Origin of the sequence: Aestuariimicrobium soli (assembly GCF_051192575.1) — a bacterium.
Lineage (GTDB): Bacteria > Actinomycetota > Actinomycetes > Propionibacteriales > Propionibacteriaceae > Aestuariimicrobium > Aestuariimicrobium soli.
This window is the reverse complement of sequence record NZ_JBPJSQ010000011.1, coordinates 227,206-283,774: the sequence shown is the minus strand read 5'-3', so window position 1 is coordinate 283,774 and position 56,569 is coordinate 227,206. Positions and strand designations below refer to the sequence as shown.

Below are 56,569 nucleotides of genomic sequence, written 5' to 3'. Positions count from 1 at the left end.
CGATCACCCGGGAGCGCACCTGGCGCCGGGTGGCGGAGCGGTGGTGGTACTCGATCGTCTGCCCGATCTGCTTCGAGACCTTCTCGACCGGGTCGAGCGCGGTCATCGGGTCCTGGAAGACCATCGAGATGCGCTCACCCCGCAGCTCACGCATGCGCCGCTCGGGCAGCTTCAGCACGTCGATGCCGTCGAACAGCACGCTGCCCGAGGTCACGCGCGCATTGCCGGCCAGCAGTCTCATCAGGGTGAGCACCGACACGGTCTTGCCGGAGCCGGACTCCCCCACGATGCCGAGCGTCTTGCCCGCCTCGAGTGTGTAGGAGAGATCGCGCACCGCGTGCACCGGTCCGTCGACGGTGTCGAACTCGACCGACAGGTTGCTGACTTCCACCAGACTCATCGGGTCACCACCATCATCGGGTCTCCTTCGGGTCGAGGGCGTCGCGCAGTCCGTCGCCGATGAAGATGATCGACACGCACGTCAGGATGATCGCGACACCGGGCGAGAGCCACAGCCACGGCATGGACGACAGCACGGTGTACGACTGCGCCTGCTGCAGCAGGTTGCCCCACGAGGCCTGCGGAGGGACGACGCCCAGGCCGAGGTAGCTCAGGCCGGCCTCCGACAGGATTGCCCCCGAGACCAGCATGGCGCCAGCCACCGTGACCTGTGGGATCACCGACGGCAGCAGATGCCGCACCATGATCACCGAGGAACGGGTGCCGGCCGCCTCGGCGGCACGCACGTAGTCGAGTTCGCGCACGCTGAGCACGACGCTGCGAGCGATGCGCGCGGCACCGGGCCACGAGAACGCAGCCAGCAACACGATCAGCAGCGGCAGCGAGGGGCCGAGCACGCCGCCCATCACGATCACCACCAGCATGCTGGGGATGGCCATGAAGATGTCGGTGATGCGCATCAGCACCGCATCGACCCAGCCGCCCACCCGGCCGGCGACCACACCAATGGTGGTGCCGAGCACCAGGGCCGAGACGGCCGTCGAGAACCCGACCGCCAGCGACACCCGACCGCCGGCCAGCACCCGGGCGAGCATGTCTCGTCCGAGCAGGTCGGTACCGAGCAGGTGACCGCCACCGGGAGCGGCGCGGGAGTGCAGCAGGTCCTGCGAGTTCGGGTCGGGCAGGAAGAACGGGCCGACCAGGCAGACCACGACCACGATCGACAACACCACCACCGACACCTTGGCGCCCAGGTTGCCCCAGAAGCGGCGCATCGCCAGGCGGAGTGGGCTGCGGTCGGTGACCGCGACGGAGGTGTGCTCGGCCGCGGGCTCGGCGGTCGTACCGCCGGGGGGCATCTCGACGGTGGTCATCGCAGCACCACCCGGGGATCGAGCAGCGACAGGAAGATGTCGGCGAGCAGGTTGGAGACGACCACGACGATGGCGACCACCATGCCGAAGCCCAGGATCACCGGATAGTCACGGTTCTGGATGGCGCGGATCGTCAGCGTGCCCATGCCGGGCCAGGCGAACACGGCCTCGAGCACCACGGCACCCGACAGCAGCGCGGGCGCCGACATCATCATGATGGTCACCAGCGGACCGAGGGCGTTGCGGAAGGCCTTCCAGCGCGCCTGCGCCTGGGAGGCACCCTTCGCGATGGCGGTGCGCACGTAGTCGCGCTGCAGTTCCTCGAGCATGCCGGCGCGTACGTAGCGGGCCATCGACGCGCACCCGAGCATCGCCAGGGTGACCACCGGCAGCACCAGGTGCCGCAGCAGGTCGGGCACCGAGCCGTCGCCGGCATTGCTCATCTGCGAGCTGGGGAGCCACTGCAGTTTCGCCGAGAAGAAGTAGATCAGCAGCATGCCGATGAAGAAGGCGGGGGTCGACAGCACCAGCAGCGTGGCGGCGCCGAAGCCGTAGTCGACCAGGGTGCCCTTGCGGGCGGCCTGCCCCATGCCGAGCAGGATCGCCAGCAGATTGCCGAGCACGAAGCCCAGAAGCATGAGTTCCATGGTGGGTGGAATGCGCTCCAGCAGCAGTGTGCCCACCGGGCGGTCGAACTGGAAGGACTGACCCATGTCACCGGTGAGCATGCGCCCGATCCAGTTCAGGTACTGCACCACCAGCGGCTTGTCGAGGCCGTACTCCTTGGTCTTGGCCTCGATCAGGGCCTGGGAGTCGCCCAGTTGGTCGGGCGGGATGAGCATCGCCAGCGGCCCGCCGGGGGCGGCGTGGCTGAGTCCGAACAGTGCGATCGAGATGACGAAGAGCACGAGCAGCATGGTCAGCACGCGACTGAGCAGGTACCGCAGCATGGCGTCCTTCCGGGGTGAGTGAGCGGGTGGACGACGCTCGGCTGGGGCCACTCGGACGAGCGAGCGACCCCAGCCGACACGTCAGGGACGGTGATCAGCCATTCACGGTCCAGTTCTCCATCCACCGCAGGGCGTCGGGCAGACCCTCGCCCGGGGTGACGTTGCCGAGCTTGCTCGAGAAGGCGTAGACGCGCTTGGGCCGCGCGATCCACACGTACGAGACGTCGTTGTTCTCGAGCTTCGCCGCCTGGTTGAAGAACTCGGCGCGCTTGGCCTCGTCCGCGGTCTTGGAGGCCTCGGTCATGGCCTTGTCGAGCTCGGGGTTGCAGTACCCGGGCAGGTTCGCACCGGCCGGGAAGGCCGTGGCGCACGACAGGATCGGGCCGTCCTGGGAGGCGTCGATCAGGTAGTTGCCGCCGCCGAACAGCATCATGTCGTAGTCCTTCTTGGTCAGCACGTCGGTGCCCTGGGCCTGGTCGTAGGGAACGATCTTGGCCTTGACACCCACCTCCTTGAAGTTCTGCAGCACCACGGCGTTGACGGCCTCACGCTGGGCGTTGCCGCTGGCCTGGTAGATCTTCAGCTCGCGGTTGAAGTCCCAGCCACCCTCGGTGAGCAACTGCTTGGCCTTGGCCGGGTCGTGCTCGTAGGTGTTGAACCCGTCGGTGGTGATGTAGCTGGCGAGGAACGCCGAGTTCTGCGGCTCGGCCGCGCCACCGTAGATCGAGGCGATGATGCCCGCCCGGTCGATGGCGGTCAGCAGCCCCTGACGCACCTTGGGGTTCTTCAGGTAGTCCTTGGTCTGCGGCATCGAGTAGCGATCGAAACCGGTGGAGAGCACCTCGACGGTCTTGACGCCCTTCATGCCCTCGACGGTCTTGATGTCGGTGGGCAGCACCGAGGTCAGATCGATCTCACCCGAGGCCAGCTGCTGGGTGGCGACGTCCTGGGTGACCATCGACTGCACCAGCTTCTTGAACTTCACCGGCTTGCGGTAGTTGTCGTTGCGTTCGAACTCCACGCGCTGATCCTGCTGGTAGCCGGTCAGCACGACGGGGCCCAGACCGGGCACCTTGCCCGGGGTCGTCCAGATGGACGAGGTTGCCACCTTGGTCATGTCCTCGTTCTCGAGGGTGTGCTTCGGCAGCACGTAGAACTGTGCGCCGAAGAACTGGTAGGTGAAGTTGGAGTTGGGCTCCTTGAGGCTGATGGTGACGGTGCGGTCGTCGACCTTCTTCACCCCCGAGATGCTGTCGGCCTTGCCGGCCGCGTAGTCGTCGTAGCCGACGATCGGCGACATGATCGTGCCGACGGGCGCCTTGACATCGGGGTTGCCGTAGAGGTTGAGGCTGAAGACCACGTCGTCGGCGGTCATCTCCTGCCCGTCCGACCACTTCTGGGTGGCCAGCTTGATGGTCAGCGTCTTGGCGTCGTCGGCCATCTGCCAGCTCTCGGCCACGCGGGGCACCAGCTTGCCGTCGTTGTCGGGGGCGGCCAGAACGTCCTGGGTGATCTCGTAGACGCTGGCGTTGCCGTAGCTGGCCGGCGTCAACGGGCTCATGCTGTCGGGCTTCTGCGACATCCAGACGTTGATGGTGGCATTGCTGCCGTCCGCGCCGGTGCTCGTCGATCCGGACGAGCCGGTGGTCGGGCTGGGCGAGCCACTGGAGTCGGGCGGTGGGGTACAGGCCGCCACTCCCATGACCACCGCGATCGCGACGACCGCTGCCGCCCTGGTACGCAATGTTCGAAACACGGTCTCTCCTCACAGAGGGGCGCGACGCTGCGCCTGCTGGGTGTCCGAACCTGGCTGATCCGGATGGCCAGAATCTAGGCGAGCACGGGCAACATGGCAAGACGTTTCATGTTGTTTGTGCCAAAACTGTTGTCATCGCTCACCGGTCATCGATCCACGTGCACGCTGGCCACCAGGCCGGTCAGCACGGCGGCATTGTCGGCCAGTTCCTGGGCGGCCTGCTTGAGCAGGCGAACGAAGATCGGGCGCGACTGCTCGGTGAACTCCCCCGAGGCGCCCGAGACGCTCACGGCGGCCCAGACGCGCCCGTCCGTGGCCAGGGGCACGGCCAGGCAGCGTAGGCCCTCGGCGTATTCGTTGTCGTCGAAGGCGTGCCCGCGACCGCGGGTGCGCTCGAGGTCGTCCATCAGTTCGGCGCGGGTCAGGTCACGCACGCCCTGATGACCTGCCTGCCACGGCTCGGGTGGCAGGTGCAGCGCCACCTGCTCGGTGGGCAGGGTGGCGAGAATGGCCTTGCCGAGCCCGGTTCGGAAGACAGGAGCGCGGTCGCCGACGCGAGTGTCGTAGCGCAACGGACGATCCGGCGCCTCGACCGCGACGTGCACCACGTCGACCCCGTCGAGGGTGCCGAGGTTGGCCGTCTGGTTGGTGGCCGCCGCCAACCGCAGCAGCACCGGTCGGGCCAGGTCGGCCACGTTGACGGTCGAGGTGTAGCGGCCCACCAGCCCGGCGACCTTCGACCCCAGGCTGTAGGAGGGCCGATCGTCGACCTTCACGAGGTAGCCCGAGTCGGTCAGCGTCGCGAACAGTCGCACGATGGTCGACTTCGGCATGCCGGACAGTTCGTGCACCTCCCCCAACGTCGTGGGGGTCGTCGAGGCGGCCACGATCTCGAGCACCCGCAGTCCACGTGTGAGCGCGTGCGTGTGGTAGTTGGGTTTCAGGTCGGACGTCGTTGCCCCATCGGTCATGGGCGAACTCTAGAACACACCCACCGAAAAGCGTGGCTGGCGGGGCGTAGATGCTTGCGCCACCCCGCGTCACGTGGAACGCTGTTCCACATGACCACACCCCGTGTCGGCATCATCGGCACCGGCATGATCGCTGCCGCCCACGCCTCGGCCCTCGGTCGATCCCCCGCCCTCACCCTCGGTGGAGTGCACGACGTCAACCCCGCGGCCGGCGAGGCCTTCGCCCGCACCCATGGTGCAACGGTCGAACCCGACCTCGACCACCTGTTGGCCGGCAACGACGCCGTCATCATCTGCACCCCCAACCAGACCCACGTGCCGTTGGCCGACCAGGTGCTCGCCGCGGGCAAGCCGTTGCTGCTCGAGAAGCCCATGGCCCTGAGCGGGGACGACGCCGAGCGACTGCGCCGCGGCTTCGCCGAGGCCGGCCTGCCGCTGCTCGTTGGACACACCCACCGGCACTCCGACTACGGCCGCACCGTGCACCAGGTGATCTCGTCCGGCGCCCTCGGCCGGGTCAAGCAGGTGCGGATCGCCATCACCGGCGGCTGGATCTGGGGCGGCTGGCAGGCCTGGGTGCTCGACGAGCAGAAGTCGGGCGGGCACGCGTTCCACAACGGCGTGCACCTCTACGACCTCGCCCACTGGTGGCTCGACTCCCCCGTGGTCGAGGCCATCGGCGTCGGCCAGCGGCTCACCTCGGCCGCGCTCGAGTTCGACGACTACCTGGTCGCCACGCTCACCACCGAGTCGGGGGCGACGGCCGTGTGCGAGATCAGCCGCGGCGAGAAGCCCGTCAGCACCTCGCTGTTCGAGATCGTCGTGCACGGCGACCAGGGGACGCTTCGTCGGCAGTGGAACTCCGAGGGCTGGGTCTCGTTCACCGAGGCCGCGGCCGGCCCTCGTCCGATCCCCACCAGCGACCCGTTCGCCCGACAACTCGACGTCTTCGCCCGGGCGATCGCCAGCGAGCCGTACAGTCCCGACCCGGCGGACGCCGTTCACGCCACCCGGATTGCCGAGGCGGTCGCCCGCAGCGCCGCCGCCGGCCTGGTCGAGCCCGTGGAGGTGGCCCGATGACCAACCTTGTCACTCCCCCCGTCGCGGCCCTCGCGGTGGCCGTGGCCCAGGGCCAGTACGGCCTTCCCCATGCCCTGCACGGGCACCTCTTCACGCCCACCGCGTCGGCCCGTCAGCTGGCCACCCGCGCCTTCACCTGCGTCGAGACGGTGCTCGGCCCGTGCACCGGCCCGGTCGCGTGCACCGGCGACGACGACACCTGGACCGTGACCGCCCTGTGGCGCCCCGGCGTGTTGGTGACGCTGCTGATCGGCCGGTCGCTCGAGGGCGCGGACGAGCAGCATGACTACCGCCTGCTCGCCAGTGGGGGTCAGGCCCTGGTCGACGCCCTCGGGCCCCGGTTCACCCTGATCGGCGCCACCACCTCGACCCTGTCGTTCGTTCCGGCCGCCCCCGATGCGCCCGCCGACACCGATCCGAAATCGGCCGACGAGCACCCCCTCGTCGCGACCTGCCTGAGGAGCCTCGCATGAAGATCATGACGGTCTACGCCCACCCGGCCGACACCATCACCAACTGTGGCGGCACCCTGGCGCTGCACCACGACAACGGCGACGAGATCGTCGCGGTGATCCTGACCCACGGCGGTCGCATCCACCCCAACGTCTACGCCGAGGAATGGCGCAAGGCGAACCCCGACGACGCGCGCACCCACGCCACGCTCAGCGAGATCGCCGCCAACAAGGAACGCGAACTGCGGGCCGCGGCCGCCATCATCGGCATCGACCAGGTGATCACGCTCAACCACGACGACACCATGGCCACCGTGCACGAGGACGTCGTCGAAGAGGTGGCGCGACTGATCGCCGAGCACCGCCCCGACGTGCTGATCGCCGACTACCCCATGAATCCGGTGGTGACGGCCGCCTCGCACACGATCGCGACGATGACGGCGATCGCGGCCATCGAACGGGCCGGCTCGTTCCTGAAGAACCTCGACGGCACCGAAGAGGTCAACGTCAAGCAGGTCTTCTTGGGCGGCATGCCGACCTTCGCCCCCGATGCGCTCAGCCTGCACGGCACCCGCAACGACCTGCACATCGACATCACCGACGTGGTCGACCGCAAGCTCGCCGCCATGGACCAGTTCGTGTCGCAGGGCTACGACGGGCTGTTCGCCCGCAAGTTGCTCGAGTCACACAACGGCGAGTTCGGACGATGCGCCGGCGTCAACTTCGCCGAGGCCTTCGTGCGCTACCGCAACGAGACCCATCGGCTGCTGCCGGTGACCGAGCATGCCCAGCGGGTCGACCCGCTGACCCGACACATCTCCTACTCCGAGATCAACGTGCGCGAGCGGTTCCCGGTGCAGGTGCCCAGCGCTGACAGCAAACCCAGCGCCGACCCTCAGCGATAGATCTCCTCGACCACGCCCGACATCGCGTCGATCAGCTTCTGCCGCTTCAACTTCATGGTCGGCGTGACGAAGCCGGCCTCCTCGCTGACATCGGCCGAGACCACCCGCCAGTGACGCACGCGCTCGGCATTGCTCACCTGGGCGTTGGCCTGGTCGATCAGGTGCTCGACGGCCTTGGTCAGGTCGGGATCGGTCACGACCTCGCCCGGCACCGGGGCCGGGGTCGCGTAGCGCGTGGCCAGATCGGGACGGTTGTTGAGCGCCGCCCAGTCCTTCACCCCGACCGGGTCGAGCACGACCAGGGCGGCGAGGTGCGGACGCTTGTCACCGATCACCACGGCATTGGCGACCAGCGCATCGCGCTCGAGAGCGCCCTGCCACTTCTGGGGCGAGATGTTCTTGCCCGAGTCGGTGATGATCATGTCTTTGGCGCGGCCGGTGATGAACAGCCGGCCCCGCTCGTCGAGACGCCCGAGGTCGCCGGTGTCGAAGTATCCGTCGGCGTCGAACTCGTCCCCGTTGCCGTGGTGGTAGCCGCCGAAGACACCCAGACCCTTGACCAGGATCTCCCCCTCGGGGCCGATCTTCACCTGGGAGCCGGGCACAGGCGTGCCCACCCCGCCGATGACGGCCGCCCCGGGGCGGTTCACCGTGATCGGGGCGGTGGTCTCGGTCAGGCCGTAGCCCTCGAGCACCTCGACGCCGATCCCGCGGAAGAAGTAGGCCAGCCGGTGGTCGAGCGGCGCGGCGCCCGAGACCAGCGTGCCGAGGTTGCCACCGAGTGTCGCCCGGATCTTGGAGTAGAACAGCTTGTCGAACAGGGCGTGCCGGGCCCGCAGCCCGAGCGGGGTGCGACCCGTGCGCCCCTCCTGAACGGCCTCGACGTGCTGGCCCCACGCCACTGCCGTGGACTCGGCCGCGTCGAAGACCCGGCCGAGCTTCTTCTCGGTGGCGCTCTTGCGCACCCCGGCCAGCACCTTGGCCATCACGCGGGGCACGACGACCATCATCGTCGGCTGGGCCGCGGCCAGGATCGGGATGACCCGCGAGGCGTCGCGGACGTGGGTGATCTTGGTGCCGGCGATGTAGGCGGCCAACTGCACGAACCGGGCCAGGATGTGGGCCAGCGGCAGCAGGAGCACCGTCGAGGCGCCCGGGAACAACACGTCCTGCAGGATCTCGGTGACGTTCACGGCCAAGTGCGCGAGGTTGCGGTGGGTGATCGCCGCACCGCGGGGCTCCGAGACCGTGCCCGAGGTGTAGACGAGGCTCGCGACGGTCTCCGGGGTGGCCAACGCCGCCCGGGCGCGCAGGTCCTCGTCCGACACGCCGGCGCCGGCGGCGCGCAACTCGTCGAGGTCGGACGCCCCGTGCATGCGCCACAGCCCGGTCAGGGTGATCCCGGCCTCACCGGCCGCGTCGCGCACCACCTTGACGTGGCGACCGCTCTCGGCGAACGCCGCGACAGCACCCGAATCGGAGAGCACGAAGGCGGTCTGACCGACCGTGTTGGTCTCGTACACGGGCACGACCACACCGCCGGCGAACAGCACGGCGAAGTCGCACACGGTCCACTCGTAGCGGGTGGCCGACATCACGGCCACGTGGTCGCCGGGCTGCAGGCCGTGGGCGATCAAACCCTTGGCGAGCGACTCGATGTCGGCGAGGAACTCACGCGCGGTGACATCGACCGTCTGGTCGGAGCGGTGCACCGCGAAGGCCACGCTGTCGGGGTGGTCCAGGGCACGCTGCCGCACGATCTGGGGCACATTGGCGATGGAATCAGTGGGAACGGTCTGGTCGACGTCGCTGCGGTCGGTGCTCACGGTGGTGTCCTCGTGGGAGTCTCGGGCGGCAGTGCGCGGGATGTTCGTGACAGCCTATCGGGGCCGCCCGCCAGCCGGTAGTGTCGTCCGAGTGCGTGCTGTCGGGGAGTTGGTGCTGGGCGGGTTCCGCCGCTGGGCCCGCTACCGCGTGGCCACCCTCACCGCACTGGTCGCCAACACCGTCTTCGGACTGATCCGCGCCTCGCTGGTGACCGGCACCGTGCGCGCGGCCGGCGGCGAGGTCAACGGGTACACGGCCGCAGCCGCGACCACCTACGTCTGGGTCACCCAGGCCATGCTGGGCCCCATCGAGCTGTGGGGACAGTTCCCCCGCGAGGTCGGTCAACGCATCAAGTCGGGCGACCTGGCCGTCGACCTGCTGCGCCCGGCCCATCCGTTGCTGCAGTGGTGGGCGACCGATCTCGGACGAGCCGCCTCGCAGCTGCTGCCCCGGTTCGTGCCGATGCTCGTGATCGGCGCGCTCACCACCGGTCTGGTGCTCCCCCGCAATCCCCTGGTGTGGCTGGCCTTCCTGGTGTCGATGGTGCTCGCGAACACCCTGTGCCTGCTGTGCTGGCTGACGATCAACCTGCTCGGCCTGTGGCTGGTCGACATTCGCGGCTTCCTCGTCTTCTTCATGGTCGTGTTCAACACCCTGTCGGGATTCCTCGTGCCGGTGCAGTGGTTCCCCAGCTGGCTGCGCACGTTCGTCGACCACACCTTCCTGCCGAGCATGTGGCAGACCCCCGCCGACCTGGCCACCGGGCTGGCCGCCGGCAACGAGCTGCAGGTGCTCGCCGTGCAGGCCGGCTGGGTCGTGGCCCTGACGGTGCTGGTCGCGCTGGTGCTGCGGGCCGGCACCCGCCACCTGGAGGTGCAGGGTGGCTGAACAGCTGAACCGCGCGGGGACGACCCAGCGCGTGACCTGGCTCGCGATGGTGCGCGTGCTGATCGGTTCGCGGCTGCGCTCGCAACTGGTCTACCGCAGTTCGCTGGCGTTCGACATCTTCAGCCAGGCCTTCCTGGTCGCCAGCGAGTTCATCGAGATCTGGGTGTTGCTCTCGCACGCCACCGTGCTCGGGGGCATGACCCTGCAGCAGGCGGCACTCGTCTACGTCTGCAGCCAGTTCGGGTTCGGCATCGCCGACCTGCTCTGCGGCGAACTGGAGAACACCGGCGAGTTCGTCAAGCAGGGCCGACTGGAGACGCTGCTGGTTCGTCCGACCTCACTGTTGCTGCAGTTGGTCACCGCCGACTTCCAACTCAGGAGGTTGGGGCGGGTGCTGGTCGGCCTGGTGTCGTACCCCGTGATGCTCGCCGTCACGGTCGACCACTGGACACCGGCGCGGGTGGGTCTGGCCGTGGTGGCCCCGCTGGGTGGCACCGCGATCTTCACGGGCCTGCAGGTGTGGGCGGGGGCGTTCACGATGGTGGTCATCGACGGCAAGCAGGCCTCGAACGCGGTCATGTACGGCGGCAAGTTCGCCGCGGGCCTGCCCGGCGGAGCATTGTTCACCCCGATTCGCATCTTCTTCACGTTCGTGGCACCCACGCTGCTGACCGCCTGGCTGCCGATGGCGGTGTTGGCCGGCGCCCACCTGCCGGCCGGTTGGCCCGCCTGGCTGGGGTGGCTGTCGCCGCTGGCCGGGGTGCTGGTCTGGCTGACGGGGTTGGTGGCGTGGCGGCAGGCGATCAGGCATTACACGGGAGCGGGAGGCTGACATGACGACGATCATCGAGACCCGAGGGCTGGGCCGCGACTACGTGCTGCACGAGTCAAAAGGCGGGGGGTCACAGGGAGGCCGGTTGTCGCTGTGGCGGCGTCGCCGGGTGGTCAAGCCCGCCCTCACCGGCCTCGACCTGACGGTCAGTGCCGGCGACGCCGTCGGCTATCTCGGCGCCAACGGGGCCGGGAAGTCGACCACCATCAAGATGCTCACCGGCATTCTCACCCCCACCCGCGGCACGGTGCGCACCTGCGGTCTCGACCCGGTGCCGCAGCGGCGCGAGCTGGCCAGGCGCATCGGGGTCGTCTTCGGGCAGCGCTCGCAGTTGTGGTGGGACCTGCCGTTGGGCGAGTCCTACCCCATCCTGGCCGCCATGCACCGGCTCACCCCCGCCGCATGGCGCCCCCGGTTCGACACGCTGGTCGACGAACTCGACCTCGCCGGATTCCTCACCACGCCGGTGCGCCAGCTGTCCCTGGGGCAGCGCATGCGCGGCGAGGTGGCCGCGGCGTTGGTGCACTCCCCCGAACTGCTGATCCTCGACGAGCCCACCATCGGCCTCGACATGCTGTCGAAGGAGCGCTTGCGTCACTTCCTGGTGCGCGAGCGCAGCGAACGCGGCACCACCTTGTTCCTCACCACCCATGACCTCGCCGACGTGCAACGCCTGTGCGAGCGCATGGTGATCATCGATCACGGACGGATGGCCTTCGACGGCAACGAGGCCCAACTGGCCGAGACCACCGGCGCCAAGCGGCGACTGCAGGTCGACGTCACCGAACCGGTGACCACCCTCCCGCTGCCCGGCGGGGCGGAACTCACCGTCAACCCCGACGAACCCACCCGCCTGCAGATAGAGTTCGCGGCACCGCTGACGGCCGCCCAGGTGCTCACCGCCGTGCAGCAGCACGTCGAGGTGGTCGACCTCGCGCTGAGTGAACCCACCATCGAGGAACTGGTCGGCACCATCTACTGGCGCGGCAACTCCGCCTCGATCTCGAGTCGCACGTAGTCGATCACCGGTTCCGGCATCGCCTCGCGCACGGCGCGCAGGAAGCCGGGGTGCTGGTCGTCCGGCAGCTCGGCCAGGTACTGGCCCAGGCACACCGCCCCGAGGTAGCGCTCGAGCAGGTCGGGGTCGTCGAGTCGCAGCGGGTCGGGCTGCAGTTCCACCCGGGCGGGTTCCCACCCACCGGCCCGCAGGGCGGCAACGGTCTCGTCGACCCCGGCGAACCGGATGCCCCTCTTCGGTTGGCCCGTGACGCGGACGAGGGCCTCGTCCACCATCGCCAACTGACCCTGACCGCCGCAGTCCGAGACCAGTCGGCCACCGGGGACGACCGACCGGGCCAGGTTGGCGAACAACCCGGCATGGTCGGTGATCCAGTGGAAGGCGGCGACGCTCATGACGGCGTCGACGGGCTCGATGGCCAGCGGTTCGGTCAGGTCGGCGACCACCAGTTCGGCGGCCTCACCCAGGCGTTCGCGGGCCGAGGCGATCATCGCCGACGACCCGTCGACCCCCACCACGCGGGCCTCGGGCCAGCGCTCGAGCAGGGCGGCGGCGTCGCGACCGGTGCCGCATCCGGCGTCGAGCACCCGTTCATCACCGCGCAGGGCGAGCCGGTCGAGCACCCTCTGCCCCCAGGCGACGTGCGGCAGGGGAAGGCTGTCGTAGGTGGTGGCGTCCCACTCGCGGGTGGCCACGGCTCAGGCCGAGAGTTCGCCGCGGGGGGCCAGCTTGGCCCGGGGCAGCAGTTCGGGGGCGTCCTCACCGCGGACGACGGCCCCGGTGATCCGCACCCCGGCGACGTCGTCGCGGCCGGGCACCTCGTACATCACCTCGAGCAGGGTCTCCTCAAGAATGGCGCGCAGTCCGCGAGCACCGGTGCCGCGCTCCAGTGCCTTGTCGGCGATGGCCTCGACCGCGTCGTCGGTGATCTCCAACTGCACACCGTCGAGTTCGAACAGCTTGCGGAACTGCTTCACCAGGGCATTGCGGGGCTCGACCAGGATGCGCACCAGGGCGGGGCGGTCGAGCGGCGAGACGGTCGAGATCATGGGCAGTCGTCCGATGAACTCGGGGATCAGCCCGAACTTGTGCAGGTCGTCGGGCGAGACCTTGCTGAACAGGTCGTCGGTCACCTTGGTCGAGGCGACGTCATTGTTGAAGCCCAGGGGCCGCTTGCCGATCCGCTGGCCGATGATGTCTTCCAGTCCCGCGAACGCACCACCGACGATGAACAGCACATTGGTGGTGTCGATCTGCAGGAACTCCTGGTGGGGGTGCTTGCGGCCGCCCTGCGGCGGCACCGAGGCCTGGGTTCCCTCGAGGATCTTCAGCAGCGCCTGCTGCACGCCCTCGCCGGAGACGTCACGGGTGATCGAGGGGTTCTCGGACTTGCGGGCCACCTTGTCGATCTCGTCGATGTAGATGATGCCCGTCTCGGCCTTCTTGAGGTCGAAGTCGGCGGCCTGGATCAGCTTCAGCAGGATGTTCTCGACGTCCTCACCGACATAGCCGGCCTCGGTCAGCGCGGTGGCGTCGGCCATGGCGAAGGGCACGTTGAGCATCTTCGCCAGCGTCTGCGCCAGGTAGGTCTTACCGCAGCCGGTGGGCCCGATCAGCAGGATGTTCGACTTGCCCAGCTCGACACCGTCGTCCTCGGCGCGGCGGGCGGGGGTGGTGGTGGCCGATTGGGCCTGCACTCGCTTGTAGTGGTTGTAGACGGCCACGGCGAGGGTCTTCTTCGCCGAGTCCTGGCCGATCACGTACTCGTCGAGGAACGAGCGGATCTCGACCGGCTTGGGCAGTTCGTCGAGCAGCCCCACGCTGGGGGTCTCGGCGAACTCCTCCTCGATGATCTCGTTGCACAGGTCGATGCACTCGTCACAGATGTAGACGTGTGGACCGGCGATCAGCTTCTTGACCTGCTTCTGGCTCTTTCCACAGAAGGAGCACTTGAACAGGTCGCTCGACTCCCCGATGCGTGCCATGTCGTCCTCCTCTGCTCACGGCCTTGCTTGTTGCGTCACGATAGCTCGGGCTCGCGTGCGATGTCGCGAGCATTGCCGGGCCGGTCGGTGGTCGACGGTTTTGTGTCCGTTTCGTGACCAACCGACCGGCCGCGGGCTCAGGCGTCCTTCAGCGACGGGAGGATCTCGTCGATGATGCCGTACTCGACGGCCTCCTCGGCCGTCAGGTACTTGTCGCGCTCGATGTCGCGGCTGACCTTCTCGAGTTCCTGGCCGGTCGCGTCGGCGAGCATGCGCTCCATCAGCGAACGGATGCGCAGGATCTCGTTGGCCTGGATCTCCAGGTCGGAGCTCTGGCCGTAGCCGCCCTCGGTGGCCGGCTGGTGGATCAGGATGCGCGAGTTCGGCAGCGCCAGTCGCTTGCCGGCGGTGCCAGCCGCCAGCAGCACGGCGGCGGCCGAGGCCGCCTGACCCAGGCAGATCGTCTGCACGTCGGGCTTGATGTAGCGCATGGTGTCGTAGATGGCCGTCAGCGCGGTGAACGAGCCGCCGGGCGAGTTGATGTACATGCTGATCGGACGATCCGCGTCCATCGACTGCAGGCACAGCAGCTGCGCCATCACGGCATTGGCGATGTCGTCCGAGATCGGGGTGCCGAGGAAGATGATGCGATCCTCGAACAGCTTGGTGTAGGGGTCGACTCGGCGCACACCGTAGCTGGTGCGCTCCTCCCACTGGGGGATGTAGTAGTCCATCGAGGGGCCGGCCGGAGCCATGCCTCCCGGCATCTGCGGGGTGTTCATCAGGGGATACCTCGGGCTCACTGGTTGGGGGCGTCGGTGGAGATCTGGCTGGCGCGCTCGTAGACGTGGTCGATGAACCCGTACTCGAGGGCCTGCGCGGCCGTGAACCAACGATCGCGGTCGGAGTCGGCGTTGATCTGCTCGACGGTCTGGCCCGTCTGCTGCGCGATCAGCTCAGCCATCTCCTTCTTGATGTGCAGGGACTGCTCGGCCTGGATGCGGATGTCGGAGGCCGTGCCACCGATACCGCCCGACGGCTGGTGCATCATGATGCGGCTGTGCGGCAGGGCGAACCGCTTGCCCTGGGTGCCCGCCGACAGCAGGAACTGACCCATCGAGGCGGCCAACCCCATCGCCACGGTGGCGACGTCGTTGGAGATCCACTGCATGGTGTCGTAGATGGCCATGCCCGCGGTCACCGAGCCGCCGGGCGAGTTGATGTAGAGGTAGATGTCCTTCTCGGGGTCCTCGGCATTGAGCAGCAGCAGCTGTGCGCAGATCGCGTTGGCGTTCTCGTCCTTGACCTCGGAACCGAGGAAGACGATGCGGTTGGCCAGCAGCGACTGGTACACGTTGTCGCTGAGCCCGAACGGCGAAGCTCCGCCCGCGGCAGCGGCGCGAGGGGTCTGGGGCAGGTCTGGTGTGTTCACAACAGCGAACCTACCGTGCCGGTGGGACAAATCGGAGTGCGGCCCCGCGCGTTCGCTGATGGCGTGCGACTCACGTGGTGGCCGGCTCGGGCTCGTCCGTGGCGACGGGTAGGTCGGCGTCCTCGATGCGCGAGGAGATCAGCGCATTCGCCCACCGGGCCTTCGGGTCGGCGTCGATCAGCAGGGCCTTCACCAGCAGCGAGCTGGGCAGGGCCAGCAGGGCGCCCAGCGGGCCGAGCACCGAGGTCCACAGCAACAGCGAGATGAACGACAGCGTCGGCCCCAGACCCACGGCGTTGCCGGCGATCTTGGGCTGGATGATCGACTGCACGACGAAGTTCAGCACCGAGTAGGCCACCACCACGGCGATCGCCGTCTTGGGGCCCTTGTCGAACAGGGCGAGCAGGGCCGGCGGGATCACGCCGATCACGAAACCGACGTTGGGGATGTAGTTGGTGAGGAAGCTGAACAGCGCCCACACCAGGGCCAGCGGAACGCCGAGACCGAGCAGCACGGCCAGGTCGAGCACGGCGACGATCAGACCGAACACGGTGGTCACGATCCAGTACTTGCGAATGCCCTCGCAGAAGTGCTCGAGGGCACCGATGAAGCGACCGTGGCTCTGCCGGGCCACCGCCATGCGGGCCCCCATGTCGGGGGTGTCCATCACCATGAAGATCATCGCGGTGACGATCACCACGAGCATCGACAGCACGCCGCTGGTGGAGTTGACCACCGACCCCAACACATTGACCACGCTCTGCGGATTGATGGCCTTGGCCTGCTCGACCAGCCAGTCCTCGGAGTAGCCGAAGCGGGCCAGCAGGGCGATGCCGTCTTCGTAGAGCTTCATGAACTGAGCGTTGTAGTCGGGCAGCTTGGTGACCATCGCGGCCACCGACCAGCTCAGCCCCGCGAAGAAGCCGATCAGCACCAGGAAGACGACGAACCCCGCGATGGTGGCGCTCAGCCCCTTGGGCACCTTCCACGACACCAGCTTCTTGTGCAGCGGGTAGGCGGTGATCATCAGGTTCAGGCCGAAGAAGATCGGCGTGATGATGTCACGCAGATCGCGGACGAAGGCCAGGGACAGCCCGATGGCCGCCACCGTGACGGCCACCATCATGAACCGCGGCAGACCCCGGTGGTCGCTGGCGCGCTCGTCCAACAACTCGGGACGAACCGTCGCAGACGTCTCGGCGCGCGTGTGGGCGATCACCTCGGTGCTGTCGGAGGCGACCACTTCCTCGGGTTCGGCCACACGCCGGGGGCGGGTGTCGACCGCCTCCCCCTGCTCGGTCAGTTCGAGCGGCTGCTTCGTCACGACGCCGCCGCGGGCAGAGCGGACCAGTCGGGTCAGGAAGTTCACGTGTCGTCCTCAGAAGTGGCGAAAGGCGCCAGTCCCGGTGGACTGGCGCCTCTCAGTATGCCGTGTGGACGGCCGTGGCGATCATGCCTCGGCGTCGACCTCGGGTTCCGCGTCGGCCTTCTTGGCCGGAGCCTTGTCGGCGGCCGGCTTCTTCGCGGCGGCCTTCTTGGCGGCGGGCTTCTTGGCGGCGGGCTTCTTGGCGGGCTCGGCGTCGGCGGCCGCCTCCTCACCCTTCTCCTGCACGTCCTCGTTCACCGAGCCGTCGGGGTTGAGCGCCGACAGCACGACGGTGGTGCCCTCGGTGTCGGTGACGGTGGCGGCGTCGACCAGCGTGGCCAGGGCCTTGCTGCGACGGATCTCCGCCATCCACTCGGGCAGGTGGTTGTGCTCCATCATGTGCTGCATTTCCTGCTCCGGGCTGGTGCCGGACTGCTGGGCCTTGCGCATGATCAGGTCGGTGAGCTCGTGCTGCTCCACGCCGACCTCGTCAGTCTCGGCGACCTGGTCGAGCACGAGCTGGGCCTTGAGGGCGTCGAGCGAACGCTTCTCGATGTCGGCCCAGAAGGCCTCCTCGTCCTCGGCGGTCTCGTCCTCGGCCTCGGCCAGGTACTGCTCCAGGGTCAGACCGGCCTGGGCCAGCTGCTGGTTGATCTGGTTGCGGCGGGCCTCGAGCTCGGTGTCGGCCAGACCCTGCGGCAGCGGGATCTCGACCTTGGCCAGCACGGCCTCCAGCACCTTGTCGCGGGCCGACGCGGCCTGCTCGAGGCGGGCCATGCGCACCAGCGAGTCGCGCAGGTCGGCGCGCATCTCGTCGACGGTGTCGAACTGGCTGACCATCTGGGCGAACTCGTCGTCGAGGGCGGGCAGCTCCTGCTCCTGCACCTTCTGCACGGTCACCTTGATGTCGGCCTCCTGACCCTTCAGCGGGCCGCCGACCAGGGTCGAGGTGAACTCCTTCGACTCACCTGCGGAGAGTCCGATGACGGCCTCGTCGAGGCCGTCGAGCATGCCGCCGGCACCCAGCTTGTAGGTCACACCCTCGGCGGTGGCGTCCTCGAGCGTCTCGCCGTCACGGCTGCCCAGCAGGTCGACCACGACCACGTCGCCCTCGGCGGCGGCACGATCGACGTCGTTGGTGGTGGCGAAGCGCTGGCGCAGCAGGTCGACGCGCTCGTCGACGGCGGCGTCGTCCACGTTGATCGGGTCGACCTCGACCGAGATGTCATCGGTGGCGGGCACCTCGAACTCGGGGCGCACGTCGACCTCGGCGGTGAACTCGACCAGATCGTTGTCCTCGAGCTTGGTGACCTCGATGTCGGGCTGACCCAGGGGCACGATCTTGGCCTCGTTGACCGCATTGCCGTAGGCCTCGGGCAGGTGGTCGTTGATGGCCTCCTGCAGCACCATCCCGCGACCGAAGCGCTGGTTGATGACGGTGGCGGGCACCTTCCCCTTGCGGAAACCGGGAATGTTCACCTGCTCGGCGATGCTCTTGTAGGCCTTGTCGAGGCTGGGCTGCAGCTCGGCGAACGGGACCTCGACGGTCAGCTTCACCCGGGTCGGGGACAGCTTCTCAACGGTGCTCGGCACTGATTTCTCCTGAGTGGTTTCTGGGCAGCGCACACCACCCGGGCGTGCGCATTCGCGCCAATCCTAGCGAGGGCCTCCCCCGCCCACCAATCCCACGGTGCCGCCTCAACGGGTCTGCAGATCACGTCGCCGGAAGCCGATGGCCCCCAGCACCACGAGCAGCACCGCGACGGCGGACTCGACCACCACCGGCGTCCACGCCATCGGATCGGCGGGCAGCTTGGGCAGGTGTCCCCACGGTTGGGCCCTCACCAGCCAGGCCGGGAGGTTGAACACCGGGGCCAGCCAACTGCAGAACATCGACCACCCCACCACCGCCCACGTCAATCCGAACCAGCGTGGACGCCACCCGAGCAGTGCCACGCCCACACCGATCACCAGGGCGAGTCCCGGCAGCAGCACCAGCGACGCCCGACCGTAGTCGCCGAGCATGCCCCAGGCCGACGTCTTGGCGGCCTCCCCGAGCGACACCAACAACCCGGAGGCGACCACCAGCACGGCGGGCACCACCGCTGCGATGAGCAGGTGGCTGGCCAGAATGCTCGAACGCGGAGTGGCGGTCGCGGCCATCACCTCCACGTGGCCCGCGCCCTCCTCGGCATGGAGTCGTCCGAGGAACTGCACGGCAGCGACCGCGATCACGGTGGTCATGATGCCCAGCATGGCGATGTAGAAGGCCGACGAGAGCTGGTCGGTGCCACCCAGCTTGGCCATCATCTCGGCCACCTGGGGATTGTCCTTCAGCATCTGGTCGATCTGGGTGCCGATCGAGCCCATGCCGTAGGCCGCGACCAACACCCCGACCGTCCAGCCGATCACCCCGGTGCGTTGCAGGCGACGGGCCAGGCCGAAGGCATCCTTCAGGGCCGGGGAGGCGTCCGCTCGCCCCAGCGCCGTGGCCCTCAGCCCGGCGCCGAAGTCACGGCGCGACTCGAGCACGAGCGCCACCCCGATCAGCACCACCGTCAACGCCACCGGCAGCAGCAACACCCACCAGCGCTCCCCCGCGTAGGGGCGAAGCAGTTGGGGCCACTCCAGCGGGATCACCCACCGCAGCTTCTGCACCGAGGCCGAGGCCGAGCCGTCGACCATGGCACGGACGAGGTACAGCCCGCCGAGCACGATGCCGGCCGCCCAGGCCCGTGCCGACCGGGCCGATTCGAAGACCTGCGCGCACACCGCGGCCACCCCGGCGAACACCCAGCTGATGGCGGTGATGCCGGCACCGGTCGCGAAAGACCCGGCCACCGGCGTGCCCTCGGCGACCATGGCCAGGGCGTTGAGCAGACCCAGCACGGCGGTGGCCGCCATCGCGACGACCAGTGCACCCCCGAGAATGTCGTGGCGTCCGACCGCACCGGAACGGACGAGTTCGGTGCGGCCCTCCTCCTCGTCGGCCCGAGTCGAGCGGATCACGGCGAAGATCGTCACGAAGGCTGCGGTCCACCCGGTGAAGGCGCCGACGCGCCACATCGTGAAACCGCCGGGGGTCGACAGGTCGTGGGGCACACCGAGGATGGCGCGCATCGTCGGGTTGGACCCGAGCGTGGCCATCAGTTCCTCGGGGCTGGAACCGGGAGGGACGAGGTCGTGGTACTTGATCACCGTCATCGGCATCAGGGTGAGCAGCGCCAACACCCACAGGATCCAGAAGAGGCGGCTGCGGCGCCAGGCGATGCGCGTGGTGCTGGCCAACCCGGTCATGCCGACACCTCCTGCTTCACCGGCTGGTTCGTGTCGTAGTGGGCCAGGAAGAGCTCCTCCAGGGAGGGCGGGTTCGAGGTGAGGCCCGTGACACCGAGCTCGGCCAGTCGGGCGAGCAGTGCGGGCAGGGCGGAGTCGTCGACCTGCGCCGAGAAGCGCCGGCCCTCGAGCGAGGCCTCGTGCAGGCCCGGAAGTCGGACGAGACCGTCGGTGACGTCGTCGGTGGCGGCTGCCTCCGGCAGGTGGGCGACGACCTCGGTGCGGTGCAGGTGGCGCAGTTCGGCCAGGGTGCCCGACTCGACGATGCGGCCGGACTTGATGATCGACACCCGGTCGCAGAGTGCCTCGACCTCGGAGAGGATGTGCGAGCTGAGCAGTACGGTGCGGCCCTTGGCGGCCTCGCGGCGCAGCAGGTCGGTGAAGACCCGCTCCATCAGGGGGTCGAGGCCGGAGGTGGGTTCGTCCAGCAGCAGCAGGTCCACGTCACTGGCGAGCGCCGCGACCAGGGCGACCTTCTGCCGGTTGCCCTTGGAATAGGTGCGGCCCTTCTTGCGGGGGTCCAGGTCGAAGGCCTCGACGAGCTCCCGCTTGCGGGCCGGGTCGAGACCGCCTCGGGCTCGTCCGATCAGGTCGATGGCCTCGCCGCCGGTGAGGTTGGGCCACAGGTTGACGTCGCCGGGCACGTAGGCGAGGCGACGGTGCAGGGTGGGGGCCTCGCGCCAGGGGTCGCCGCCGAGCAGGCACGCGCTGCCCGAGTCGGCCCGCAGCAGCCCCAGCAGCACGCGGATGGTGGTCGACTTGCCGGCCCCATTCGGGCCGAGGAACCCGTGGATGTCGCCGGTCGCGACGCTCATGGTGAGTCCGTCGAGTGCGGTCACAGCCCCGAACCGCTTGGTGAGGTCGGTGATCTCGATGGCGGCGTTCATGGTCGGTTCTCCCTGGCTTGGTCGAGCAGGTGGCTGTCGGTGAACAGCCCATGGGTGAAGAGTTCGAGTGAGGCCAGGGCGTAGCGGTCGTAGACGCCCGCATCGAGCAGGGTCTCACCGCCCAGCCGCCCGGCCACCAGCGACCCGAGCAGCGAGGCCCCCGCCGAGTAGGCCACCAGCGTGGCCACGGTCGCCTCCCGATCGGAGGGTGCCCGCATGGTGCCCGCGGCGACGCCCTCGTCGATCAGGGTGGCGGTGGTCTGGCAGAGCCGGTCGAACACCGACTCGGCGAGCGCTCCCCCGTGGCGCAATGACGCCACCAGGTAGGCCATGATCGGCCTCATCTCGGGGTGGTCGGCGAGGAAGGCCTGGATCTGGGGCAACGATCCCCCCGCGCTGACGACGGACTTCTCGTCGAGGATGACGCGCATCACCCACTCGTCGCAGGCCTCGCGCACCCCCTCCTTGCTGCCGAAGTGGTGGATCACCAGCCCGGCCGAGACGCCGGCGCGGTGGGCGATCTGGCGCACGGTGGTGCGGTCGTAGCCGTGCTCGCCGAACAGGGCCAACGCGGCGTTGCGGATGCGCGCCTGGGGGGTCAGGTCCGCCGACGTTGAACTCATGTTCACCATCTTGAACGCTTGTTCAATCGAATGCAAGGGGGTGGCCAACGGGCATGCAAAAACCCCCGCTCGGAGGAGCGGGGGTTGTCGAGCGGATGACGGGAATCGAACCCGCGTAGCTAGTTTGGAAGACTAGGGCTCTACCATTGAGCTACATCCGCGTGGCCCAGCGGGCCGCCCCACAGCATAGCGGGTGCATGGACCGGGATCGACTCGGTGAGGCATGCTGGAGCATGGCCAAGCGCGAGTTGTCGGCGATGACACTGCAGTTCCTGGGGGCCTCGGGCACCGTCACCGGGTCGAAGTACCTGTTGAGCCTCGACCGGCGGCGCATCGTCGTCGACGCGGGACTGTTCCAGGGCGAGAAGAACTGGCGCGAGCTCAACTGGGAGCCGTTCCCGCTCGACCCCCGCGAGATCGGCGACGTGCTGCTGACGCACGCCCACGCCGACCACAGCACCTACCTTCCCCGGCTGGTGCGCGACGGTTTCCACGGCACGGTGTGGCTCACCGAGGGCACCGCCAAGCTGGCCGCCATCGTGCTGCGCGACGCCGCGAAACTGCAGGAAGGTCAGGCCGAGGAGGCCAATGCCGGTGGCTGGTCGAAGCACCGCCCCGCCGAACCGCTGTACACCCGCGCCGACGCCGAGGCGGCCATCGCACTGTTCCGCACCGTGCCGTTCGACGAGATCGTCGATCTGGGCGACGGCATCGCCGCCCAGTGGACCCGCGCCGGTCACATCCTGGGCTCGGCCAGCATCAACGTCTGGGCGGGCGAGTCGGAGGTGCTGTTCTCGGGCGACCTCGGACGACACGACCACCCCCTGCTCAAGCCGCGTGGGGTGCCCGACGGCGCCCGGTTCGTCCTCTGCGAGTCGACCTACGGTGACCGGGAGCACCCCGAGCCCGACGGGCCCGGGCACGAGGACTTCGCCGAGGCCATCCGCCGCACCACCGAGCGCGGCGGCCAGGTGGTGGTGCCGGCGTTCGCCATCGACCGCACCGAGACGGTGCTGCGGGCGCTCACCGAGATGATGTCGGCCGGGCGCATTCCCGAGCTGCCGGTCTTCGTCGACTCCCCGATGGGGCTGGCGGCGCTCGACGTGTACTCCAACGTCGAGCTCGACGAGTTGCGCGACGACATCCGGGTCGCCGACTTCCGAGGCATGCCCAAGTTGAAGGTGCTGCGCACCGCCAGCGAGTCGATGCAGTTGGCCCGGTTCCGCCAGCCGTGCATCATCGTCTCGTCCTCGGGCATGGCCGAGGGTGGGCGCGTGCTGCACCACCTCGCCCGGCTGCTGCCCGATGCGCGCACGACCGTGGTGCTGACCGGCTACCAGGCCGTGGGCACCCGCGGACGACAGCTCGAGGACGGTGCCACGCAGGTCAAGATCCACGGCCGCTACGTGCCCGTGCGCGCCGAGGTGGTGCGCGACAAGGAGTTCTCGGTGCACGGCGACGCCAGCGACCTGATCGACTGGCTGGCCGCGCTCTCCCCCGCCCCGCAGCAGGTCTTCCTGGTGCACGGCGAGCCCGAAGTGGCGCGCAGGTTCGCCCGCCGCATCCGCAAGGAGCTCAAGCTCGACGCGGTGGTAGCCCGCCACGGCGAGGTGGTCTCGCTGGGTCCCCGCCACGAGCCCGACGAGCCGGAGCTCAGCTTCGACGACGTGCGGGCCTGCGCCGAGGAGTAGCGTGCGCGCATGCGCATCGGGGTGCCCAGCGAGGTCAAGAACAACGAGTTCCGGGTGGCGATCACCCCGGTGGGGGTGCACGAGCTGGTGCGTCGCGGCCACCAGGTGGTGATCCAGTCGGGGGCGGGCGTGGGATCGTCCATCTCCGACGAGGAGTACGTGGCCCAGGGCGCCCGGCTCGTGGACGACCCCGACGAGGTCTGGGGCTCGTCCGATCTGGTCATCAAGGTCAAGGAACCGATCGCCGAGGAGTACCACCGGCTGCGTGCCGATCTGGTGCTGTTCACCTATCTACATCTGGCCGCCGACCGCCCCGGCACAGACGCCCTGCTGGCCGCCGGCACGACGGCGATCGCCTACGAGACGGTGCAACTGCCGTCGGGGCTGCTGCCGCTGCTCTACCCGATGAGCGAGGTGGCCGGGTGCCTGGCACCCCAGGTCGGGGCGATGGCGATGACCCGCAGCCACGGCGGACGGGGTCTGCTGATGGGCGGGGTCGGCGGCGTGGCGAACGCGAACGTAGTGATTCTGGGGGGCGGCACGGCCGGCCAGAACGCCGCCAACATCGCCATGGGCATGGGTGCCGACGTGACCATTCTCGACACCGACCTCGACAAGCTGCGGTCGACCTTCTGGCGGTTCCAGAACAAGGTCACCCAGATCGCCAGTTCCGAGCTGGCGGTGCGCCAGCACGTGTTGCAGGCCGACCTGGTGATCGGCACCGTGCTGATTCCGGGAGCGAGGGCCCCGAAGTTGGTCAGCAGCGACCTGGTGGCCCAGATGAAGCCGGGCTCGGTGCTGGTCGACGTCGCCATCGACCAGGGCGGCTGCTTCGAGGACTCGCGCCCCACCACGCACGACGACCCGACATTCCGGGTGCACGACTCCTTGTTCTACTGCGTCGCCAACATGCCCGGCGCGGTGCCGAACACGTCCACCTGGGCGCTCACCAACGCCACCCTGCCGTACGCGATCCGGCTCGCCGAGTCGGGCTGGCAGCAGGCGATGCGCCGCGACGGTGCGTTGGCGGGTGGGCTCAACACCCATGCCGGACGAGTGGTGCACCCGGCGGTGGCCGAGGCCTTCGGGCTCGACCACACGCCGGTGGAGGACCTGCTCGCCTGAGGGATCAGGCCGAGACGGGCGCCCCGCCCTGGGCCGCAGAGGCCTTCACCATGTCCCACAGCCGCGACATGCGCAGGCCGAGTTCTGCCGGCGACGGGTTCTCGATGGTGCCGTCGCGCACCTCGAGCACGGTCTCCCACGGCCCGACGGGCTGGGCGACCTCGACCTCGGTGGCGGGCGTGCGCGGATCGGTCTGCAGCAGCAACCGCTCGCCCCAGACACCGGTCACCAGCAGTCCCTTCGTGCCGAACACCTTCACGTCGGACTCACAGACGGTGATGGTGTCGCCGCAGCCGGCCAGGGTCACCATGGCGCCGGTGGTGGTGCGGGCGCTGATCGAGCCGAGCACGTCGACCGGCAGGCCCGATTCGTCGAGCCAGGCGCTGACCTTGGCGAAGTCGGCGCCGGCCAGGTCGGAGACGGTGTTGAGCATGTGCGCGCCGGTGTCGAACATGAATCCGCCACCCGACTGCACGGGGTCGGTGCGCCAGGTGCCGGTCTGCTCGGTCTTCCAGCCCTGCCACACCGAGGCGTGCACGGCGGTGACGGTGCCGATGACGCCGGAGTCGATCAGCTCACGGGCCTTGCGCACCTGCGGCGACAGCGACCCGTTGAAGCTGATCACGACGAGTCGTCCGGTCTCGTCACGCACCCTGATCAGGTCGAGCGCCTCGGCCTCGGTGCACACCATCGGCTTCTCGAGCCAGACGTCGATGCCCGCTTCGAGGCAGGCCACTGCGAGCGGGTGGTGCAGGTTGTGCGGCGTGGCGATCAGGGCGAGCTCGACACCCAGGTCGGGGTCGGCGAGAGCCTCGTCCAGACTGCTGAAGACGGTCGGCGCGGGCAGGCCGGCGGCCTCGAACTTGGCCAGTCCCGCATCGATGGACGACTGCTGGGGATCGACGAACACCACCTTTTGCAGTGCTCGGTCGGGGTGGGTGGCGGACAGCTGGATCATGGTGTCGAGGTGGTGGCGGGCCATTCCGCCCACACCGACGACCATCACGTTGGGTGCATTCACGCGGACGAGTCTGCCGCCTGCGGGGCCGGTGCGGACGATGTGCTGCCATCTGGATAGACTGGCGGTCGCCGTGCGGCCGGGGACCCCTCCGACGACGCGGAACGGGGCGTAGCGTAGTGGCTAGCGCGCCTGCTTTGGGAGCAGGAGACCGCAGGTTCGAGTCCTGTCGCCCCGACCAGTGTTCTGGCTTGTCAGGACAGCTTTCGCGGAAGTCCGACTGGCCAGTGTGCAAGTTCTGTGCAAGATGCCCGGAGGGAAGCGACCATGACGACGTGGGTTCCGTTGGTGGTGGGCGCTGCCATCGCGGTGTTCTCCGGCGTTGCCAGCTACCTGACTGCCCTCCATATGAGTTCCCGGGCAGCCCGGCAGGAACTCCAAGCCACCAAACGCACGGCGTATGCCAAGGCCCTGGGGGACATTGACGCGGGCTATGACGTGCTGGCCAACGCCAAGGGGCCCCTGTCCCCGGTGGAGGAACAAACGTTGAGCGCAATGGAACGCGTCTTCGGTTCGGCTCCCAGACTCAGTGAGGAAGAAGCAGCCCGGTTCAGGATCGAAGCCAGACGAAGGATGGCCGAAGCGATGGCACAAGTTCTGGTGCTGGGACGTGGACCCTTGCGAGAGGCCCTGTACGAAGTCGAACCGATGACGCGGGCCGATTGGCTGGACGAAGGACGCGACTTCTTGGCTCAGCGGATGGTCCAAGACTTGGCAGCTGGGGAACGGTTGGGCGTCGCTGGCTGGTGGGCCCGGCGCCGGTTGGTCAAGCTAGCTCAGCTAGAGAAGGCCCAGGAAACGATGATCGTGAAGCCTTGAGCAACCAGAACACCCCCGCTCCAGGGACCAGTCTGGAGGGGAGGTCGTCTGGGGATGGTGACCGGCGCAGGCCGCGTCAACGGCTGAAAGTAGCCTCAGCCGCCTTGGATTGCCCTGGGTGTCCGGCAATGAACCGAATGAACGAACCGGACGGGCTGACTTTGACACCTGTCACCTGTGGAGTTGGGGCCGGGCCCGGGTTGCCCGATGTTCAGCACGGACCCGGCTGGTTCCCAGCGCCCCCTTTGGAGCCTGACGTTCTCCGGCGCTGGGAAGTCTTGCGGTCAGGCGGTGAGGTCCACCACCGACACGCTGACTGGCTGGCGAACCTTGAGGCTGTAACGGCCCTCAGCACGAAGCAAGACCTGCTTCTAGTCGAACAGGTGTTTGGCCTGGGTCGCTGCAAGGATGCTGGCGGCACGGAGCACGCCCGGCGGGTGCGACTACCGAAGCGCTGGGTGCGGATGCCGTGAGCTCGGTGCGCTCAGTTCCCAAGCGAGCATAATGCTTGGAGGAGGATCCGTGCGCAGGTTTGAGACAACACACACGTTTGACGCCAATGCCCTGATCAAGCCTTGGCGTCAGCTTGACCTGCTCGAGAGTGAGATGGAGGCAGCCGAAACTGAGTACAAACTGAACAAGCAAGCACTGACGAGACGGCGGCTTGACTGTTCCAACGGGGCGGGCGTGAATGCATACATCATGGCGAGCGGACTGATCGGTACGGCACGTGAGAACCAGAAGTTGCTGGAGCGCACGATCATGACGCACGGCGTCGGGGTCTCGCCCCAGGCCACACCAAACATCATCCGCCCTGCGCTCGAGGCGGCGGCTTGGGCCCTGTGGATCATCGACGGCAAAGACGCGCAAGACCGCAGGCTGCGTGGCCTTCAACGTTCGTGGGAGGACCATCGCCAGTCGAACAACTGGCTGGAAGAACTGAAGCCCATGCTTGATTCGAACGAGCAAGAGCAGGCAGAGCAGCGCCGTGGCGAGATCAGCGCCTGCTTCCGCGAGAAGGCGAGGCTTGCTGGCATTGAGTGGGCACGAGTTACCAAGCAGGTGAGTCTCACGGATGAGCTTAAAAAGCTCAGCCTGCTCCGAAGCGACGAGACCATTCGAAGGACAGTCGTGGCGACGTGGCGCAAACTCTCGGGTGTCCAGCACGGGTTCTCATACGCCGCGCTTCTCTCGTCGTCCCATGAGGACCGGCACGCCGTGCCTGTCGAGGGGGGCTGGGAGGTCACCTTGGTCAGCGATGACAACTCCTTGCTGACAGATTGTCAGGTGAGTGCGTTCATGCAGTTGTCAGCCATGAAGGCGTACACCAACGCCACCAGACTCAGCTGACTACAAAGAACCCACTGGCGGCCGTCCGAGGATTTCGACGACCAGGGCAGGAACGACCAGTGCCACACTAACTCAAAGCGCAGCAGTTTCGTCAGCTGGGCACTCGAGAGCGCTGGAATCAACCACCAATCAGAACGTCAAATCAGCCGCGCCTGCCACCAGCGTGCCCTCGCCACAGGAGCCACCTGATTGCGACGAGACCCTACTCCCCTCCGCCGTCACGATCAGTTCCCGCGATGCCGGAGCGGGCGTTGGTGGGCCACGAACCAAGGCTCTGTCGGTACTCGAGCGCTTCGGGTTCCGCCGTGTACTCGAGCAGGCCACCCACCTTCTCGGCGAGCACGTCACGAACATCCTCGGGTGTCGAGAAGAAGAACTCGCGCCTTCCGTTGACGACGTTGACGCGGCGGTCGGCAAATATGCGATGCAACTCTGCCTCGAGTGAGATGGCGTCGTCTGAGAAGAACAGCGCATGCACGTCGTAGGTGAACGGAACCGAAGCATCGCCCAGTTCCCTCACGCGGTCGTATGGGTCAAGCCTGCGCGTCATGCCAATCTTCACGACCTTGGGACCGAAGGCGCCCACGTTCGAGATGACATAAACATAGCCGGCGCGAATGTTGGCCGTGCGATAGTCGTTTGCCTCGATCGCCGCATCGATGTCGGCGAGGCGTTGCTCCAGGTCGCGGGCAGCCTCGTCATCGCCGCTGGAACGTAGGCTGGCGAGCACCCCGACGTAGTGCGCCCTCTCCTTGTCCAGTCTGGCGCGCTCCGCCGCCAGCTCCTGTTCGGCCCGTCGTTGCTCCCGCAGGAGTTCCCTGTGCTCTCGAGCCGCCTCTCGCTCCTCCTGGAGCTTCATCTGATGATCAGCCACCAGCTCCAGTTCGCGGATGCGTAAGGCGTGGAAGTCCGGGCTCACCCGGAGTTCCATCATGGCTCCGAACCGCTCGATGGAGGTCATGGCACGTTCCAAGCGTTGCACCGCCGCGGCGAGGTTCCCAGCGCGCAGTGCTCGCACGCAGTTGTCGGCCTCGGCATTGTAGGCGCGCAGCATCAGCCGCCCCAGGTCACGGACGAGTCGGCGTCCCTGTGCCAGCGAGCCATTCCAGGTGAACCTGTCGGACGCCTGGATTGCTTCACCGGACCTGACTGATGTGTCGATCTCAAGTTGGAGATCCTGCAGTGCGTCCTTGTAGGCCGGAGCGTTCTCCAAGGGATGGTGATAGTGGTAAATGCCCAGATCCTGAAGAGCCAAGGCATCGTCCATCTCCCGCACCTCGCCGGTCCCTTGCGCCTGCGCCACCGACTCCCGCAGGGAAGCAATCTGGGCCCGGAGGGCCGCGTTATCTGCCAGCGCGGCCGCCAGCGGATCATCGGCCGGCTGCTGATCCTCGACGGCGTCAGGTACGACCGGTGCGGGCGCGGCAGCGGTCTGGGGCTCCTCGGTGGTAACCCATAGCTGCCATCCGATTGGGGGGTCCGGCCAGGAGGGATCCGGCTTCCATCCGTCAGGCGGTCGCCATCCAGGAGGCGGCGTTGGCCATCCGGGGGGTGGGTTGAACCTCACCGAGCACCCCTCTGGCGCACACCGGGGGCCATGTTCACGGGGACCAAGCCGTGGGGGTTCTTCGACACCTCTCCACCGAGATGCTGGAGCGTGGCCGCGGGATCGACCTTGCCCAGGTCGAACGTGGCGAACTCGGAGCGATCGACGGCCACTCGTACAAGGGGCACATCCTCACCGAGACCTGTGGCGGGCGAGATTCGCTTGACGACCACCTCCATGGCGATCGACTGGATCTTCTCCGCCCGGTCCGCCTCGAAGATCTCGTGGAGGGTTCGCACGGCCACCTGCTGCACGATGCTGGAGTAGCGTGCACGCTGGTCCTTCACGGGAAGCGTCGATGGCACCACCTCGTCCTGGGCCGCAACGTAGCGGTACTCCTTGACGGCCGGAATCTGGTCTGGTGCCGGTAGGACCACTGACAACGACAGTTCCCGGGTGCCCAGATCGAAGGTGGCTGAATGTTCCACGGGGAGCACTTCGGGGTACGCCGAGTTCGCAAGGACGATCTGCACGTACTCCTCAATCGCCTCGGGGACGTCGAAAGCAAGGTTGGACTTGAACGCAGCTAGGTCGGCGTTGGCAGCGGCGACGTCTGACTCGCGCTCGCGACACCCCTGCTCGTACGTGGCTCTGGCAGCCGCCAGCTTCTGCAGGCGTTCGTCCTCACCAGCCTTCCATCTGGCCCACAGATCACGGTAGGTGGCGTCCAGTTGTCGGCAGTGTTGCTGCCAAGCAGCGTGCTGCTGCTCGAAACCGCGCCGGGCCGCATCCACATTGGCAGCGTGACGCTGGGCCCCACCCAGAGCCGCTCCGATTCCCTTGGGCGCCGGGGGCTCCTCGAAAGTGGGCTCGGGAGGGTAAGGCGGCGGCCCGGGGTTGGGGCTGGCGACGCCCAGTGCGCCCGGATCAAAGGGCGGGTGGGCTGGCCGCTGCACCAGATCGTCGAGATCGACGTAGTCGTCCACCTCGAGTGTGGACGACAACAACTGGTCCAACTCCTCGTACTGGAGCGCAAGCTCGGCATTCATGGCTGCTGCTTGGCTCCACATTGCCTCCTCGTGGAGCAGCTTCGCTTGGCGTGCGGCCTCCTTCTGCTCGGCCAGTGCGGCGCGCTGCATCTGCTGGGCCGAGCGTTGAGCCGCCAGTTGCGTGCGCTGCGCCTCCTTCTGCTCGGCGACCCTGGCGCGCTCCCGCTGCTGGGCTGCGCGCTGAGCCTCCCTCTGGGCCGCGCTGTCAGCTCTCTCCTTTTGGACTTGACGCCTGCGCCGGTCTCGCTCTGCCTCCGCGGAAGCTCTCTGGACTTCTGCCCAGAAACCTCGCCTTCTCGCCATTGATGTGGTCCTCTCCGAAAGCTCGCCTTTGGGCAGTATGCCAGTGGGACTTGACCTAGGTTGGAGTGATCCCGTCATTCTTCCGCCTCTACCCGACGGCGACCAGACTTCACCCGATGCTTACTCCCCTCCCGCCCGGCCGGAACACCTCAGACGTCTGCCGCGATCCGGAACCCCGTGTGACCCAGCGACGAGTCCGGGCTGGTGTGGGTGCGGGCCGAGGTGCGATACCGGTGGCAGTACGAGGCATGGCACAGGTACGAGCCGCCCTTCGTCACCCGGTCGACACCTCCCGGAGCGAACAGGTCGGCCGTCCACTCCCAGACATTGCCCGAGGTGTTGAACAGGCCCAGCCCGTTGGGCAGGTAGCTGTCGACCGGCGCGGTCGCGAACCAGCCGTCGGCCTTGGTGTTGTGCTCGGGAAAACTCCCCTGCCACACGTTCATGCGGTGCTCGCCTCCGGGTTCCAGCTCCGAGCCCCAGGGAAACATCTGCTGCACCAGTCCGCCGCGCGCGGCGCGCTCCCACTCGGCCTCGGTGGGCAGTCGTCCGCCCACCCAGGTGCAGTAGGCCTCGGCGTCGGCGACGGAGACGTGCACCACGGGGTGGTTGTCCAGACCCTCGAGCGATGACCCGGGCCCGAACGGTTCGCTCCAGCGGGCACCGTTCACGCCCCGCCACCAGCCGGCCGAGGGCACTCGTCCGTCGAGCACGTGGCCGCGCGCGTCGGGGTGCACCAGGTCGGCGAACACGAATGACCAGCCGAAGTGCTCGGCCTCGGTGACGAAGCCAGTCGCCTCGACGAAGGCTGCGAACTGCGCGTTGGTCACGGCATAGGCATCGATCCGGTAGGCGGGGGTGGTCACCTCGCGGGCCGGACCCTCGTGGTCGGCCCGGAACACCTCGGACGAGTCCGAACCCATGATGAAGCTGCCCGCCGGAATCGTGATCAGGGAGTCGGGCAGTCGTCCGCCACCCGACTCGACGGCCCGAGACTGGGACGACGCGACCCGGTCACCTCGGTCGGACGAGGGCGCACAACAGGAATCCACGGCTCGAGCCTACTGATGCCATCTCACAGAACTGTCTGCGTGCTCAGGAATAACTCTTGGTTATCTATGGTTCGGCACAGCAGTACCACTCCCCATCGAAAGGCACGACCGTGTCGTCCCCCGTCTCCCCGACCACCGCGCCGCCCAAGCGCGGCTGGAAGTTCCCCTCGTTCTCTGCCCAGATCCTGATCTCGCTCGTGCTGGGCATCGTGCTCGGGTGGGTGGCGCTCACCATCGGTAAGACCCCGTCGGGTGACCCGAACTGGCTCACCACGACGCTGCAGACCATCGGCTCGAGCTTCGTCTCGTTGCTGAAGGCGCTGGTTCCCCCGCTGATCTTCCTGGCCATCGTGACCTCGATCGCCAACCTGCGCGGTGTCACCAACGGGGCCAAGTTGGCCTCGCGCACGCTGCTGTGGTTCGCGATCACCTCGTTCATCGCGGTCGTGATCGGCATCGCACTGGGGCTCATCCTGCAGCCCGGTGCCCACACGTCGGTCACCGAGGCCGCCGCGGCCGCGCCGTCGCGTTCAGGTTCGTGGCTCGACTTCCTGAAGGGCATCATCCCCGGCAACTTCCTGGGGCTCGAGGCCAGCTCCCGGCCCGTCACCGGCGACGGTGGCGCCATCAGCGCCATCACCACCTCGCTCAACTTCAACGCCCTGCAGATCCTGGTGGTCTCCCTGGTCATCGGCGCCGCCGCCCTGAAGGTCGGCAAGCAGGCCGAGCCGTTCCTGAACCTGTCGAAGTCGCTGCTCTCGGTGCTGCAGACGGTGCTGTGGTGGGTCATCCGGCTCGCCCCGATCGGCACCATCGGCCTGATCGGCAACGCCGTCGCCAGCTACGGCTGGGGCAAGGTTGCCAGCCTCGGCTGGTTCACCCTCGCGATCTACATCGGTCTGGCCCTGGTGCTGTTCGTGGTCTACCCGGTGCTGCTGCGGGTGCACGGGCTGAGCATCGTCAACTACTTCAAGGGCGCCTGGCCGGCCATCCAGTTGGCCTTCGTCTCGCGTTCGTCGCTGGGCACGATGCCCGTCACCCAGCGGGTCACCGAGCGCAACCTGGGCGTTCCCCGTTCGCTCACCTCGTTCGCCGTGCCGCTCGGCGCGACCTCGAAGATGGACGGTTGCGCCGCCATCTACCCCGCGATCTCGGCCATCTTCGTCGCCCAGTTCTTCGGCATCCAGCTGCGGTGGACTGATTACCTGCTGATCGTCTTCGTCGCCGTCGTCGGCTCGGCTGCCACCGCGGGCCTGACCGGAGCCACCGTCATGCTGACGCTGACCCTGTCGACCCTCGGCCTCCCCCTGGAGGGCGTGGGCCTACTGCTGGCCATCGACCCGATCCTCGACATGGGCCGCACCGCGGTCAACGTCGCTGGTCAGGCCCTGGTTCCGGTGATCGTCGCCAAGCGCGAGGGCATCCTCGACACCGAGCAGTACGACTCGGTCAACACCGAGGATCTGTTCGAGGACGAGCGCGAGCTGGTCACCGTCTGAGTTCTTCGACCGCCTCGACGATCGCGTCGGGGCGGTCGAGCATCATCAGGTGTTTGGAGCCGGTCACCACCAGGTGGCCGGCTCCCAGCATGTTCGCCCACCGACGCTGGCTGGCGAGCCAGCGGTTGTCGGCGGCGGTGAGCACGACCGTCGGACGATCGGGCCACGCGTGTGCCCGCCGCACCTCGATCAGGTCCCAGGCCTGCCGACCGTAGGCCAACGACTCGGCCGTGGCCGCCGCCAGGGTGTCGGTGTCGGCGTAGATGTCGGCGAGTCGTCCGCCGTGCAGGTGACGGAACTCGCGGGTGCTCTGGAACCAGGTGCCCACGTGCCACACGAACGCCCCCAGGGCACCCATCGTCGAACCCTCCGTGGCCCGCTCCACCCACTGCGCCAGCCGCGGAGTCAGGTGCCGTGGCGGCGTGACGGGCCATTCCACCGATCCGTCGACCATCACCACGCCCGCGACCAGTTCGGGACGAATCCGGGTCACCGCCTCGACGATGAACGAGGCCATGGAGTGGGCGACCAGCACCGCAGGTGCCCCCAGCCTCTCCAGCAGGTCGACCAGGGTGGCCTGCTCGTCCGCCAAGCGGGGCAGGGTGCCGGGCCAGCGGGTGCCGCCGATGCCGGGCCGGTCGTAACTGACCAGCCTCGCCCGGGGCAGCAGGTCGGCCACGTCGCGCCAGAAGTCCATCGCCAACCCGCAGCCGGCGATCAACACGATGGGCGGTCCGTCGCCATCGCGTTCCCACAGCCGCACGGTGCGCCCGCCCAGGCTGGTCACCGAGGGCGCACCAGCGGGAAGGCGATCGTCTCGCGAATCGAGGAGTCGGTGAGCATCATCACCAACCGGTCCATGCCCATGCCCAGGCCACCCGAGGGCGGCATGGCGTACTCGAGCGCGGTGAGGAAACTCTCGTCCACCTCCATCGCCTCGGGGTCACCGCCGGCGGCGAGCAGCGACTGGGCCGTCAACCGTTCCCGTTGCACCACCGGGTCGACCAGTTCGGAGTAGGCGGTGCCGATCTCGGCGCCGAAGGCCACCAGGTCCCACCGTTCGGCGAGCCGGTCGTCGTCGCGATGACCGCGGGTCAACGGCGAGACGTCGGCCGGGAAGTCGCAGTAGAAGGTGGGCGCGACGGTGCGGTGCTCCACCAGGTGCTCGTAGAGCTCGAGCAGCACCTCTCCCCTCGTCCAGGTCGGCGCCGTTCCCAGATCGAGGCGATCGGCGATGGCAATCAGCTGCTCGCGGGTGGTGTCGGCGCTCACGTGCTCACCGAGGGCGTGCGAGAGCGCGTCATTGACGGTGATCACCGCGAACGGTTCGGCGAGATCGACGCCCCGCAGCTCGGTTCCCCCGTTCACCGCGAGCGCCGCGTTCACCACCAGTTGCTCGGCCAGGTCGCGCATCACCGTGTAGTCGCCGTAGGCCTGGTAGGCCTCGAGCATCGTGAACTCGGGGTTGTGGGTGGCGTCGGCCCCCTCGTTGCGGAAGTTGCGTCCGATCTCGAAGACCCGGTCGACGCCACCGACCATCAGGCGCTTGAGGAACAACTCCGGCGCGATCCGCAGGTACAGCTCGAGGTCGTAGGCGTTGATGTGGGTGCGGAAGGGGCGAGCATTGGCGCCGCCGTGCACCGTCTGCAGGATGGGCGTCTCCACCTCGAGGTACTGGTGCTGCTGCAGCGTCTCGCGGACTGCCCGGACGGCCTGCGAGCGGGCCCGCAGCTGGTGGCGGGCCTGCGGGTTCGCGATCAGGTCGAGGTAACGCTGGCGCACGCGCGTCTCGCGGTCGCTGATGCCGGAGTGCTTGTCGGGCGGGGGTCGCAGAGCCTTGGCCGTCAGCGTCCACGCGTCGGCGTGCAGCGACGGGGTGCCCCGCTTCGAGGGAGCGACCCGACCCGAGAAGCCGACGTGGTCACCGAGACTGATCACCCGCACGAACCGGGCCAGCTCGTCGGCGCCGATCACCGAACGGTCGAGCAGCACCTGGGATTCCCCGAACCAGTCCTGCAGCCGCACGAAACAGACACCGCCGTGGTCGCGAAGGGCCAGCACCCGCCCGGCGATGGTCGTGGTGGCGCCACGATTGGCGAGCACCACGTCGGCGGACGATCCCGTGGGCGTGAAGCTGGCCGGGTACGGCTCCACGCCCTCGGCCAGCAGCCGGCGACGGGTCGCCAGCCGGTGCTCGCGCTGCTCGGGCAGGCGCGTGGCCACCGGTTCGGGTGCCGGCGGGGCGAGGGCGGTGACGAGCTCGGGATGGTCGGCCAGGGCGACCCGCGGCTGAGCCGGCAGGGGCAGCGGACGGAACCAGGCCGGGGCGTCGACGTAACCCTCGGCGATGCCCAGCGCCAACCCGACGGTGCCCAGATCGACCGCGTCCTCGACCGCGAGGTAACGGGGTGACCAGGTGGGCGAGTACTTCACGTTCGAGCGGTACAACTGCTCCAGTTGGAACCAGCGCGAGGCCACCAGCAGCAGGCGCCGCTTGAACCGCTGCAGGGCGGTGGCACCCAGCTGCGCGCCCTCCTCGAAGGCCGAGCGGAACACGGCGAAGTTGAGCGAGACGCGGGCGATGCCGTGGTCGCGCGCCTGGTGCATGAGACCGACCACCATCAGCTCCGTGACGCCGTTGGGGGCCTCGGGCGAGCGGCGCATCAGGTCGAGGGAGACGCCATCGGCACCCCAGGGCACCAGCGACAGCAGGCCGGCGACCTGCCCCTGGGCCGACAGGGCCTCGACCATCAGGCAGTCGCCGTCGAGGTCGTCGCCGAGTCGCCCCAGCGCCATCGAGAAGCCGCGCTCCTCGCCCCCGAGACGCCACTGTTCGGCGAGGGTCGCGAGCTCGGCGAGTTCGGCGGCGGGAATCTGCTTGTGGCGGCGAATGCGCACGGTGTTGCCCTGCCGCTGCAGTCGCTGCACGGCCTGACGCACGTCGCGCAGGTCGCGGGCCTCGAGGTCGAAGGTGGCCGGGGTGAGCACGGCCTCGTCCCCCACCTTGATGATCCGCATGCCCGCCTCTTCCCACAACCGGGCTCCCGCGGACGAGGCGCCCACCACGGCCGGCGTCCAGCCGAAGGTGCGGGCCTCGTCCACGAAGGCGGTCATGGCCATCGGCCATCGTTCCCGCGGACCGATCGGGTCGCCGGCGGCCAGGCAGACGCCCACCTCGACGCGATAGGTGATGGCGGCCGACCGATCGGGGGCGAACACGATCTGCTTGTCGCGGCGCGTGGCGAAGTACGACAGCGAGTCGGCCTCGCTGCGGGCCAGCAGTTGCCGCAGGGTGACCTCGTCGGCCAGCGCCAGCGTGGCCCGGGAGCGCTGGCTGCGCATCAGCGTCTGCAGGGCGAGGAAGAAGCTGACGGCGATCAGCACGCCGACGATGGTGCCCACCCAGGGCGGTGGGATCGGCCCGTGCGGCGTGTTGCCGGTGATCATGCGGCTGAGCAGGGCGAACAACCGGCCGCGGGGGCGTCCCTCGCCACCGGTCAGCCATGTCAGCAGCCAACCGATGCCCAGTGAGACCGCCAGTCCGCCGGCCAGCACGAGGCCGGCAAGCCGCAGATTGCCCCGCGCCGAGCGAGCCGCGAAGTCGCGGCGACGGGCGATCAGCAGGGCCAGCAGCAGCGCGAGGGTGACCGCGCTGATGATCAGCTCGACCAACGGTTCGGCACCGACGGGGTCGCGGGGTTCGGGTGGGTCGACGTGTTCGGTGAGCACCAGCACGACGGCGGCGAGGGTGGCCAGCCACAGCAGCCCGAGGTAGCTCACGGTGAACCACCAGGCCAGGCGCTTACGGCGCATCAGGCCGACCCCCAGCACCAGCATCAGGGCCGCCGTGCCGAGCCCCGAGCCCTCGACGGGCACCAGCAGCGTCGAGTACAGCCCGAGCAGCACCCTCAGCCACGGGGTGTGGCGAAAGAGGGTGTCGAGCACCAACAGCGCGGCCCCGAGGTAGAAGATGCGCGACACCAGCACCGGCGCGAGGCCGCGCCCCGTGAGAACTGTTTGACGAGAAGTCACGCGCTCCACCTTGTCACCACGCGTTGCCGAGAACCAGCCACGCCACGACCTCGGGATCGGGGTCGCAGGCCAGCACCTCGGCCGTGGCCTGCAGGATGACCTCGTCGAACGGCACCGGCCAGCGCTCGGGCGGCCATGGTCCGACCGCCGGGGGCAGCAACGCGCAGGCCGCGATGGTGCGTGCCACGTCGAGCGGCGCGGCGCTGCCGCGGCCCGGCAGCCCGCCGCCCAGCAGCGCCAGGTCGGTGGTCGAGGGCAACCGGACGGGCCCGAGCTCCGGCACCGGTGCGCCGGCCGCGGTGAGCGCGAGGGCCGCGTGCATTCTGGCCACGCCCACGGCGAGGTCGTCGCCCCTCAGCCGGTCAAGGGCGTCGGTGACCACGTCGACCAGGTCGGACGAACCGGTGGCCGCGAGTTCGCGGGCGGCCGCGATCACCGCCAGCGGGTCGGGCGCGCCGCGGGAGAGCAGTTCCTCGACGCGGGCCGCGAGGTCGTCCGTGCCGGGGGCGGCCTGCCGCAGCACCACCTCGGCGGCGCCGGCGCAGGCCGGGTGGGCCAGGGCGTGGGCGACCGCCTCGTCCATGCCGGGCAGGCTGACGACCGCGAGCACCGTCTCGCCCCGCTCCTCGGGGATGGTCAGCCGATCGCCGGTGGGCAGCAGTTCGGTGCCGTCGCCCAGCACGACGGGGTCGTCGCCGCGGCGCACCAGCCGGTCGGGCCACCAGGCGGGCAGATGAGCCAGCACGTCGCGTGGGGAACCGAGGGGCTCGAGGGCCCACTCGCAGGTGGTTGCGGCGCCGGGTTCGAGGGTGGTTCCGGGGAAGAGCCGCAGCCCCGGCAGATCGTCGTCGAGGGCGAATCCGGTGACCTGCCGGGCCAGCACGCAGCTCTCGCCGTCGTCCGCCATCAGGAAGGCGCGCGCTCCCCCGCCCCAGCGCCGCACCAGCGTTCGGGTGACGGGGTCATCGGCGTCGAGCTCGAGGCGCAGTCCCGTGATCGGCTGCGCCGTCGCCGTGTCGTTGACGACCCGCACCCGCAACCGCCACTGGTCGTTGACCACCTGGCGCACGGTCGCGACCAGACCGAGGGACGAGAGCCAGACCGCCTCCCGCTCGTCGTCGACCTCCAGTTCGGTGGCCAGTGACCAGGTGTGGTCGGGGTGCAGGGCGAGACCGGTCACCCCTGAGCCGGTCACCCCTGGCACGTGGGGCACCAGTAGAGGTTTCGTCCGGCGAGCACCTGGGTGCGCACCTCGGTGCCGCAGACGTGGCAGGGCTGGCCGGCGCGACGGTAGACGTAGACCTCGCCGCCGTGACGGTCGACGCGGGGCGGGCGGTCCATGGCTTCGGGGGTGTGGTCGTCGGTGACGGTGTCGATGCGTCCCGAGGCCACCCCGTCGGCCATCAGCACCACCAGGTCGGCCCAGATGGCCGCCCACAGGTCGGGAGCGATCCGGGCGCCGGGGGTGAACGGGTCGACGCGGTGGCGGTACAGCACCTCGGCCCGGTAGATGTTGCCGACGCCTGCGGCCACCTGTTGGTCCATCAGCAGGGCTGCGATCGGCTTGGACGAGCGGTGCACCACCTGCCATCCGCGGGAGGGGTCGGCGTCGGCGCGCAGCGGGTCGGGGCCGAGTCTGGCGACCTCGGCGGCCTGCTGCTCGACCGTGACCAGTCGGCAGGTCTGCGGCCCGCGCAGGTCGGCGGCGGTGACGCCGTCGGTGATGCGCAACCGCACCTGCCCCCACGGGGCCCGGTCGGGGCCGAACAGCAGCTTGCCGATCAGACCCAGGTGAATCTGCACGATGGCCGGGGCGGGCGCATCGAAGGTGATGAACAGGTGCTTGCCGAACGAGTCGGCCACCACCAGCTCGTGCTGGTCGAGGCGGGCGGCCTCCTCAGCGAATCGTCCCTGCGGGGAACTCACGCGCACGGTGGACCCACCGAAGGTGTCGGTGAGCGTGTCGGCGAGGCGCCGAATGACGTGACCCTCGGGCATCAGCCCTCGATCGAGCCGTTCACCTCGTAGTTGGTGAGCATGTCGATGCGGCGCTGGTGGCGGGGTTCGAAGCTGAACTCGGTGGTCAGGAACGCGGTGGCGATCTCGAGCGCCAGGTCGTCGGGGGTGAAGCGTCCGCCCAGGGCCAGGCAGTTGGCGTCGTTGTGCTGGCGGGTGAGGGTGGCGAGTTCGACCGAGTTGGCGAACGCGCACCGCACGCCGGACACCTTGTTGGCGGCGATCAGTTCGCCGTTGCCGGAGCCGCCCAGCACGATGCCCAGGTCGCCGGGGTTGGCGGCGACGGCCTCGGCGGCGGCGATGATGAACGGCGGGTAGTCGTCGGCGGCGTCGTAGGTCTGGGCCCCGTGGTCGACGACCTCGAAACCGGCGTCGGCCAGCTTCTCGGCGAGGAACTGCTTGGTCTCGAAGGCGGCATGGTCGGTGGCCAGGTGAACGCGCATGGGGTCATCTTTGCAGACCGGAATCGGGTCGCCGGTGCGTTCGTCGGTTGTGTAGCGTCGCAGGCATGAGCGATCTCGAACTGCGCACGCTGCCCTCGTCGGCCGAACTCACCCCCGAACGCACCGAATGGCTGCAGGCGGTGTCGTTGGGTTTCCACGACAAGGCACTGACCGACGAGCAGTTGGCCCGCTGGAATGCCGAGATGCACGCTGACGGCATGCGCGCCCGCGGCATGTATCGCGCGTCCGTGCCGGCGGGGGCGTTTGCCGGCCCGGTCGGCACGTTCATGAGCTACGACGCGCTCATCAACACCGGCCCAGATGGGAACGGGGTCGGGCACCTCGAGACCGGCAACCTGATCAGCGATGTCACGGTGCGCGCCAGTCACCGCCGGCAGGGCATTCTGCGCACGATGATGACCGCCGACCTGTCCGAGGCCCACGAGCGGGGGCTCGCGTTCGCGTCGCTGACCGTCACCGAGGCCGTCATCTACGGCCGCTTCGGGTTCGGGGTGTCGTCCCTGCACCAGCATGTCGAGCTCGACGTCAGCCACGACTTCGCCCTGCGGCACCGCCCCGGCGGCCACTGCGAGTTCCTCGATGCGTCGTCCGAGGTCGTCAAGGACCAGCGCGACCGGCTCTTCCGCCAGACGCTGGAGACCACCCGCGGCGCGCACGACCGGGCGACCCAGTACCGCGACCGGCTGGCCGGCGACTGGGACCACGAAGAGGGCGGCAAGAACCGCAAGCTGCGCACCGTGGGTCACTGGTCGGACGAGGGCACTCTCGACGGCATGGCCACCTTCGAGTACGGCGACTGGACTGATCACGACCTGCGCATCCACGACCTGGTGGCGCTGACCCCCGGGGCCGAACTGGCGCTGTGGGACCACCTGGGCCACCAGGACCTGGTGAAGAGGGTGACCTGGCGGCTGTCGAACCAGAATTCACCCCTGCGGTGGGCGCTGGTCGACTCGCGTCGGCTCGAGGTCAAGGGGCTGCGTGACTGCACGTGGCTGCGCGTGCTCGACCCGGTGAAGGCGCTGTCGGTGCGCGGGTGGCAGGCCGACGGCACTGCCGTGCTCGAGATCGCCGACGACCTCGGGTTCGCGGCCGGACGCTTCCGGGTCACCGTCGAGGGCGGCCGGGCGTCGGTCGAGAAGACGAAGGACGAGGCCGACGTGCAGCTGGGAGTGCCGGAACTCGGCAGCCTCTACTTCGGCGCCGTGCGTCCGCGGTCGCTGGCAGCAGCCGGACGGATCGGCGGCAATCGGGACGCGATCGCCGCCCTCGACCGGCTGTTCGAGGTCGACGACGAGGTGTTCAACAACTCCCACTTCTGAGGTTCAGAGTGCCGATGGGCCGCCCTCGAGCAGTTGGACGAACCCGGCCTCGTCAAGAATCGGGCGACCCAGTTCCTCGGCCTTGGCGGCCTTGGACCCGGCGTTCTCCCCGATCACGACGTAGTCGGTGTTCTTGCTGACCGATCCCGAGGCCTTGCCGCCGCGGGTGATGATCGCCTCCTTGGCCTCGTCGCGGCTGAAGTTCTGCAGCGAACCGGTGACGACCACGGTCAGGCCCTCGAGGGTGCGGACGGTGGACTCGTCGCGCTCGTCGGCCATGCGCACCCCCGCAGCGGCCCAGCGGTCGACCAGGGCGACGTGCCAGTCGACGGCGAACCACTCGGTGATGGCTTCGGCGATCACCTGACCCACCCCGTCGGCGGCGGCCAGTTGCTCGGGGGTGGCGGCCCGGATGGCGTCGATCGACTCGAACGAGGTGGCCAGCGACCGGGCGGCCGTCGGGCCGACGTGGCGGATCGACAGTGCGACCAGCACCCGCCACAGGGGCTGGCTCTTGGCCTTCTCGAGGTTGTCGAGCAGCTTCAGCCCGCTGGCCGAGAGCACCCGGCCGCGTTCGTCGGCAACGTCGGCCTCGGACTTTTTGGCCGCGCGGGTGAACAGGTCGACGCGCCGCAGGTCGTCCGCGGTCAGGTCGAACAGACCGGCCTCGCTGGTGATGACCCCCGACGAGAGCAGTGCGTGGGCGGCCTCCCAGCCGAGGGCCTCGATGTCGAGGGCGCCGCGGGTGGCCAGCCCGAACAGGCGCTCGCGCAGCTGCGAGGGGCACGACTCGGAGTTGGGGCAGCGAATGTCCTTGTCGCCCTCCTTCTCGGGGCGCAGTTCGGTGCCGCAGGCCGGGCAGTGGGTGGGCATGACGAAGGCGCGCTCGGTGCCGTCGCGCAGGTCGACCACCGGGCCGAGGATCTCGGGGATGACGTCGCCGGCCTTGCGCAGCACGACGGTGTCGCCGATCAGCACACCCTTGCGCACCACCTCGTGGGCGTTGTGCAGGGTGGCCATCGAGACGGTCGAACCCGCCACCAGCACCGGCTCCATCACGCCGAAGGGGGTGACGCGGCCGGTTCGTCCGACGTTGACCTGGATGTCGAGGAGCTTGGTGTTGACCTCCTCGGGCGGGTACTTGAAGGCGATCGCCCAGCGGGGGGCGCGCGAGGTGGAGCCGAGGGCGCGCTGGCTGGCGATGTCGTCGACCTTGACGACGGCCCCGTCGATCTCGTGCTCGCCGTCGTGGCGGTGCTCACCGAGGTCGCGGACGAACGCCTGCACCTCGTCGGGGGTGGTGACCACGCGCGCGGCGGCAGCGGTCGGCAGCCCCCAGGACTGGAGCTTGGCGTAGGCCTCGGACTGGCTGGCGACGTCGAAGCCCTGCCGGGCGCCGATGCCGTGCACCAACAGGCGCAGCGGACGAGTGGCGGTCACGCTCGGGTCCTTCTGGCGCAGCGAACCGGCGGCCGCGTTGCGCGGGTTGGCGAAGGGGTTCTTGCCCTGCTCGACGAGGGAGGCGTTGAGGTCGGCGAAGGCCTCGATCGGGAAGAAGATCTCGCCACGCACCTCGACCAGCTCGGGCAGGTCGTCGCCCACCAGCCGTTGGGGCACGCCGGCGATGGTGCGCACGTTGAGGGTGACGTCTTCACCGACGCGGCCGTCGCCCCGGGTGGCTGCGGTGACCAGGCGCCCCTGCTCGTAGGTGAGGTTGATGGCGAGCCCGTCGATCTTGGGCTCGCACAGGAAGCGGATCTTCTCGGCACCCAACTGGCGGTGGGCGCGCTCGAGCCATTCGGCGAGCTCATCGGCCGAGAAGACGTTGTCGAGCGACTCCATGCGCTGGCGGTGCTCAACGGGGTTGAACTCGGTGAACCGGTTGGTGCCCACCCGCTGGGTGGGTGACTCGGGGGTGCGCAGATCGGGGTGAGCGTCTTCGAGGGCCTGCAACTCGCGCATCCAGCCGTCGTACTCGGCGTCGGAGACCGTGGGGGCGTCGCGCCCGTAGTAGGCCTCCTGGGCCTCGGTGATGCGGTCGGCAAGGTCGGTCCAGCGGTGGCGGACGTCGGTGGTGGCCGGGTCGAGGTCGGGGGTGTCGGTGCTCACGGGTTGAGTGTGCCAGCAGGGTCGGACAGTTTGGGGTGGGGCGGGACGTGTCCGTGGGGATCACTAGAGTCGGGCTCGTGATCACTGGCGACCACCGAGGAGAACCCTGATGTCGGCACCCACGTGGGAGCAGTACATGGCTCCAACCCTCAGCGTCCTCAGCGACGGCGAGGTCCGCCGCTCCCGCGAGATCGTCGAGGCCGCCGCCGACCTGCTCGCCCTCACCGATGAACAGCGGCACATCCTCATCCCGTCGGGGCAGGAGCAGTACCGCAACCGCGGCAACTGGGCACTCTCGTACCTCTCCCGGTCCGGCGCCACGGAACGTCCCGCCCGTGGCCACCACCGCATCACCGACGTGGGCCGACGCCTGCTGGCCGAGCACCCCGAGGGCATCACCGAGAAGCACCTGCGGGCCCTGTCGGGCGATCCGAACGCACCGCACACGTGGAAGGTCTTTCCGATCAGTCGAGAGGCCACGGTGAGCGACGAGGCGCCGCTGGCTGACGTGACCCTGGACCCCGAGGAGCAGATCGCGGCCGGCATCGCTCGCATCCACGCCGACGTCGCCGACGAACTGCTCGCCCGCATCCTCGACCAGGAGCCCGCATTCTTCGAACAGGCCGTGCTCGACCTGCTGATGGGCATGGGCTACGGCGGCGCCGAGGGCACCGCGACCCGCACCCAGCTCTCCAACGACGGTGGCATCGACGGGGTGATCGACCAGGACGCCCTGGGCCTCAGCCGCATCCACGTGCAGGCCAAGCGACATTCGCCCACCAACCCCATCGGCCGCCCGGAGATCCAGGCCTTCGTGGGCGCCATGGCCGGCAGCCAGGCCAATCAGGGCGTGTTCATCACCACGGGACGTTTCAGCCAAGGTGCCAGGCAGTACGCCGCCACCATTCCGACGCGCATTGTGCTCATCGACGGCGAACGAATGACGTCCCTGATGATCCGTTACGGCGTCGGGGTGCAGGTGAAGCGCACCGTGCAGATCGTGGAGATCGACGAAGACTTCTTCGAGTAGGAATTATCGAACAATCTCGCCGCTGTCTCTCGAAAATGTCGGATGCGAGTCGTACGATTGTTCCATGAATCAGTCACACGAAACCCAGCTCGACTGGGTGCAGCAGGTGCCGGATCTCCGGCGCACTGATGCGGTGTGGGCTGACACTGCGGCCGATGCCTTGGATGGCATGGCGCAGATGCGCGCATTGAAGCGCCGGGCTGCGCTGGCGGAATTCCAGCTGGCCGCCGAATACGCGGAGTTGTCGGGCCGCGAAGCGATGATGCGCGAGGGCGCTCGTGACGCCTCGGGCGTGCCCTCCGCTCCGGTGATGCACGGCGAGCGCATCTCCCGCATCGCCGGCGAAGGCACTCCCCTCGTTCCCGAGTTCGCCTCGTTGGAGCTCGGCCCTCGCCTGCGGATCAGCGACACGGCCGCGTGGGCCCTGATGCGCGACGCCCTGGCCGTGAAGTTCCGCCTCGAGGGCATCTGGCAGGTGCTGAAGGCCGACCGGCTCGAGGTCTGGCAGGCCCGGCAGTTGGCCGAGATCTCCAAGAGTCTCGATGCCGAGCAGGCGGCCGAGTTCGATGCTCGTCTCGCCCCCCGCGCCGCGGGCATGACCCCGACCCGCCTCGAGACGCACGCGCGGGCACTCGTTCGACAGCTGAGGGCCGACGAGGCCACCGACGACCGCACACGAGCACGCTCCCGGCGTCGCGTCGACGTCGTCCCCTCCGAGGACGGTCACACCACCAACGTGTCGGCCACTCTCGACTCCGCCGACGCCATTGCGCTCGATGCGCAAGTGGCCCGGCTGGCCGACATCTTCAAGGCCGCCGGCGACACCGACAGCCTCGACGTGCGGCGGGCCAAGGCGCTGGGGGTGCTCTCCAGCCCCGCCCGGGCGCTGCAGCTGATCCAGGCATCGTTGCTCGATGAAGTCCCTGCACTGGTCGAGGACGGGCACCTCGACCTGGATTGCCCGGCCTTCGGTCAGCGTGGGCACACCTGCGGCTCGATCACCGTCGATCCCGAGAAGCTGCTTCCCCGCGCCGAGGTGCGGGTGCACCTGTCGGACCAGACCCTGCAGCGCTGCGACACCGATCCCACCGGACTTGCCCGGGCCGAAGAGCTCGGCCCGATGCTCGTCTCGTGGCTCTCCGAACTGCTCGGGCACCACCGGGTCACGCTGCGTCCGGTGCTCACCGTCGACGCGCTGCGCCCCTCGGACCACTACGAGGTGCCCGACCATCTGAGGGAAGCCGTTCTCCTGCGGAACCCGGTCAGCGTGTTCCCCTTCTCGAAGAAGAGCAGCCGCACGTGCGATCTCGACCACACCCGGGCCTACTCCAGAAACGGGCCACCGGGCCAGACCAGCACCGACAACCTCGGCCCACTCGATCGCACGGCTCACCGGGCGAAAACTCACGGCGGTTGGCTGCTGGAACACCCCACACCCGGGGTCTTCCTGTGGACCTCACCACTGAAGAACCGCTACCTGGTGACCCAGTCGTGCACGATGGTGCTCGACCACGAGGACTTCCTCGAAATTCCCGCCATCTCATGAGCGACTCTTCCGACGATGGGGGCACCTCCCGATTGGTTGAGTTCCACCGAGATGCTCGACGAGGAGGGGCTGAGGCTCGCGCTCACCGAGCTGCTCGGGATCAAGGTCGACGTCGTGGTCGCCGACACGCTGCGAGGCGAGTTCAGGGAGCGCATTCTCGCCGAGGCGATCCCCATCTGATCAACACCATCTGATCAACACCGCCTGATCACCCCCGCGCCAACGCCACCACCTGCGCCGCCGCCCCCGTCAACCTCTTCCTCCCCACCCACACCGCATGCAGCGGCCGCGTGATCCTGGTGGCCAGCGGCACCGCGACCAGGCTGCCCGCCCCGACGGCGTCCGCCACCGCCAGCCGGCTCAGCACCGACGGCGCCGCCCCCGAGGCCACCGCCACCCGCACCGCGGCATTGCTCGCCACCGTCAGGTAGGAGGTGGCCGCGACGCCGAGAGCCTCGTCCAAGGCCACCCGCGTCCCCGAACCCGACTCGCGCAGGATCATGGGCGTCTCGGCCAACTCGGCCAGCGTGACCGGGCGCCGGCGCCGCGCCCACACATGGTGGGGTGCGACCACCAGCACCATCTCGTCGCTGGCGACCGGCAGGGTGTGCACCCCGCGCAGGCTGCCGGGGCCGAGCGTCGGGTCCTCGATGAACCCCAGCCCCACCCGGCCCGACCGCAGGTCGTCCAGCACGTCGTGGGAGTTGTGCACGTGCACGTCGACGGCGATCTCGGGGTGTCGTCGGCGCAAGGTCGCCAACCACGCGGGCAGCAGGTGCTCGGCGATGGTCTGGCTGGCCCCGACCACCAGCCGTTCACCGACCGGCGCCCCGTCGGGCCGGCCCAGCGCGGCGGTGGCGTCCATCAGGTCACGCGCGGCCGCCAGCGCTGCCCGGGCATGCTCGACCACCATGAGCCCGGCGGCGGTCAGCGTCGATCCGCGCGGGCTCCGCTCGAGCAGCACGGCGCCCAGCCGCCGCTCCAGCCGCGCCAGCGAGCGCGTGGCATTGGGCTGCTCCATACCCCGCGAGCGCGCCGCCGCCCCCACCGAGCCGTGCTCGGCCACGGCCACCAACAGGTCGAGAGCCGCGAGATCGGGCCACGCATCAGACATGCCCACACGATATGCCGCCATGCCGACGACGGGCTGGAATTGGCCCACTCACCACGAAAGACTGGGCCGCATGCCCCCCGCAGATCCGTCCACCACGCCCGCCCCGCTGCCACCGGCCGGGCCCGCCTGGTTCGGGAGCGTGATGGGCCCCGGCATCCTGTCCGTGCTGCTGCACACGGTGCTGAACTCGCCACTCGCTGGGGCTGACCGTGCTGTCTTCGCGGCCGCCTGCTTCGTGATCGCGTGGGTGCTCGGCGTGGCCATCTTCGTCGTCGCCTATCGCCCCCACTGGCTGCGCCAACCACTGCCCTTGGAACTGTCGACCACGGCGTGGATTCCGCTGGGCATCGTGGGCCAGTCCACCGCCGCCGCCATCGCCCTCACCATCGGCGTACCCCTGGTCGCATGGGCCGTCTGGTGCACCATCCAGGGCTTCCGGCGAGGCCTGCCGTTCGGCCGGACCTGGTGGTCGATGACCTTCCCGGTGGGCACGCTCGCGCTGGGCTCTCACGTGATGGGCTCCCACATGATGGGGCTGCACGCCGTGGCGGTGGCGGCGACGCTGTGCCTGCTGGGCACCTGGACGATCGCCGCCACCGGCACGGTGCGGGCCGTCACCGGCCTCAGTCGAGAATCGGCCCCACGGTCCGCGTCCGCTTGAGCTCGTAGAAGCCGTCGTAAGCGGTCACCTTCTCGAGCCCGTCGAACAGGTTGCCGGCGTCCTCACCCTTGGGGGCTGGCGAGATCACTGGACCGAACAGACCCTTGCCGTTGAGGTGCACAACCGGGGTGCCCACCTCGTTGCCGACCGGCGCCATGCCGGCGGCGTGGCTCTCGCGCAGCAGGTCGTCCCACTCGTCGGTGGTGGCTCGCTCGGCGATCGACTCGTCGGCGCCCACCTCGGCCAGCGCGGCGCGCACCGTCTCGACGGTCTTGGGCTCCTTGCCCAGGTGGTAGCGGGTGCCCAGGGCGGTGTAGAACTCGCGCACCTTGTCCTGCCCGTGCAGCTCCTGCACGCCGATCGCCGCACGCACCCCGATCCACCCCTCCTTCATGTGTTCGAGGTAGCCCGGGTCGAGGTCTCGTCCCTCATTGAGCACCGACAGGCTCATCACCTTGAAGGTCGTTTTCACGTCGCGCACCTTCTCGACCTCGAGCAGCCAGCGCGAAGTCATCCAGGCCCACGGGCACATCGGATCGAAGTACATGTCCACATTCGTCGTCATGGCACCAGCCAAACCGCATTCCGCCACCGGCGCAAGGGGTTCAGCTGACGGCATGTCGTCGGCCGCGAAGTCGCTAGTCTCGACGAGAACATCCAGCATTCTCGGAGGATCTCGTGTCGAACCCCGCCAACATGACCCGCGCGACCGCACAGCAGCGGTCGTCCGTGGTGTCCACCCACGCCTACCGCGTGCTCGTCGACCTCACCGGTCGCGACGTGACCGACCCGGACACCTTCATCTCGTCGTCGACGGTGACCTTCACCTCGACGGGCGAGCCCACCCACATCGATCTGATCGCCGATCGGGTGATCTCGGTCGAGCTCGACGGCGAGCACCTCGACCCGGCGGCCTTCGCCGATCACCGCTACCCGCTGCAGGCCTCGGCGGGTGACCACGAGCTCACCATCGTGGCGACCTGCCGCTACAGCCACACCGGCGAGGGGCTGCACAAGTTCGTCGACCCGGCCGATGGTCTGGTCTACCTCTACACCCAGCTCGAGATCGCCGACGCCCGCCGCGTCTACGCCTGCTTCGAGCAGCCCGACCTCAAGGCCACCTTCCAGCTGACCGTGACCGCCCCCGACCACTGGGTGGTGATCTCGAACGCCCCGGCCGTCGAGCCCGAGCACGTCGAGGAGGGCGTGGGTCAGTGGATCTTCGACCCCACTCCCCCGATGAGCACCTACATCACCGCCATCGTGGCCGGTGACTTCCACGTCGTGCGCGACACCATCACCTCCACCTCCGGTGACGTGCCCGCCTCGATCCTGTGTCGCCAGTCGGTCAAGGACTCCCTCGACGCCGAGCGCATCTTCACCACCACCAAGCGTGGGTTCGAGGTCTTCGAGGCCGCCTTCGACCACCCCTACGCCTTCGGCACCTACGACCAGGCCTTCGTGCCCGAGTTCAACGCCGGCGCCATGGAGAACGCCGGCTGCGTCACCATCCGCGACGAGTACCTGTTCCGCTCGCGCGTGACCGCCGCTTCGTACGAGGGCCGCGACAACACGATCCTGCACGAGCTGGCGCACATGTGGTTCGGCGACCTGGTCACCATGAAGTGGTGGGACGACCTGTGGCTGAACGAGTCGTTCGCCGAATGGGCCTCGCACTACTGCCAGTCGAAGATCGTCGCCAAGCACGGCGGCGTCGACCCGTGGGTGAGCTTCGCCAACGCCCGCAAGGGCTGGGCCTACACCCAGGACCAGCTGCCCACCACCCACCCGATCGCGGCCGACATGATCGACCTCGAGACGGTCGAGCAGAACTTCGACGGCATCACCTACGCCAAGGGCGCCTCGACCCTGAAGCAGTTGGTCAGCTTCGTCGGTGAGGACGACTTCATCGCCGGCGTGCGGGCCTACTTCAAGGCCCACGCGTTCGGCAACACCGAGCTGGGCGACCTGCTGGGTGCCCTCGAGCAGGCCTCCGGCCGCGACCTCAGCTGGTTCGCCGGCGAATGGCTCGAGAAGGCCGGGGTCAACACGCTGCGCCCCGACTTCGACACCGACGAGTCGGGTGCGTTCACCCGCTTCGAGATCGTGCAGACCGCCCCGGACGAGTGGCCGACCCTGCGCACCCACCGGCTCGCCGTCGGCCTGTTCGACTCCGCGGACGGCGCACTGAGCCGCCGCGACTCCATCGAGCTCGACATCACCGGCGAGCGCACCAGCGTCGACGCCCTGATCGGCGTCAAGCAGCCCGACCTGGTGCTGCTGAACGACCGCGACCTCACCTACGCCAAGGTGCGTCTGGACGAGCGTTCGCTCGCGACCGCCGTCGGCCAGATCGACGTGCTGGACGACGACCTCGCCCGCGCCCTCATCTGGGGTGCGGCCTGGGACATGACCCGTGACGCCGAGATGAAGGCCGCCGACTACGTGGCCCTCGTCGGCTTGGGTGTGGGCCGCGAGACCGACCTCACCGCCGTCGGTTCACTGTTGCGGCAGGCGCAGCTGGCCGCCACCGGGTACACCGCCCCCGCCGGTCGCGAGGCCGCCCGGGCCACCCTGGTCGCCGACCTCGCCGGTCTGCTCAAGCAGGCCGAGCCCGGGTCGGACCACCAGCTGGCCTTCGCCAATGCCCTGATCGCCTCCGTGCACACCCAGGCTGGCAGTGAACTCATCAAGGGCTGGCTCGAGGGTGAGGAGGTGCCCGCCGGGCTCGAGGTCGACACCGACATGCGCTGGAAGATCGTCACCTCGCTGGCCCGCATGGGCGCCATCGGCGAGGCCGAGATCGCGGCCGAGCAGGAGCGCGACAAGACCATTCAGGGTTCAGAGTTCGCGGCGGGCGCCCGCGCCGCGCAGCCGACGGCCGATGCCAAGGCCGCCGCATGGGAGCGGGCCGTCAACGAGCCGTCGATTCCCAACGGCACCCACCGCACCCTGGCGGCCAACTTCGGGCAGTACGACCAGGACGAGGTGCTGGCCCCCTACTACGAGAAGTACCTGGAGCTGTGCACCGACATCAGCAAGGGAGTCAACGGCTGGCACGACCGCGGCCACGCCTCGACCCAGACCGCGCTCACGTGGCTGTTCCCCATCGACGGGGACGAGGCCTGGGTGCAGCGGGTGGACGAGTGGCTGGCCACGTCCGACCCCTCCGATCAGGTCAAGCGCACCGTGACGGAGCGTCGCGACGCGGCCGCTCGCGCGTTGAGGGTGCAGGCCCTCAGCGAGTGAGCAGCGTCAGCTGGTGAGTTCGGCGCGGCGAGCGCCGACGGGCGCCTCGTCGATCTCGGGAGCGGGATCGTCGAGGCCGTCGGCCACCGCCTCGGCGCGGTTGCGCTTCATCATGCGGGGCGCCCACGCGATCGCGGAGATCACCAGACCGAAGGCGAGCGGGCCCAGGATGACCAGGGCGATCAGGTGCAGGTCAGACACGGGAGTGGGCTCCGGCCAGCCGGGCAGCACGCGCAGGAAGATCATGGGCCACACCCTACTGCCTGAGCCGCTTTGGTAGGTTCGCAGCCGTGACCCTCCCCTCGAGTTCCCTGCCCCGATTCGGCAAGGGCAAGCACCTGCTGAGCGTCTCTCAGTTCGACCGCGAGGGGTTGGACGACCTGTTCGCCCTGGCCGACACGGTCGCCCCGATCGCGCAGCGGCAGGTGCCGGGCGGGCAGCAGGTCTGCACGGTGCTCGACGGAGCCGTGCTGGGCAGCCTGTTCTTCGAGCCCTCCACCCGCACCCGGCTCTCGTTCGAATCAGCCTTCCTCAGGCTCGGCGGCGAGGTCACCACCACCACCGGCTTCACCTTCTCGTCGATGGCCAAGGGCGAGTCGATCGAAGACACCTCCCGCGTGGTCTCGGGCTACTCCGACGTGCTGGTGGTGCGCCACCCCGACGAGGGCTCGGTCGCCCAGTTCGCGGCCGCCAGCGTCGTCCCCGTCATCAATGCCGGCGACGGCGCGGGCGAGCACCCCAGTCAGGCCCTGCTCGACCTCTACACCCTCGAGAAGGAGCTGGCCCGGCGCGGCGGCACCGTCGACGGTTCGACGCTGGCCGTCGTCGGTGACCTTCGCCACGGACGAACCGTGCACTCCCTGCTCAAGCTGATCACGGTCTACCGCGACGTCTCGGTGCGCGTGTTCGCCCCCGAGAGCCTGGAGCTGCCCGACGAGACCGCCCGCCACCTCACTGAGGCCGGGCACCGCCTGACAGTCTGCGACACCGTCGTCGAGGCCCTGCGTGGCGCCGACGCGGTCTACACCACCCGCGTGCAGCGCGAGCGCATCACCGGTGAGGTGCCCGCCTCGATCCAGGGCAACCTGATCGACCGCTCCGTGCTCACCGAGGCCGGTGCCCTCGACATCGTGATCATGCATCCGCTCCCCCGCGATGCCCGCCACGACGCCTACGACCTCTCCGACGACGTGGACGACCTGCCGGGCCTGGCGATCTTCCACCAGACCGACAACGGCGTGAACGTGCGCATGGCGATCTTCCTGACGGCGTTGGGCTGCTCCCCCGAGATGGTGAAGGTGACCACCAAGCAGCGCCCGTGGGACGCGACGTTGCGCTGGGAGGCGTGATGACGCCCCCGGCACCCACCGCCTGGACTGTCACCGGGGTCACGCGCCCCGACGGAACCCGAGGCGATCTGCACCTGGCCGACGGGCACCTCGTCGACGAGCCCGCCCCGGGAGCGAGGGTGGTCGACGCCGACGGCCTGATCGTGCTGCCGGGGTTGGTCGACCTGCACACCCACCTGCGCGAGCCGGGCCAGACCGAGGCCGAGACCATCGCCACCGGCACCGCCGCGGCCGCCCGCGGTGGCTACACCGCCACCTTTGCCATGGCCAACACCTCACCGGTCACCGACACCGGCGAGCGCGTCGCCACCCTGCACGGGTTGGCCCGCGAGGCCAGCACCGAGGTGGTGCCGATCGGCGCCGTCACGGCGGGGTTGGCGGGCCAGCAGCTGGCCGATCTCGACTCCCTGCTGGCGGCGGGGGTGCGGGTGTTCTCCGACGACGGCTACTCCGTGCCCACGGCCGGGCTCGTCCGGGCGGCCATGGAGGCGCTGCTGCCCTTCGACGCGGTGCTGGCCGAACACTGCCAGGACCCGAGCCTGGCCGGGTCGTCCGCCTGCTGCCACGAGGGTGAGGTGAGCCGGGAACTGGGACTCGAGGGCTGGCCGACCATCGCCGAGTCGGTGATCATCGCGCGCGACGTGCAGGTGGCCGGCTACCTCGGCGCGCGGCTGCACCTGTGTCACGTGTCGACCGCCGAGGGGGTCGAGGTGCTCCGTTGGGCGAAGGCGCGGGGGGTACGGGTGACCGCCGAGGTGATGCCCCACCATCTGGCTTTGTCGGTCGACGACCTGCACCGGTCGTTCGTCGACGGGGCCGGTGACACCACCTACAAGGTGAATCCGCCGCTGCGATCGTGCGACGACGTCGAGGCGGTGCGCCAGGCCCTGGCCGACGGCACCATCGACGCGGTCGCCACCGACCATGCCCCACACAAGACAGCCGACAAGGCCAAGCCCTTCCCCGAGGCAAAGCCCGGCATGATCGCCATCGAGCAGGCCCTCGCGGTGGTCGTCGAGACCATGGTCGAGACCGGACGCCTCACCTGGGCGCAGGTGGCCGATCGCATGAGTCTCACGCCGGCCCGGATCGGTTCGCTCGCCCCGCAGCCGGCCTCGTTCGTGCTGGTTGACCCCAGCCGCCGCTCAGTGGTCGACCGGGAGCGGTCCCTGTCGCTGGGGCGCAACAACCCTTACCACGGACGATCGCTCCCCGATCCGGTCGTGGCCACGTTCTGGCGAGGTCGGCCGACCTACGGTCTGGAGATCTGAGCGAGTCTTTTGGACTAAGTCCAAAACAGCTAGGCTGGTGGCATGACCACCGCACCCCTCGCCGACGCCGCAGCCGTGCTGCAGCACGCGGGGCTGCGCGTCACCAAGCAGCGGGTGGCCGCCGTCGATGCTCTCGCCGAGCACCAGCACGTCACGGCCGACGAGCTCGTGGGGCTGTGCGCCGAGGCCGGCGTCAGTCGTCAGGCCGCCTTCCTGATCGTGGGCGACCTGACCAGGGCGGGGCTCGTCCGTCGACTCGACCTGCCCGGGCAGCCCGCCCGTTACGAACTTGAGCGTCACGACAACCACCACCACGCCGTCTGCTCGGCGTGCGGACGGGTCGTCGACGTGCCCTGCGCCGGCACCGAGGTGCCGTGCATCACCCCCCCAGACGACTTCGGCATGACCATCAGGGTGGCCGAGGTGTTGTACCGAGGTCTGTGCACCGACTGCCAGACCGCCCCCCAGGGAGAATTAGGAGAAGCATGACCGAATCCACCCAGAGTGAATCCACCCAGAACGCATCCACCACTCAGGCCGGCATTCCCGCCGTCAGCGACCGCAACTCGCTCACCGTCGGCGCCAACGGCCCGATCGTGCTGCACGACCACCACCTGATCGAGACCCTGCAGCACTTCAACCGCATGAACGTGCCCGAGCGTCGTCCGCACGCCAAGGGCGCCGGCGCCTTCGGCGAGTTCGAGACCACCGAAGACGTCACCGCCTACACCAAGGCCGCCCTCTTCCAGCCCGGCACCAAGACCCGGGTGCTGCAGCGCTTCTCGACGGTCGCCGGCGAGCTCGGTTCCCCCGACACCTGGCGCGACGTGCGCGGCTTCGCGCTGAAGTTCTACACCACTGAGGGCAACTTCGACCTGGTGGGCAACAACACTCCCGTCTTCTTCCTGCGCGACCCCATGAAGTTCCCCCACTTCATTCGCTCGCAGAAGCGCCTGCCCGACTCGGGCCTGCGCGACGCGACCATGCAGTGGGACTTCTGGACCCTCAACCCCGAGTCGGCCCACCAGGTCACCTACGTGATGGGCGATCGCGGCCTGCCGACCTCGTGGCGCCACATGAACGGCTACGGCTCGCACACCTACATGTGGGTCAACGCCGCCGGCGAGAAGTTCTGGGTCAAGTACCACTTCATGAGCCAGCAGGGCGTCGAGAACCTGTCGGCGGACGAGGCCGAGGCCCTGGCCGGCTCGAACGCCGAGCATCACCGGCAGGACCTGTTCGAGGCCATCAAGAACGGCGACTTCCCGAAGTGGGACCTGTACGTGCAGGTGATGCCCTACGACGACGCGAAGACCTACCGATTCAACCCGTTCGACCTGACCAAGACATGGTCGAAGGCCGACTACCCGCGCATCAAGGTGGGCACGCTCACCCTGAAGGAGAACCCGACCAACTTCTTCGCGCAGATCGAGCAGGCCGCGTTCTCGCCGGCGAACATGGTGCCGGGCATGGGCATGAGCCCCGACAAGATGCTGCTGGGCCGCAACTTCGCCTACGCCGACGCGCAGCGCTACCGCATCGGCACCAACTTCCAGCAGTTGCCGGTCAACAAGCCCATCACCGAGGTGCACTCGTACTCCTTCGAGGGCAACATGACTGTCGAGCACCGCGGTGCGGCCTCGGTCTACGCCCCGAACTCGTTCGGTGACACGTGGTCCGACCAGACCGGTGCCGTCGAGACCTCCTTCGAGGCCGACGGCGAGCTCGTCCGTTCTGCCTACGAGCTGCACGCCGAGGACGACGACTTCGGCCAGCCCGGCACCCTGTACCGCGAGGTCTTCGACGACGCGCAGCGTGCGCGCTTCCTCGAGACGCTGACCGGCCAGGGCAAGGCGATCGCCCACGACACCGTGCTGGAGAACTTCTTCGGATACTGGGGATCCGTCGACGCTGACCTGGGCGCGGCCCTGCGCGCGGCCGTCACCGCCTGATCACAGCAACCAGCCCGAACAGCAACAGCGGCGGTCACCCGAGAGGGTGGCCGCCGCTGTGGCGTGTGGTGTGCGGGAACGTCACCGCTTGACGCGGGCGTTGCCCTTCCAGATCGACCACACCTGGTCTTCGTCGGCGGGGGCGCCGTAGTCGGTGATCGAGGTGGCCGCCAGCGCACCGGTGGCCCAGCCGAACTGCATGGCCAACTCGGCGTCCCAGCCCTTGATGATGCCGTACAGCAGGCCACCGACGAAGCCGTCGCCGCCGCCGACGCGGTCGAGCACCCCGATCTCACGCAGGTCGGCGACCGCGAACTCCCCGGTCTGCTTGGCCCACACCACCGCACCCCACAGGTGACGGTTCACGGTCTCGACCTCACGCAGGGTGGTGGCGATGAACGAGGCGTTCGGGAACTGCTCGGTCACCCGACCGATCATCTCCTTGAAGCCGTCGATCTTGTCGGTGAGCGCGGCGCCACCCTCCTCGGGGCCGGCAACGCCCAGCGCCAGCTGGAAGTCCTCCTCGTTGCCGATCAGAATGTCGGTCTCCGAGGCGATCTCGGTGAAGGCCGCGCGCAGCTCCTCCTCTCGTCCCTTCCAGAACGACGCCCGGAAGTTGAGGTCGAACGCGATCGCGGTGCCGTGCTTCTTGGCCGCCCGCGCCAGGTCGAGGCAGAACTGCGAGGTCTCGGGCGACAGGGCGGCGATCAGGCCCGACAGGTGCAGCACCTTCACGCCCTCGTCGCCGAAGATGCGGTCGAGGTCGAAGTCGGCCGCGGTCAGCGACAGGCCGACCTCACCGGCGCGGTCGTTCCACACACGCGGGCCGCGCAGGCCGTAGCCCGAGTCGGCGATGTTGAACTGGTGACGGTAGCCCCAGGCGTCGCCCTGCGGACGGTCCGGACCCTCGAAGGCCATGCCGCGGGCCCGCAGGTTGGCCTTGATGAACGCCGAGATCGGCGACCCCTCGACGAAGGCGGTCAGCACCTTGGTGGGCTCACCCAGATGGGACGACACCGAGGCCACGTTCGACTCGGCCGAGGTGGCCTGCATGAAGAAGTGGTCAGAGGTCTGCACCTGCTGGGCGTTGTCGGGGGTGATGCGGATACCCATCGAGGTGGCGACCACGAGGGACCACTGGGCGTTGTCACGAAGCTGCATGGGACTGCTTTCTCTTGTGCGGGTGTCAGAGCTTGAAGACGCGGGTGGGCTGGTCGACGACCAGCTGGTGGGCGACCTCGTGCGCATCGTCCTCGGTGAGGCGGTGCTCGACGACCAGTTCGGCCAGGTGGCCGCAGTCGAGGCGGCGCGACATGTCGTGGCGCGCCGGAATCGAGCAGAACGCGCGGGTGTCGTCGAT

The 56,569-nt window shown here is 68.8% G+C and carries 51 protein-coding genes and 2 tRNA genes (2 of these 53 running past the window's edge); 22 read left to right on the top strand and 31 right to left on the bottom strand.

The genetic code is table 11. The annotated features are described in order from the left end of the window. From ACSDQ9_RS13470 to ACSDQ9_RS13450, 5 genes are all read right to left on the bottom strand, one after another. Nucleotides 1-400 carry the start of an ABC transporter ATP-binding protein gene (locus ACSDQ9_RS13470; RefSeq protein ID WP_435147825.1) on the bottom strand. 605 nt of this gene lie to the left of the window's left edge, so the window shows 400 of its 1,005 coding nt (coding positions 1-400); its start codon is at nt 398-400; its stop codon lies beyond the left edge, outside the window. Nucleotides 401-413: 13 nt separating this feature from the next. Beyond that, nucleotides 414-1,334: an ABC transporter permease gene (locus ACSDQ9_RS13465; RefSeq protein ID WP_435147824.1), complete on the bottom strand. Its 921-nt coding sequence runs from the start codon at nt 1,332-1,334 to the stop codon at nt 414-416. Next, nucleotides 1,331-2,284, bottom strand: coding sequence for an ABC transporter permease (locus ACSDQ9_RS13460; protein ID WP_435147822.1), 954 nt, complete (start codon nt 2,282-2,284; stop codon nt 1,331-1,333). The genes ACSDQ9_RS13465 and ACSDQ9_RS13460 overlap by 4 nt, the downstream gene beginning before the upstream one ends. Before the next feature lie 94 nt (nt 2,285-2,378). Beyond that, the gene (locus tag ACSDQ9_RS13455; RefSeq protein ID WP_435147820.1) at nt 2,379-4,040 is read right to left on the bottom strand and encodes an ABC transporter substrate-binding protein; all 1,662 of its coding nucleotides are present in this window, start codon (nt 4,038-4,040) and stop codon (nt 2,379-2,381) included. A gap of 146 nt (nt 4,041-4,186) precedes the next feature. After that, the gene (locus ACSDQ9_RS13450; protein WP_435147818.1) at nt 4,187-5,011 is read right to left on the bottom strand and encodes an IclR family transcriptional regulator; all 825 of its coding nucleotides are present in this window, start codon (nt 5,009-5,011) and stop codon (nt 4,187-4,189) included. Between the two features lie 90 nt (nt 5,012-5,101). Here ACSDQ9_RS13450 and ACSDQ9_RS13445 point away from each other — a divergent pair, with 90 nt between their 5' ends. The 3 genes from ACSDQ9_RS13445 to ACSDQ9_RS13435 are packed head-to-tail and all read left to right on the top strand — an operon-like array spanning nt 5,102 to nt 7,448. Next, nucleotides 5,102-6,091 (top strand): Gfo/Idh/MocA family protein, encoded by a 990-nt coding sequence (locus ACSDQ9_RS13445; RefSeq protein WP_435147816.1) that lies wholly within the window; start codon nt 5,102-5,104, stop codon nt 6,089-6,091. Next, nucleotides 6,088-6,564 carry a hypothetical protein gene (locus ACSDQ9_RS13440; RefSeq protein WP_435147814.1) on the top strand — a complete coding sequence of 159 codons (477 nt, stop codon included), beginning with the start codon at nt 6,088-6,090 and terminating at the stop codon, nt 6,562-6,564. The genes ACSDQ9_RS13445 and ACSDQ9_RS13440 overlap by 4 nt, the downstream gene beginning before the upstream one ends. Further along, nucleotides 6,561-7,448 (top strand): PIG-L deacetylase family protein, encoded by an 888-nt coding sequence (locus ACSDQ9_RS13435; RefSeq protein WP_435147812.1) that lies wholly within the window; start codon nt 6,561-6,563, stop codon nt 7,446-7,448. The genes ACSDQ9_RS13440 and ACSDQ9_RS13435 overlap by 4 nt, the downstream gene beginning before the upstream one ends. Here the strand turns inward: ACSDQ9_RS13435 and ACSDQ9_RS13430 are convergent. Then, the gene (locus ACSDQ9_RS13430) at nt 7,439-9,274 is read right to left on the bottom strand and encodes an AMP-dependent synthetase/ligase (protein ID WP_435147811.1); all 1,836 of its coding nucleotides are present in this window, start codon (nt 9,272-9,274) and stop codon (nt 7,439-7,441) included. The two genes, ACSDQ9_RS13435 and ACSDQ9_RS13430, sit on opposite strands and share 10 nt — an antisense overlap. Nucleotides 9,275-9,365: 91 nt before the next feature. Here ACSDQ9_RS13430 and ACSDQ9_RS13425 point away from each other — a divergent pair, with 91 nt between their 5' ends. From ACSDQ9_RS13425 to ACSDQ9_RS13415, 3 genes are read left to right on the top strand one after another with little or no spacing between them, the layout of a single operon-like run. Then, nucleotides 9,366-10,163: an ABC transporter permease gene (locus ACSDQ9_RS13425; protein WP_435147809.1), complete on the top strand. Its 798-nt coding sequence runs from the start codon at nt 9,366-9,368 to the stop codon at nt 10,161-10,163. After that, entirely contained in the window at nt 10,156-10,995 is an 840-nt protein-coding gene (locus ACSDQ9_RS13420; RefSeq protein WP_435147807.1) for an ABC transporter permease, read from the top strand. Before ACSDQ9_RS13425 ends, ACSDQ9_RS13420 begins: the two co-directional genes overlap by 8 nt. A gap of 1 nt (nt 10,996) precedes the next feature. Continuing rightward, nucleotides 10,997-12,013 carry an ABC transporter ATP-binding protein gene (locus ACSDQ9_RS13415; RefSeq protein ID WP_435147806.1) on the top strand — a complete coding sequence of 339 codons (1,017 nt, stop codon included), beginning with the start codon at nt 10,997-10,999 and terminating at the stop codon, nt 12,011-12,013. Here the strand turns inward: ACSDQ9_RS13415 and ACSDQ9_RS13410 are convergent. The 10 genes from ACSDQ9_RS13410 to ACSDQ9_RS13365 form a co-directional block, all read right to left on the bottom strand. Continuing rightward, nucleotides 11,971-12,708, bottom strand: coding sequence for a class I SAM-dependent methyltransferase (locus ACSDQ9_RS13410; protein WP_435147804.1), 738 nt, complete (start codon nt 12,706-12,708; stop codon nt 11,971-11,973). The genes ACSDQ9_RS13415 and ACSDQ9_RS13410 overlap by 43 nt on opposite strands. 3 nt (nt 12,709-12,711) lie before the next feature. Next, nucleotides 12,712-13,998, bottom strand: coding sequence for an ATP-dependent Clp protease ATP-binding subunit ClpX (gene clpX, locus ACSDQ9_RS13405; protein ID WP_435147802.1), 1,287 nt, complete (start codon nt 13,996-13,998; stop codon nt 12,712-12,714). Between the two features lie 137 nt (nt 13,999-14,135). Next, on the bottom strand, nt 14,136-14,780 hold the full coding sequence (locus ACSDQ9_RS13400; protein ID WP_435147800.1) for an ATP-dependent Clp protease proteolytic subunit: 645 nt from the start codon (nt 14,778-14,780) through the stop codon (nt 14,136-14,138). Between the two features lie 17 nt (nt 14,781-14,797). Beyond that, a complete protein-coding gene (locus ACSDQ9_RS13395; protein WP_435147798.1) occupies nt 14,798-15,430 on the bottom strand; it encodes an ATP-dependent Clp protease proteolytic subunit in 633 nt (210 codons plus the stop codon). A gap of 70 nt (nt 15,431-15,500) precedes the next feature. Beyond that, nucleotides 15,501-16,754, bottom strand: coding sequence for an AI-2E family transporter (locus ACSDQ9_RS13390; protein WP_435147894.1), 1,254 nt, complete (start codon nt 16,752-16,754; stop codon nt 15,501-15,503). A gap of 126 nt (nt 16,755-16,880) precedes the next feature. Continuing rightward, complete coding sequence (gene tig / locus ACSDQ9_RS13385) at nt 16,881-18,389, bottom strand: trigger factor (RefSeq protein WP_435147796.1); 1,509 nt, start codon at nt 18,387-18,389, stop codon at nt 16,881-16,883. A 105-nt stretch (nt 18,390-18,494) separates the two neighbouring features. Next, on the bottom strand, nt 18,495-20,093 hold the full coding sequence (locus ACSDQ9_RS13380) for an ABC transporter permease (RefSeq protein WP_435147794.1): 1,599 nt from the start codon (nt 20,091-20,093) through the stop codon (nt 18,495-18,497). Further along, nucleotides 20,090-21,019, bottom strand: a complete 930-nt coding sequence (locus tag ACSDQ9_RS13375) for an ABC transporter ATP-binding protein (RefSeq protein WP_435147792.1) — start codon at nt 21,017-21,019, stop codon at nt 20,090-20,092. Before ACSDQ9_RS13375 ends, ACSDQ9_RS13380 begins: the two co-directional genes overlap by 4 nt. Beyond that, nucleotides 21,016-21,642, bottom strand: coding sequence for a TetR family transcriptional regulator (locus tag ACSDQ9_RS13370; protein ID WP_435147790.1), 627 nt, complete (start codon nt 21,640-21,642; stop codon nt 21,016-21,018). The genes ACSDQ9_RS13375 and ACSDQ9_RS13370 overlap by 4 nt, the downstream gene beginning before the upstream one ends. 90 nt (nt 21,643-21,732) lie before the next feature. Beyond that, a tRNA-Gly gene (locus ACSDQ9_RS13365) sits at nt 21,733-21,803 on the bottom strand. A gap of 72 nt (nt 21,804-21,875) precedes the next feature. Here ACSDQ9_RS13365 and ACSDQ9_RS13360 point away from each other — a divergent pair. Together ACSDQ9_RS13360 and ald are read left to right on the top strand one after the other, a co-directional pair. Then, nucleotides 21,876-23,333 carry an MBL fold metallo-hydrolase RNA specificity domain-containing protein gene (locus ACSDQ9_RS13360; protein ID WP_435147788.1) on the top strand — a complete coding sequence of 486 codons (1,458 nt, stop codon included), beginning with the start codon at nt 21,876-21,878 and terminating at the stop codon, nt 23,331-23,333. A gap of 9 nt (nt 23,334-23,342) precedes the next feature. Continuing rightward, nucleotides 23,343-24,458, top strand: a complete 1,116-nt coding sequence (gene ald / locus ACSDQ9_RS13355; RefSeq protein ID WP_435147787.1) for an alanine dehydrogenase — start codon at nt 23,343-23,345, stop codon at nt 24,456-24,458. Between the two features lie 4 nt (nt 24,459-24,462). Here ald and ACSDQ9_RS13350 read toward each other — a convergent pair whose 3' ends face one another. After that, entirely contained in the window at nt 24,463-25,479 is a 1,017-nt protein-coding gene (locus ACSDQ9_RS13350) for a Gfo/Idh/MocA family protein (RefSeq protein ID WP_435147786.1), read from the bottom strand. Nucleotides 25,480-25,581: 102 nt separating this feature from the next. On the opposite strand from ACSDQ9_RS13350, the gene ACSDQ9_RS13345 reads away from it, so the two are divergent. The 3 genes from ACSDQ9_RS13345 to ACSDQ9_RS13335 all read left to right on the top strand — a co-directional run bounded on the left by ACSDQ9_RS13345 (nt 25,582) and on the right by ACSDQ9_RS13335 (nt 27,645). Continuing rightward, nucleotides 25,582-25,657: transfer RNA gene (locus ACSDQ9_RS13345), tRNA-Pro, on the top strand. 86 nt (nt 25,658-25,743) lie between these two features. Continuing rightward, a complete protein-coding gene (locus ACSDQ9_RS13340) occupies nt 25,744-26,295 on the top strand; it encodes a hypothetical protein (protein WP_435147785.1) in 552 nt (183 codons plus the stop codon). A 522-nt stretch (nt 26,296-26,817) separates the two neighbouring features. Continuing rightward, complete coding sequence (locus ACSDQ9_RS13335; RefSeq protein WP_435147784.1) at nt 26,818-27,645, top strand: hypothetical protein; 828 nt, start codon at nt 26,818-26,820, stop codon at nt 27,643-27,645. A 202-nt stretch (nt 27,646-27,847) separates the two neighbouring features. On the opposite strand, the gene ACSDQ9_RS13330 is transcribed toward ACSDQ9_RS13335, so the two are convergent. The 3 genes from ACSDQ9_RS13330 to ACSDQ9_RS13320 form a co-directional block, all read right to left on the bottom strand. Further along, entirely contained in the window at nt 27,848-28,912 is a 1,065-nt protein-coding gene (locus ACSDQ9_RS13330) for a DUF4041 domain-containing protein (RefSeq protein ID WP_435147782.1), read from the bottom strand. A 296-nt stretch (nt 28,913-29,208) separates the two neighbouring features. After that, complete coding sequence (locus ACSDQ9_RS13325; protein WP_435147781.1) at nt 29,209-30,330, bottom strand: hypothetical protein; 1,122 nt, start codon at nt 30,328-30,330, stop codon at nt 29,209-29,211. A 362-nt stretch (nt 30,331-30,692) separates the two neighbouring features. Further along, the gene (locus tag ACSDQ9_RS13320) at nt 30,693-31,595 is read right to left on the bottom strand and encodes a formylglycine-generating enzyme family protein (RefSeq protein ID WP_435147779.1); all 903 of its coding nucleotides are present in this window, start codon (nt 31,593-31,595) and stop codon (nt 30,693-30,695) included. Nucleotides 31,596-31,705: 110 nt separating this feature from the next. Between ACSDQ9_RS13320 and ACSDQ9_RS13315 the strand changes: the two genes are divergently transcribed. Next, the gene (locus ACSDQ9_RS13315; RefSeq protein WP_435147778.1) at nt 31,706-33,094 is read left to right on the top strand and encodes a dicarboxylate/amino acid:cation symporter; all 1,389 of its coding nucleotides are present in this window, start codon (nt 31,706-31,708) and stop codon (nt 33,092-33,094) included. Here the strand turns inward: ACSDQ9_RS13315 and ACSDQ9_RS13310 are convergent. The 5 genes from ACSDQ9_RS13310 to ACSDQ9_RS13290 all read right to left on the bottom strand — a co-directional run bounded on the left by ACSDQ9_RS13310 (nt 33,084) and on the right by ACSDQ9_RS13290 (nt 39,585). Continuing rightward, a complete protein-coding gene (locus ACSDQ9_RS13310) occupies nt 33,084-33,881 on the bottom strand; it encodes an alpha/beta fold hydrolase (RefSeq protein WP_435147777.1) in 798 nt (265 codons plus the stop codon). The two genes, ACSDQ9_RS13315 and ACSDQ9_RS13310, sit on opposite strands and share 11 nt — an antisense overlap. Further along, the gene (gene lysX / locus ACSDQ9_RS13305) at nt 33,878-37,075 is read right to left on the bottom strand and encodes a bifunctional lysylphosphatidylglycerol synthetase/lysine--tRNA ligase LysX (protein ID WP_435147892.1); all 3,198 of its coding nucleotides are present in this window, start codon (nt 37,073-37,075) and stop codon (nt 33,878-33,880) included. Before lysX ends, ACSDQ9_RS13310 begins: the two co-directional genes overlap by 4 nt. Nucleotides 37,076-37,139: 64 nt before the next feature. After that, nucleotides 37,140-38,339 (bottom strand): hypothetical protein, encoded by a 1,200-nt coding sequence (locus tag ACSDQ9_RS13300; protein WP_435147775.1) that lies wholly within the window; start codon nt 38,337-38,339, stop codon nt 37,140-37,142. After that, nucleotides 38,318-39,124 carry an Fpg/Nei family DNA glycosylase gene (locus ACSDQ9_RS13295; RefSeq protein WP_435147774.1) on the bottom strand — a complete coding sequence of 269 codons (807 nt, stop codon included), beginning with the start codon at nt 39,122-39,124 and terminating at the stop codon, nt 38,318-38,320. Before ACSDQ9_RS13295 ends, ACSDQ9_RS13300 begins: the two co-directional genes overlap by 22 nt. Continuing rightward, nucleotides 39,124-39,585: a ribose-5-phosphate isomerase gene (locus tag ACSDQ9_RS13290; RefSeq protein WP_435147772.1), complete on the bottom strand. Its 462-nt coding sequence runs from the start codon at nt 39,583-39,585 to the stop codon at nt 39,124-39,126. Before ACSDQ9_RS13290 ends, ACSDQ9_RS13295 begins: the two co-directional genes overlap by 1 nt. Nucleotides 39,586-39,650: 65 nt before the next feature. Between ACSDQ9_RS13290 and ACSDQ9_RS13285 the strand changes: the two genes are divergently transcribed. Next, nucleotides 39,651-40,928 (top strand): GNAT family N-acetyltransferase, encoded by a 1,278-nt coding sequence (locus tag ACSDQ9_RS13285; RefSeq protein ID WP_435147770.1) that lies wholly within the window; start codon nt 39,651-39,653, stop codon nt 40,926-40,928. Nucleotides 40,929-40,931: 3 nt separating this feature from the next. On the opposite strand, the gene ligA is transcribed toward ACSDQ9_RS13285, so the two are convergent. After that, nucleotides 40,932-43,037, bottom strand: coding sequence for an NAD-dependent DNA ligase LigA (gene ligA / locus ACSDQ9_RS13280; protein WP_435147768.1), 2,106 nt, complete (start codon nt 43,035-43,037; stop codon nt 40,932-40,934). A 109-nt stretch (nt 43,038-43,146) separates the two neighbouring features. Here ligA and ACSDQ9_RS13275 point away from each other — a divergent pair, with 109 nt between their 5' ends. From ACSDQ9_RS13275 to ACSDQ9_RS13265, 3 genes are all read left to right on the top strand, one after another. Further along, complete coding sequence (locus ACSDQ9_RS13275; RefSeq protein ID WP_435147766.1) at nt 43,147-44,067, top strand: restriction endonuclease; 921 nt, start codon at nt 43,147-43,149, stop codon at nt 44,065-44,067. 64 nt (nt 44,068-44,131) lie between these two features. After that, nucleotides 44,132-45,613 (top strand): DUF222 domain-containing protein, encoded by a 1,482-nt coding sequence (locus ACSDQ9_RS13270; RefSeq protein ID WP_435147764.1) that lies wholly within the window; start codon nt 44,132-44,134, stop codon nt 45,611-45,613. Between the two features lie 15 nt (nt 45,614-45,628). Then, a complete protein-coding gene (locus tag ACSDQ9_RS13265; protein WP_435147763.1) occupies nt 45,629-45,793 on the top strand; it encodes a hypothetical protein in 165 nt (54 codons plus the stop codon). Between the two features lie 28 nt (nt 45,794-45,821). On the opposite strand, the gene ACSDQ9_RS13260 is transcribed toward ACSDQ9_RS13265, so the two are convergent. After that, nucleotides 45,822-46,727, bottom strand: coding sequence for a LysR substrate-binding domain-containing protein (locus tag ACSDQ9_RS13260; protein WP_435147761.1), 906 nt, complete (start codon nt 46,725-46,727; stop codon nt 45,822-45,824). A gap of 70 nt (nt 46,728-46,797) precedes the next feature. Between ACSDQ9_RS13260 and ACSDQ9_RS13255 the strand changes: the two genes are divergently transcribed. After that, nucleotides 46,798-47,388 carry an SLAC1 family transporter gene (locus tag ACSDQ9_RS13255; protein WP_435147760.1) on the top strand — a complete coding sequence of 197 codons (591 nt, stop codon included), beginning with the start codon at nt 46,798-46,800 and terminating at the stop codon, nt 47,386-47,388. Here the strand turns inward: ACSDQ9_RS13255 and ACSDQ9_RS13250 are convergent. Next, complete coding sequence (locus ACSDQ9_RS13250; protein ID WP_435147759.1) at nt 47,351-47,953, bottom strand: mycothiol-dependent nitroreductase Rv2466c family protein; 603 nt, start codon at nt 47,951-47,953, stop codon at nt 47,351-47,353. The genes ACSDQ9_RS13255 and ACSDQ9_RS13250 overlap by 38 nt on opposite strands. Before the next feature lie 131 nt (nt 47,954-48,084). Between ACSDQ9_RS13250 and pepN the strand changes: the two genes are divergently transcribed. After that, a complete protein-coding gene (gene pepN / locus ACSDQ9_RS13245; protein WP_435147890.1) occupies nt 48,085-50,637 on the top strand; it encodes an aminopeptidase N in 2,553 nt (850 codons plus the stop codon). A 6-nt stretch (nt 50,638-50,643) separates the two neighbouring features. Here pepN and ACSDQ9_RS13240 read toward each other — a convergent pair whose 3' ends face one another. After that, complete coding sequence (locus ACSDQ9_RS13240; RefSeq protein WP_435147758.1) at nt 50,644-50,883, bottom strand: hypothetical protein; 240 nt, start codon at nt 50,881-50,883, stop codon at nt 50,644-50,646. 44 nt (nt 50,884-50,927) lie between these two features. On the opposite strand from ACSDQ9_RS13240, the gene pyrB reads away from it, so the two are divergent. Genes pyrB through ACSDQ9_RS13220 form a run of 4 tightly spaced genes read left to right on the top strand, consistent with a single transcriptional unit; the run spans nt 50,928 to nt 55,209 of the window. Beyond that, nucleotides 50,928-51,986 (top strand): aspartate carbamoyltransferase, encoded by a 1,059-nt coding sequence (pyrB, locus tag ACSDQ9_RS13235; RefSeq protein ID WP_435147756.1) that lies wholly within the window; start codon nt 50,928-50,930, stop codon nt 51,984-51,986. Further along, nucleotides 51,956-53,257, top strand: coding sequence for a dihydroorotase (locus ACSDQ9_RS13230; RefSeq protein ID WP_435147755.1), 1,302 nt, complete (start codon nt 51,956-51,958; stop codon nt 53,255-53,257). The genes pyrB and ACSDQ9_RS13230 overlap by 31 nt, the downstream gene beginning before the upstream one ends. Nucleotides 53,258-53,299: 42 nt before the next feature. Further along, a complete protein-coding gene (locus ACSDQ9_RS13225; RefSeq protein ID WP_435147753.1) occupies nt 53,300-53,746 on the top strand; it encodes a Fur family transcriptional regulator in 447 nt (148 codons plus the stop codon). After that, the gene (locus tag ACSDQ9_RS13220; RefSeq protein ID WP_435147751.1) at nt 53,743-55,209 is read left to right on the top strand and encodes a catalase; all 1,467 of its coding nucleotides are present in this window, start codon (nt 53,743-53,745) and stop codon (nt 55,207-55,209) included. Before ACSDQ9_RS13225 ends, ACSDQ9_RS13220 begins: the two co-directional genes overlap by 4 nt. Before the next feature lie 81 nt (nt 55,210-55,290). On the opposite strand, the gene ACSDQ9_RS13215 is transcribed toward ACSDQ9_RS13220, so the two are convergent. After that, nucleotides 55,291-56,370, bottom strand: a complete 1,080-nt coding sequence (locus ACSDQ9_RS13215; RefSeq protein ID WP_435147749.1) for a PfkB family carbohydrate kinase — start codon at nt 56,368-56,370, stop codon at nt 55,291-55,293. Nucleotides 56,371-56,395: 25 nt separating this feature from the next. Beyond that, nucleotides 56,396-56,569: the end of a glucuronate isomerase gene (gene uxaC, locus ACSDQ9_RS13210; RefSeq protein WP_435147747.1), read on the bottom strand. The gene runs 1,236 nt beyond the window's last position; 174 of the gene's 1,410 nt are visible here — the last part of the coding sequence; its start codon lies off the right edge, out of view — the gene reads right to left on this strand; the stop codon is at nt 56,396-56,398.

Bases quoted from the DNA above. Each gene is read 5' to 3' on its own strand.
- ACSDQ9_RS13465 (WP_435147824.1), bottom strand. From the start codon at position 1,334: ATGACCACCGTCGAGATGCCCCCCGGCGGTACGACCGCCGAGCCCGCG.
- ACSDQ9_RS13460 (WP_435147822.1), bottom strand. From the start codon at position 2,284: ATGCTGCGGTACCTGCTCAGTCGCGTGCTGACCATGCTGCTCGTGCTC.
- ACSDQ9_RS13450 (WP_435147818.1), bottom strand. From the start codon at position 5,011: ATGACCGATGGGGCAACGACGTCCGACCTGAAACCCAACTACCACACG.
- ACSDQ9_RS13445 (WP_435147816.1), top strand. From the start codon at position 5,102: ATGACCACACCCCGTGTCGGCATCATCGGCACCGGCATGATCGCTGCC.
- ACSDQ9_RS13440 (WP_435147814.1), top strand. From the start codon at position 6,088: ATGACCAACCTTGTCACTCCCCCCGTCGCGGCCCTCGCGGTGGCCGTG.
- ACSDQ9_RS13435 (WP_435147812.1), top strand. From the start codon at position 6,561: ATGAAGATCATGACGGTCTACGCCCACCCGGCCGACACCATCACCAAC.
- ACSDQ9_RS13415 (WP_435147806.1), top strand. From the start codon at position 10,997: ATGACGACGATCATCGAGACCCGAGGGCTGGGCCGCGACTACGTGCTG.
- clpX (WP_435147802.1), bottom strand. From the start codon at position 13,998: ATGGCACGCATCGGGGAGTCGAGCGACCTGTTCAAGTGCTCCTTCTGT.
- ACSDQ9_RS13400 (WP_435147800.1), bottom strand. From the start codon at position 14,780: ATGAACACCCCGCAGATGCCGGGAGGCATGGCTCCGGCCGGCCCCTCG.
- ACSDQ9_RS13380 (WP_435147794.1), bottom strand. From the start codon at position 20,093: ATGACCGGGTTGGCCAGCACCACGCGCATCGCCTGGCGCCGCAGCCGC.
- ACSDQ9_RS13375 (WP_435147792.1), bottom strand. From the start codon at position 21,019: ATGAACGCCGCCATCGAGATCACCGACCTCACCAAGCGGTTCGGGGCT.
- ACSDQ9_RS13370 (WP_435147790.1), bottom strand. From the start codon at position 21,642: ATGAGTTCAACGTCGGCGGACCTGACCCCCCAGGCGCGCATCCGCAAC.
- ACSDQ9_RS13360 (WP_435147788.1), top strand. From the start codon at position 21,876: ATGGCCAAGCGCGAGTTGTCGGCGATGACACTGCAGTTCCTGGGGGCC.
- ald (WP_435147787.1), top strand. From the start codon at position 23,343: ATGCGCATCGGGGTGCCCAGCGAGGTCAAGAACAACGAGTTCCGGGTG.
- ACSDQ9_RS13340 (WP_435147785.1), top strand. From the start codon at position 25,744: ATGACGACGTGGGTTCCGTTGGTGGTGGGCGCTGCCATCGCGGTGTTC.
- ACSDQ9_RS13330 (WP_435147782.1), bottom strand. From the start codon at position 28,912: ATGGACGATGCCTTGGCTCTTCAGGATCTGGGCATTTACCACTATCAC.
- ACSDQ9_RS13325 (WP_435147781.1), bottom strand. From the start codon at position 30,330: ATGCAGCGCGCCGCACTGGCCGAGCAGAAGGAGGCCGCACGCCAAGCG.
- ACSDQ9_RS13295 (WP_435147774.1), bottom strand. From the start codon at position 39,124: ATGCCCGAGGGTCACGTCATTCGGCGCCTCGCCGACACGCTCACCGAC.
- ACSDQ9_RS13290 (WP_435147772.1), bottom strand. From the start codon at position 39,585: ATGCGCGTTCACCTGGCCACCGACCATGCCGCCTTCGAGACCAAGCAG.
- ACSDQ9_RS13285 (WP_435147770.1), top strand. From the start codon at position 39,651: ATGAGCGATCTCGAACTGCGCACGCTGCCCTCGTCGGCCGAACTCACC.
- ACSDQ9_RS13275 (WP_435147766.1), top strand. From the start codon at position 43,147: ATGTCGGCACCCACGTGGGAGCAGTACATGGCTCCAACCCTCAGCGTC.
- ACSDQ9_RS13270 (WP_435147764.1), top strand. From the start codon at position 44,132: ATGAATCAGTCACACGAAACCCAGCTCGACTGGGTGCAGCAGGTGCCG.
- ACSDQ9_RS13265 (WP_435147763.1), top strand. From the start codon at position 45,629: ATGGGGGCACCTCCCGATTGGTTGAGTTCCACCGAGATGCTCGACGAG.
- ACSDQ9_RS13260 (WP_435147761.1), bottom strand. From the start codon at position 46,727: ATGTCTGATGCGTGGCCCGATCTCGCGGCTCTCGACCTGTTGGTGGCC.
- ACSDQ9_RS13255 (WP_435147760.1), top strand. From the start codon at position 46,798: ATGCCCCCCGCAGATCCGTCCACCACGCCCGCCCCGCTGCCACCGGCC.
- ACSDQ9_RS13250 (WP_435147759.1), bottom strand. From the start codon at position 47,953: ATGACGACGAATGTGGACATGTACTTCGATCCGATGTGCCCGTGGGCC.
- pepN (WP_435147890.1), top strand. From the start codon at position 48,085: ATGACCCGCGCGACCGCACAGCAGCGGTCGTCCGTGGTGTCCACCCAC.
- ACSDQ9_RS13240 (WP_435147758.1), bottom strand. From the start codon at position 50,883: ATGATCTTCCTGCGCGTGCTGCCCGGCTGGCCGGAGCCCACTCCCGTG.
- ACSDQ9_RS13225 (WP_435147753.1), top strand. From the start codon at position 53,300: ATGACCACCGCACCCCTCGCCGACGCCGCAGCCGTGCTGCAGCACGCG.
- ACSDQ9_RS13220 (WP_435147751.1), top strand. From the start codon at position 53,743: ATGACCGAATCCACCCAGAGTGAATCCACCCAGAACGCATCCACCACT.
- ACSDQ9_RS13215 (WP_435147749.1), bottom strand. From the start codon at position 56,370: ATGCAGCTTCGTGACAACGCCCAGTGGTCCCTCGTGGTCGCCACCTCG.